Here is a 57,293-nt window from a genome sequence, read left to right as displayed (position 1 = left end):
TGGACGTCCAAACCGACTACTGTGGTAGAATGACTCATAGAGCCGTACACCTCCGTGTTGTATGCGGATAGGCTTCTTCCGAAGCAACCCGCGCATTCTACAACGACGGGATCAGGTGTACGGCTCGTCCATCTTATCTAGCCGCTGACGGACTTCCGCTGAGGCGGCTGTGTCCGGCCGCTCGCGGCCGGACCTAGAAGCCGGCGAAGACGGCGGCCGCGCTCGGCGTAGTCGGCGCCGGCGCCCGGCTCGGGTCGCGGTTCAGGTCGGGGAACGGATAGCGGAACGGGTACGGATGCGGGAAGCGCATCGGGTACGGAAGGTCCCAGGAGGAGTGGATGTCTTCCCGCGTGACCGCCTTGAAGGCGCCGTTCGCCGAGCAGAGGACGGCCGGGTTGTCGGTCACCCCGTTCGAGGCCTTCAGGCAGTCGATCGGCGAGGCGTCCGTCGCGCCCGAGCACAGCAGCGCGGGGTACTGCGTCAGGCCCTTCGCCGCCTTGAAGCAGTCGACGGGGGCGTTCGAGTTCGCGCCGGCGCACAGCAGCGCCGGATAATCCGTCAGGCCCTTGGCCGCGGCGAAGCAGGCGACCGGCGCGTCGGACTCCGCGCCCGCGCACAGCATCGCCGGGAAGTTCGTCACCGCTTTGGCGGCGGCGAAGCAGGCGAGCGGCGCGTTCGACCGCGCCCCCGAGCAGAGCAAGGCGGGATAGCCGGTGACGTTCTTCGCCGAGGCGAAGCAGATCGCCGGAGCGTGGGACTCCGCCCGCGCGCACAGCAGCGCGGGGAAGTTCGTGATCCGGCTCGCGGCCTTCCAGCAGTCCACGGGCGCGTTCGACGCGGCGCCCGAGCACAGCAAGGCGGGGTAGTCGGTGACCTTCTTGGCCTCGGGGAAGCAGGCGGCCGGAGCGTCCGTCGCCGCGCCGGCGCAGAGCAGCGGCGGATAGCTCGTCAGCGGCTTGGCCGCCGCGTAGCAGTCGATCGGGCCGGGGGCGGCTTGCGCGGCCGGCGACAGCAAGGCAAGGACGACGAGAACCGTTTTCATCTCTCCTCCGAGCGTCTGCACGAGCTGAGCCGAGTATACCGATTTCGGCGCGGAACGCACGTCCGGATAATGCCGTTTTATGAGACTATTTTTTGACGCGAATGATAGAATCCCGCATGCGCGTGTTTCTGGCCGTTTTGTTTCTCGCGTCCACGGCGTCCGCGGCGAACCCCGCCGCGTTGTTCGACGCGCACGGCTGCCGCGCCTGCCACAAGATCGGCCCTCGCGGGGGGAACTCCGGCCCGGACCTGACTCTCGTCGGGCACCGCCGGCCGAGAGTCTGGCTCGAGAAATGGCTCGCGAGCCCGCGCGCGTACAAGCACGACACAGAGATGCCGGAGCAGGGCCTGAGCGCCTCCGGCCGCGCCGCTTTGGCCGATTTCCTCTCCGCGCAGAAGGGCCAGGCTTGGGGGGATTCCCGCCCGTGGGCGTCCGGCGGCGACGGCCGCGGGATCTACGTGCGCGCCGGCTGCGTCGCCTGCCACGGGACCGCGGGCCGCGGCGGGCACCCGAACCCGGGCGCGCACGGGGGCGTCATCCCGGCGCTGGCTCCGCTGATGGGCACTTATAAGAAGGACGAGCTCATCGTGAAGATCAAGCGCGGCGTGGTGCCCGAGATCCACGGCGGGCCTCCCGCGGAAGTGAACATGCCGGGCTGGGACGGCGTCCTCGACGCGGCCGAGCTGAGCGCCCTGGCGGACTACCTCTTGTCGTTGGCGAAGACCGATCCCAAGGACGAATTCTAGACCATGAGCGACCTCCAAGAGTGGCTGAGCCTGATCCTGCGCTGGACCCACGCGATCACCGGGATCATGTGGATCGGCCAGACCTACCTGTTCAACTGGATGGAGAAGGCCTTCGATCCGCCGCCCAAGGCCGCCGACAAGCCGAACATCTCCGGCGAGCTGTGGATGGTGCACGGCGGCGGCTTCTATCTCGTCGAGAAGCAGAAGTGGCCCGAGGACATGCCGCGCGTCCTGCACTGGTTCAAGTGGGAGGCGATGCTGACCTGGCTGTCCGGGTTCCTCCTGCTGTCCTTGACCTACTGGGCGGGAGCGTCATTGCTCGATTACGGCTCCGAGCTGCCCCGCTGGCAGGGCATACTCGTCTCGGCCGGGGCGTTGACGGGCGCCGTCGGGGCCTATCGGTTGATCTGGAAGACGCCGTTCGGCCGCACCGAGATCGGCGGGGGGCTCGTCTGGTACCTGTTCCTCGCGGCCTCGGGTTGGGCGCTGCTGAACGTCCTCAGCGACCGCGCCGCCTACCTCCATGTGGGCGCGATGATGGGCACGGTCATGATGACGAACGTCTGGATGACCATCATCCCGAACCAGAAGAAGATCATGGCGATCTCCGAGGCGAACGGCGAGCCCCGCCCGGAGCTCTCGCTCGAGGCCAAGCGCTGCTCGAAGCACAACACCTTGATGTCGATGCCGCTGCTCTTCCTCATGCTGAGCAACCACTATCCGTCGATCACCTTCGGGGGCGCGCATCCCCTGCTCCTGCTCGCCGTCCTGCTCCCGCTGGGCGCCTGGGTCGCCCATCTGATCCGCGAGCACGCATGACCGAGGCCGCCTCCCTCAGGTGTCCCTCGTGCGGCGCCCCGGTCGCCCCGGAGGCGCCGATGTGCGGGCATTGCCGCGCCGCCCTGCATCCCATCCGATGCCCGTGGTGCTTCGATTGGACTTTCAAGGAGGCTCGCGACTGCGCGCGCTGCGGCTCCCGCGCCGAGGCGCCGGACCTCGAGGCGGCCTGCCCGTCCTGCCGCGAGCCGCTGTCCTCCCGTTCGCTGGGGAACGCGAGGCTGTCCGGTTGCGCGCGGTGCGGAGGCGTGTGGACCGATCCCGCATCGTTCCGCGCGATCTGCGAGGAACGCGAGGTCCAAGCGGCGTATCTCGGCGAGGGCTCGGTCCTGAGGGCTCCGACGGCGTCCGACCCCCTGTCGTCGCCCATCGTCTATCGACCTTGTCCGGTCTGCGCCGAGCTCATGAACCGCTTCAACTTCGCCGGCTGCTCGGGCGTGATCCTCGACGCCTGCAAGCCCCATGGGGTCTGGTTCGATCTCGACGAGATTCGCCGCATCGCGGCGTTCATCCGAGGCGGCGGCCTGGACGTGGCGCGCGGCAAGGAGAAGCGCAGGCTCGAGCTCGAGCGCCGGCGGCTCGAACAGGCGGAGACCGGCCCTGAAAGCTGGCGGGGCGGCCTCGCGCAGCCGCTGCCGGATTCCATCGTCGCCTCGCGCGGCCTCCTGCGCTTCCTTCTCGGCCGATGAGGCCGTCGAAACCGGGCCTTGCGCAACGGCGGCGCACCCTCTATCCTTAGCGGGTACCAGGAGAATCCCGCCCATGAATTCCGTCCGACTCGCTCTCGCCGCGCTGATGCTTTTCTCGTCCGCTCCGCTGCCCGCCCAGGTGCTCGCCTCCCCGGAAACGGCCAAGGCGGCGAAAGCGGCCAAGGCTCCGCGCCGGTCCGAGCCCGTCGCGCCGGCCGGCGCGGGAGCCTCCTCCGCCGATCCGCTGATCGCCGCGGCCGCGGCCCCCTCGAGCCCGTCCGGCGGCGCGGGGACGCTGGTGACGGTGTCCAACGGCGGAGGCTCGAGCTCGATCCTGCCGGCGATCCCGGGCGCGCCGACCGAGGAGCGCATCCAGCTCGATAAGATCACGACCGTCAACACGATCAGGCAGCAGGAGTTCCTGCAGCGGATGCGCGCGCTGACCGAGGAGCGGGACGAGGCCGTCCTTCGCAACACCCTCCTGGCGGAGAAGCTCCGCGCCGAGTTCGCCCCGGTCGAGCACGAGCAGAAGACGCTCCAGCTCAAGGGCCAGATCGAGGAGGAGAAGTTCATCCGGAGCGCGGCCGAGCTGCGCCACCAGCGCGACAAGGCGCGCCTCGAGAACGAGCTCGCGCGCGAGAAGCTCAACGCCGAGCTGATCAAGGCGGACGCGGAGAAGCTTCGTCGCGATCTCATCGTGCAGGACCTCGACTTCCAGGCGCGCAAGCTCCGCCAGGAGGCGGACCTCGCCGACAACAAGACCGTGTCGATCAAGGCGGACCTGGAGCTGCGCGAGAAGAAGGAGGTCTGGCGGAAGCAGGCCAACCGGGAGCCCGATTACGTGAAGGAGCCGTTCAAGAACGGCGTCCTGACGATCAGCGACCGCCGCATCTCCATCGAGGGACCGATCGTCTACGGCACGGCGGACTTCGTGACGGAGCGCATCCACTACTTCAACAACAAGTCCGAGGAGTTCCCGATCTTCCTCGTCATCGACCGCAGCCCCGGCGGCTCGGTGATGGAGGGCTACCGCATCCTCAAGGCGATGCAGGCGAGCAAGGCGCCCGTCCACGTCGTCGTGAAGTCCTACGCGGCCAGCATGGCGGCGACGATCGCGACGCTCGCCCCGCACTCGTACGCCTACCCGAACGCCGTCATCCTGCATCATCAGGCGTGGGGCGTCTCGTTCGGCAACCCCACCCAGCAGAAGCAGCAGCTCGACATCATGAAGGAATGGGACCGCCGGCTTCGCGAGCCGATCGCGCGGAAGATGGGCACGGGCCTCGACAAGTTCACGGCCGAGATGTACAAGCGGAACGTGGACGGCGACTGGGAGGAGTTCGCGGACGCCGCGGTCAAGCTCAAGTGGATCGACCACGTCGTGCACGAGATCCGCGAGACCGGCATCGTCAAGGAGCCCGAGACCAAGCGCGACGAGAAGCCCAAGCTCCCCTTCGGCCTGGCCGAGGAGTCGGACCCGAAAGGCGACCGCTTCGTGCGCCTGCCGCGCCTGCAGCACTCGGACGCCTACTTCCTGTACAACCGCGACGGCTACTACCGCTGATGGACCTCAAGTCCGTCCTCATGCCGGGCGAGGGTTCCCTGCCGACGCTCGAGCAGGGCCTCTCGACGGGGACGGTCGCCGGTCCCGCTCTGCCGACGATCGCCGCCGACCCGATGACCTACGCCAAGCTCGGCGGGAGCACGGTCATGGGCCTGGCCGGGATGTTCTACCTCGGCTACGGCCGCAGGCACAACGACGCCCGCAAGATGATCATCGGCGCGGCGCTCACCTTCGGCAGCATCCTTTTCTTCTAACGGCCCCCGGCCGCCGCGGCCGGCAGGGCGACGCTGAAGGCCGACCCGCGCGCGAGGCGGCTGCGCGCCGACACGCGTCCCCCGTAGGCCCCGACGAGCTTCTTGACCAGGTGCAGTCCGAGGCCGGGGCTGCCCGACTGCGCGCCCTTCGCGACGCGGAAGAAGCGGTCGAAGACGCGCGGCAGCTCGGCGCGCGGGATGCCGATGCCGCTGTCCTCGACGACGATGACCGCCCCGCCCTTCGAGCCCCGCGCCTTGACCTTCACCCAGCCGCCGGGCGGGGTGAACTTGACCGCGTTGTCGATCAGATGTCCCAGCGCCTGGCCCAGGTGCGCCTGGTTCATCTTCACGCGCAGCCCGCGCGGGACCGACACGGCGATGGCGAGGCCTTTGCGCGCGGCCCGCGGCAGGATCTTCCTCACCCGGTCGCGCGCGACGGCGTTGAGGTCGACCGTGCCGGGCCGGAGCGGGGCGGAACCCTCCAAAGCCGACAAAGTGAGGAGGTCCCCGAGCATCGCGTCGAGGCGGTCGGCGTTGGACTCGATGATGTCCAGGAACGCGGCGCGGTCCTCGGGGTTCCTCCAGGCGCCCTCCCGGAGCGTCTGCGTGAAGCCCTTGATCGCGGCGACGGGCGTGCGGAACTCGTGCGAGACGTTGGCGACGAACTCGCGCTCCGCCCGCTCCTTGGCGACCGCGAGGTCCTCGGCGCGCTTGCGCTTGGTCACGTCCACGGCGATGATGACGACGCCGATGATCGCTCCCTTCTCGTTGCGGTACGGCAAGGTGTCGCGCTGGACCCAGCGCTTCGCGCCGCCGCGAAGCCGGAGTTCCTCGAGCTCGCCGATGCGGGCCTTGCCCGAGGCGATGACGGCGAGGTCGTTCGCGTGGTACTCTCGGGCCCGGGCCAGGGGGAAGAGCTCCTCGCCCCTGCGCCCCTGGACCTGCTCGACGGTCTTCCCGAGCCAGCGCGCGGCCGCGCGGTTGCAGCGCAGGATCCGGTTGTCGGCGTCCTTGTACCAGATCATGGCGCGCACCGTGTCGAGGATCACCGCCTGCTCGGCCTCCTGGCGGCGCAGGGCGGACTCGGCCCGGCGGCGCTCGGCGAGCTCGTTCTCCACGGCCTGGTGGAGCTGGGCCTTCTCGATCGCGGCGCCGGCGCGGGCGGCGAGCTGCTCGGCGATCACGAGGTCGGTCCGGGACAGCGGCCGCCAGCCCGAGTCGGCGCCGAGCGTCATCACGCCGAGCGTCTTCCCGTGGGACCGGAGCGGGACGCACATGTACGAGGCGACGCCCAGCTCCTGCAGGAAGGTCAGGTGCTCCGGAGAGACGGCGAGGCGCTCGTTGAAGTCGGGCGGCGTCCGGGCGACGAACTCGGACCTGCCGGAGTCCAGCACGCGGCGCACCGGGTCGCGCCGGTCGCCGGAGGGCGTGCGGATGTCCGCGAGCGACTGGAGGAGGCGGACGCGGTCCGGATCGTCGTGCCAGACCTGGGGCGCCGCGAGGTCCTCGCCGGAGCGCAGGGTGATCGAGCACCACTGCCCCAGGCGAGGGACGGCCGCGGCGCACAGGCTGTGGAGGGCCCCGCCGAGGTCGACCGAGTCCGAGATCGACTGCACCGCGCTGACCAGGAACTCCAGGCGCTCGCGGGATTCGCCGGCCTCGCGGGCGAGGATGCGGTCGTGGTTGGCCGTGTACGCGCAGCCGCGCGCTTCATCGGAGGAGAAGGGAAAGCAAGGGGGGATCGAGGGAGGGGTCATCGCGGCCGTTTCGTCACCCATATGGTATCAGCGCCGGCGTACTCTGCCAGGTCACATTATTTTGACGGCCTTGTGACGGCCTCAGAGGTCGAGGTAGGTGAGCAGGCGCTTGCGCCAGCCGGGGAGCCAGCGCGCCTCGTCGCGGGCCGGCGGGCTGTTGGCCACGCGGCGGGTCAGCGCGGCGTCGGCGGATTCGGCGAAGGCTTTCACGGAAGGCTGGCCGGGGGCCGAATCCGCCATCCCCTCGAGGACCTGGAGCAGGCCCCAGCCCTCGCCGTCGTAGCGCTCGGCCGGGTTGACGCCCTCGCCCTTGAAGTTCACGTAGTCCATCAGCGCGTACACGCCGTTGGGCGCGGAGGCGACGCGGTCGAACCGGGTCTGCAGCGCCGGCCGCTCGGAAGCCGGCGCCGCGGCGAGTATCTTGGGCAAAGCGGCCTCGAGGCGGTCGGCGGCGTAGCGGGCCTGGAGGCCGACGGAGGAGGCCAGCAGGTCGCGGAGCTCGTTCATGCGCGGGCCGCGGAAGTCGGCGAAGAAGGCGTCGCGGTCGGGCCAGGGGCACGGCGGCCGGCCCTGCAGCCAGGCGGGCAGGGTCTTCCCGCCGGCGGCCAGGGCGTCGAGGAGGCCGGGGAAGCTCTCGGTGAACGGGCCGCGCGCGCCGGCCTTGTACCAGATGAAGTGGCCGATGCCCAGCGAGGCGAAATCCTCGCCCTTGTTCCAGTGCGTGAGGCCGTCGATCGAGCCGCGGCTCTCGTTGTGCCAGATCTTCCGGCCGACGGCCTCGGCCTCGGCGTCGCTGAGCCGGATGCCGGCGTGCACGCACGACGAGGAGGCGAGGAGGGCGGCGCAGAGGAAGGCTCTCTTCATGAGCCCCATTCTAGCACGGCCGGCGGCGTCAGGGCCGTGTTTTTCCGTGGCGCAGCGAGCGATGCCGGAGCCGGTTGACCTTGCGGGCGAAGAAGACCGGCTCGTGCATCGGAGCGCCCCGGCCCTTGGGCGACGCGTTGACCGCGGCGCCGGAGCGGCCGAGCTTCGGCGGCTCGGTCCAGTGCAGCTCGGGCGTGCCGAGGACGGCGTCGGGGCGCATCCCGGTGCGCCGCTTGTGCGGGCGGCGGTTCTCCCAGGTCTGCCGCCTCCGGCTCTTCACGTCGGAGCTGAACGGCAGGCGCCACGTCTTCAGGTTCGCGAGTCCCTGCGGCCCGGGTTTTTCCTTTTTCATGCGCTCATTCTAGCGCGCGGCGGGTGACGCCGGTTCGACGGGGAGGTAACGTTATCGCGCGGCGCGGGCGTCGATGCCCTCGTGGAAGCGCCAGGCGGCGACGAAGGCGCCGGCCGTGACGACGTGCCAGACCGCGTGGAGCTGGAGCAGGTGGTCGTCGGGGCGGCAGGCGAAGTCGGTATGGTCGAGGTGCCAGCAGGCGTAAGCGGCCGCGAGCAGGAACTGCATCAGCCAGAACGGGGCGTAGGAGGGGGCGTCGCGCTTGACGAGCATGAGCCGGATCTCCAGGGCGGCGAGGGCCAGGGCCTGGACGAGGACGAGGGTCTGGATGCCCCAGCCCAGGGCCCGGAAGGCGAACAAGGCGGCCATGCTCGCCGCGAACAGGCCGCCCCAGAACCGGAGCGCGCCCGCCTCGCCGAGCAGGCCGGCGCGCATCAGTCCCCGCGCCAACGCCCAGCCGAGGAGCAGGAACATCCCGGCGTAATCGAACACCTGGCCGGCGAAGGTGTACGAGGCGTGGAAGACGAAAGACGTGACCCCGACCGCGATGGACACCGGGCCGAGGCCCCCGGCCGTCAGGACGCCGCGCCGGGAGGCGCGCCGCATGATCCAGACCCCGACCGCGACGTACGCCAGGTTCGACCAGGCGTTGGCGGGGGCCGCGATCCAGCCGGCGAGGTTGGCCTCGCAGTGCTTGATGTCGGGCAAGGCCCACCCGCTCCAGGGAGAGCCGGCGGGCGGAGACGGCACGACGCGGGGATCCACGCCGACACTCTAGCGAAATGGCCCCCGAAGGGGCTAGGCCCGGGGGCCCGGTTCGGAGTAGGCCGCTTGGCGGGCCGTTTGGGGCCTCCTCGGCCCACAGGGAAAAGGGGGGCGATTGGTAGGATAGGGTCATGAAGAAAACCACTTTCGCCGCGATCGCCGCGATCGCCGCTCTCCTCCTCTCCGTCGCCGCTTCCGCCCAGGTCGTCGGGGCGTGGGACAAGCTCGAGGGGCAGCACAGCCGCATCGCGGAGCCCCGCACCGTCGCCGTGAGCGATAAGGCGGCGTGGGAGCAGGTCTGGAAGGAGCACTCGGCCGAGGCTCCGGTCCCGTCCGTGGACTTCTCGAAGGAGAGCGTCGTCGCGGTTTTCCTCGGCGAGACGAAGGCCGCCGGGGTGAAGATCGAGATCGTCGTCCAGAACGACATGATCGACGCCGGCCGCCTCAACGTGTTCTATAAGGAGGTCCGTTCCGCCGCGAAGCCCTTCGCGGCCCAGATGGTCTGCCGCCCCTTCGCGATGGTCAAGGTGCGCAAGGCCGCGACCGTCGCCTTCGAAATCAACGGCCGCGTGTCCATCCCCGAGAGGGCGAAGGCGCCGAAGAACCCGCGCGACGACTCCAAGGTCCGCGCGCTGCTCGAAGCCCTTCCTTCCTTCGACGGCCGCTAGGCCTTCGGTCCTGGGCGGCCGTAGGCCGCCCTACCCCTCGACAATTCAGGGTTCCGGCCCTATACTCCCACTGTGAAGCGACCCCTCGCCTCCGCCCTCGCCTTCCTTATCATCGCCCTGTCCCCGGGCGCGCCCGCTTATCAGGCGTTCGCCCAGACCGTGGGCAAGACCGGCGGGACGGCGGGCGCCGCGGGCGACGCGGCCACCTCGGTCAACTCCGGCGTCAACGGCGGCGGCCTCGCCGCCCCGCTCGCGCTCCCGGTCCAGACCCTCGGCCTCAACTCCGCTTTGGCGCCGGCCGCCGCTCCGGCGCTCAACGCCGCCGCCGTCCCGGCCCTCGCGCCCGCGATGGCCGCCGTGACGCCCGCCGCCTCCCTCCTTCAGCCCTCGGCTCCGCGCGCGGCCCGGCCCGCGGCCTCGATCCCGGCCGCCAAACCCCTCGTCCCCGGCGCACTTCAGCCCGCGACCAAGAAGGCCGACGCGCCCGGCGGCCTGTCCGCGGCGTCCAAGCAGGTCGAATCCCTGTCCCAGACGGCCAAGCCGGTGCTGGATGGCGTCAAGAGCGGCGACGCGACCGGGGCCCTCAACACCGTCTTCGAGAACTCGTCGCAGCGCGGCCAACTCGGCGCGGTCGCGGCCCCGTCGGGGCCCGCGGCGCTGCGCTCCGGCCTCAAGCGGTCCGCGCCCTCGGCCGCTCCCCAGGGCCCCGCGGAGGTGCCGTCCGCCCAGGCTCCCGCCGCCAAGCCTTCCGTCTGGCAGCGCATCCGCTCCACCTTCGACCTCTCCGAGTTCAACAAGAGCGAGAAGTCCTACATCGCCGGCCAGGCCGTCTTCCTGCTCGCCATCTCGGTGTACCTCGCGTCCTTGCCGCTCCTCGTCAGCGCGCTGACCGGCGACGCGGCGATGACCGGCGTGGCGCGCATGGTCCATTACTGGGTGTTCGGCGGCGCGTCGTTGTTCGCGGGCGCGGTCGTCGGCAAGACGTCGATGAAGCGCATCCTCGTCGGCGCGGCCGGCGGGCGGGCCCTGCTGTTCGGCTCGATCGGCGCTTTGGCCCTGTTCGGCGGCCTGCCCTGGGCCGCGTTCCTCGTCCTCGTCGGCGTGAACTCCCTCATCGTCGCGCACAACCACCTCGTCGACATCGACACCGGCGGCGCGGCCAAGATCTTCAAGGGAGCCGACCAGAAGTCCACCGACCACAAGATCGAGAAGGCCGGCTACGTCTACGACTTCATCTACTACGGCATGATGCTCGTCGTCCCCGCGCTCATCGGCCTGCCGATGGACTGGATCGACGCGCGCTACGGCGCCGGCATCGGCGCGGGCGCGGGCTTCGCGGTGTTCGCGGCCCTGATGGGCGTCGTCTCCTACATCTACGCGACCAAGGTGGTCACGGTCGGGGACATGGCCTCGGTCCCGTGGAACGGGCTCAAGAACTACGTCGGCCGCCTGTTCGGCGCGCTGAAGACCTTCGGCCGCATCCTGCTCGACATCCCGCGCCGCAACTGGGCCACGGCCAAGATCATCATGGGCAACAAGGCCATCCTCGCGCGCTCGACGATGGCGACGATGGAGAACTTCGTCGAGGACGCCCTGTTCGCCGTCGTCCTGCCCACCTTCGCCATCGACATCCTCAGGGTCGGCGCGTTCGGCAACGGCCTCCTGCTCTCCGCGATCACCGCAGGCGGCCTCGTCGCCTCGATGTTCCTGATGAAGCGCGTCCAGGCCCTGCAGAAGAAGCACGGCACCTACAAGGTCCTGGCCGGCTTGACCGCCATCGCCGCGCTCGCCTTCGTGCCCTCGATCGGCCTGTGGCTGGTGCCCTCGCTGGCACTCGCCGTCCCCGCCGTGTTCATGATGAAGCTGATGCTGCAGCCTCTGCGCTCGCGCATGCGCGCCCTGCTGCAGACCGAGATCAAGAACGATCCCAAGGCCGCGCCCCACGCCGACGACATCTACAGCCTGATGACCTTCGTCGAGGTGATCGCGGCCGGCGCGGGCGGCCTCGCCTTCGCCTGGCTGTTCCACCACTCGATGCCCGGCTCCGCGCTCGCCCTGGCCCTCGGCGCGCTGGCGCCGATGAAGATCATCACGGTCACCTTGTTCGCGATGGGCTTCGTCTATCTCGGCGGCCTGCGCTGGGTCAAGGCTCAGCTCAGCAAGCCGACGCTCTCCGTCCACAAGTCTCCCGAGGGCAACGAAGCCAAGATGCTCGCCCAGCTCGCGGTCAGTCTGACGGAGAACGGCCTTCCCGCCCATAAGACGGCGAAGATCTCGGGCCCCGCCGACGACGACCGGCCCACGGTCGCCATCCTGACCCCGGCCTCCCGGCACAAGGTCGCCATCGCCCGCGAGGGAGGGCGCCAGGCCCCCGGCGACGTGAACCTCGTCCTCGACGCCTCCTGGCTGATCCAGGAGCGCTACCCCGACGGCCGGACCAAGATCCTCGTCACGAAGGGCGTCGTCTTCGACGAGAAGGGACAGGCGACCGTCGTCGAGTACGAGACGCCGCGGCGCGTCCATTACTTCGCCAACTTCATGACCCTCGGCGCCAACGACCGCGACGACGGGGTGATCTACGAGGAGAACCTCGACGTCCCGCAGTCGAACTCGCTCCAGCGCGAGGACGTCATCAACGACAAGCTCGGCACGCGGATCGTGATGGCGGCCAAGGGCGTCTCCGTGCCGGCGACCTTGGCCTTCCTCCTCTCGGCCCATCCGCTGGCCGCCGCCGCCTTGAACGGGAGCTTCAGCGCTCCCAGCGTCTCCGTCCAGGCGCTCCCCGAGGGCGACGACGCCGACGCCCGCGTCGCCGCGTCCGTCGACGCATACCTGGCCCGCCTCGAGGGCGACGAGATCGTCGTCAAGCCGTCCGGCACCCAGTTCCACTCCGGCATCGGGGTCAAGTTCTTCAGGAAGACGGAGCGCGACGCGATCCTCGAGCACGTGCGGGCCCTCCGCTCGATCGGCGGCATGACCGCCGAAGGGGCGATCCTCCTCGACAGCCGCGTGAACTCCGCCCCGCTCGAGCGCGGCGGCCGCAAGATGGAGACTACGCTTCGCGTCCTCGTCTCGCGCGCGCCGTGGGACGGCGGCGTGGCGGCGGCGGTCTACGCCCGCGTCGGGCCGTGGGGCAAGCCCACGACCGCGGAGGCGGCCGATCCCCGCGACAACGCCACCGTCGAGCCTTGGGAGGTCCTGCTCAAGGAGTGGCGCGCCGCCGGCTATCTGAACGAGGCGTCCTCGCGCGAGCTCGACGAGGAGGTCAAGGCCATGGGGCCGGCCATCCTCGCCGCCCTGACCGAATACGAGAGGACTCTGCCCCGGGCGACGGGCGAGGGTTATCAGGTCCAGACCGACATGATCGGCCTCGACGTCATGATCGAGCGCCGCGGGAACAAGCTGGTGCCGGTCGTCATCGAGATCAACGACCACAACTCCGGCGGCCAGTTCAATCTCGACAAGATGTATCCGGACGACATCGGGGCGCATTCCCGGCCTTACGTCGCCACGATGCTCCAGCGTGCCCGCCGCGACGCGCTCAAGGGCAAGCGCATCGTGATCGTCGGCGCGGGCTACGAGGGCAAGCGCCCGATCTTCGAGCGCGCCCGCGAGCTCGGCGTCGACATCATCCTCGTCGACAGCGCGAAGAGCTGGGCCAACGACCCGCGCTACATCTCCGAGCTGATCCCGACCGACAACACCAAGCCGGCCGAGGCCCTGACCATCGCCCGCAAGAAGCTGCAGCGCTCCATCCGCAAGAACGGCAAGCTCGACGGCATCACCACCTTCTGGGAGGACGACGTCGTCCTCACGGCGGACATGGCCAAGGCGCTGGGACTGCCGTACCACTCTCCGGACGCCGCCCGCACCGCCCGCAGCAAGTTCGAGACCCAGGCCGTCCTCGCCCTGAAAGGCGTGCCCGCCGCCCGGCAGGAGACGATCGAGAACCTCTCCACCGCGAAAGACGACGGCGAGCGCAAGGCCATGCTCGCGGCCTTCCGCAAGTCCGCCGCCCAGGTCGGCTTCCCCGCGGTGATCAAGCCCGTGTCCGGCGCCGCCGCCATGGGGACGGAGAAGGTCTCCTCGCTCGAGGAGGCCGTCGCCGCCTACAAGCGCATCAGCGCCATCATCAACCCCAAGACCGACCCGATCTTCGCCAACAACTCCGATCTCCTGCTGATGCAGTACCTCAACGGGGACGAGTACGACGTGGACCTCGTGATGGTCGCCGGCAAGCCGGTGTTCGCGTCGGTCACCGACAACAAGCCCACGCGGGAGCCGTCCTTCCTGGCCACCGGCTCGCGCCTGCCCAGCACCTTGACCCTCAAGCAGCAGAAGGAGTCGGCCGAGCAGGCCATCGCCTCCGCCCAGGCCCTGGGCCTGACCGACGGGGTCATCCACATGGAGGGCAAGTACACCACCGAGGGCGCCCGCCTCATCGAGGCCAACGCGCGCATGGGCGGCACCTACGTCCACGACTGGATCAAGAACGTCTGGGGCGTGGACCTCGCCGAGGAAGGCCTGATGGCCGCGGCCCGCATCCCCGGCAGACCGTATATGCCCTCCCAGCCTCTCGTCCACCTCGACGGGGACTTCGTCAACTCCGACAAGGCGGGCGTGATCAAGGTCCTCGAGCTGCCCGAGGAAGCCCGCAAGATGCCCGGTTTCGTCCGCTTCCGCGCGGTCAAGAAGGCCGGCGACCGCATCACGACGGACGAGGGCGGCGGCTACGCGCGCGTGGCCATGCTCGAGGTCGGCGGCAAGGACGCCGCCGAGGCCCGCCGCAACCTCGAGGCGATCAAGGCCAAGATCCGTTTCGTCCTCGAATAGGCCCCGCGGCGCGGGCGATTTTTTCTCCTTTCGTGAGCCCCATCCGCCGTCGTTTCCCCTCGGGGAATCACGAGTCGTGAGCCGTCGTGAGCGCCCGCGGATTCCCCGGATCTCCTGGACAGCCTCCCCCGGTATGATGAATGTGTCGGGCACGCCCGGCGCAGTCGTTAAAACTCGGAGGTGGATGAACATGCAGCACATAAAGGGTATTCTGGCGCAGATCATGATCGCGCTCAGCGTCGTTCCCGCGCAGGCGCTTTCGGTTCCGGCCGTGTGCGATGACCGTGGGATGGAATGCGGGGCTCGCGAGCGCTTCGACCGTCGGTCGTGCAGCTGCGTTCGCGATGAATGGACGAGCACGGCCTGCCCTGCGGTCATCGTCGATTGCAGGGACGGCTACCGGTTCGACGGGCGATCGTGCCGCTGCCTGCCGGACGATGCTCGCGGCTACGGGCCTTTCAGGGATGAAGCTTCGCCGATAAGCGGGCTTTCCGACGGATCGTCCGCGGTTCAGGAGTCCCTCGGAAAGGGCGATGCCGCGGCCGCGCTCTCGCGACTCGGCTCGCTCTTCGACGGAGAGCTCGTTCAAACAGCCTCGGCGGCCGTGCCCGTTCAGGCCGGCGCGGGGCCGCGATCCCGCCCCAATCCCGTCGCGCTGGGGCATTCGTTCGGCTCTCGGCCTGAAAAGCGGGACTTCGCCGTTCCGGCGATGGAGAGGTCCGCCGGTTCCGCCCGCCTCATCAAAGTCGGCAATGATACGGATGCCAATCCGCTGCGTCACGACAACGCGCAGCGGGAAGCCGGGACTTGGGGAGCCGGGGGCGCCATCGGCGGCTCCATCGGCGGCGCTCCGGGCGCGGCCTTGGGCGGGGCCGGCGGCGCCATCGCGGGCGGCTTGAGCGGGCACGCCAGCGACATCAAGGAGAAGATGGAGAAGGACGAGAAGAGCTATCAGAACGGCAAGGACGCGACGGAGCGCGACCGCCGCAGCCGCGAGGCCAAGAAGTGAACGGCATGGAGAACGCTATGAAAAAAGACACGTCGTGGGTCGTGGCGGGCGCGGTGATCGGCGCCGTCGCGGCGTTGGTCGTCAAGTTGTACCTGCCGGTGTCCGCCGGAGTCAGCCTGGCGCTGGGACCGGCGATGATCGTGGCGGGCGCGCTTGTCGGTAAGGCCGTCGCGCGCGCGCGCGCGTGAGGCGGGCAGGGAACCTGCAAGGCCGGGGCCCGCGTATCGCGGGCCCCGGCCGAGTTCGGGCAGCCCTGATGGGCAGATTACGATTATCCGCGGGCCTCGAATCGGCTAGAATCATGGCATGTCCGAATCTCCGCGGGTCGAGCTGCGCTGGACCAGAGAGGAGCTCGAGCCTCATTTCGGCCCCTTGGGCGGCCGCAAGGCCTGGCACCGCCTCGAGGAGCGCGTCTCCAAGCTCAACCTGGACGGGCGCCGCTACGGCGTGCGCCTCGTCGCCTCCTACGACGAGGGGACGCTCACGGTGAGCGCCAAGCAGGCCCAGACCCTCGAGGCGTTCCGGGAGAAGCTCGACGCGGCCCCCGGGCGCGTCCAGCGCTCCTTCGGCAAGCTGATCGGCGCCGGCACCGGCGGCGGCGGGCCTCAGGCGATGGGGCAATGCGTGGAGCGCCAGCGCGAGGCGGTCGCGCGCCGCGCCAACGAGCCGCTCAAGCTCTTCTCCGACCTGGCGCCGCTTCCGGGCAGCGTCTTCATCGATCCGCCGTTCCGCTGGGGCGACGCGCCGGGCAAGGGCGGCGCCCTTCAGGCCGTTCTCGCGGAAGCCGCGTCGCCCTCGGGCGGCTCCATGATCATCGTCGGCCCGTCGGGCATCGGCAAGAGCACCTTGGCCGGCGAGGCGTTCCGCCGGCTCAAATCCGCGCCCGGCGCGGGCTGGTCCCACCCGCTGTTCGTGCCCGCCGCCGACGTCCAGTTCGGCCCCGCGGGCGAAGTGGAGTGGGAGAAGCTTCCCGGCGTGCCGGCGGGGCTGGGCGCGCGTCTCGAGATCCTGTTCAAAGAGGGCCGGCTGCTGATGATCTTGGACGGGCTCGACGAGAACCTGAAGCTTCAGGACCTGTCGAACCCGGCGGCGTGGTCGTTCTGGGGGATGGCGTCGCGCAACCGCTGCATCCTCACCTGCCGCGACCGCTTCTATAACTACCGTTTCTCCTTCTCGCCGGTCGAGCGCATCTTCGGCGGCGGGCTCAAGATCATGAACCTCCCGCCGTGGGGGACCTCCGAGGCCAAGGCCCTGTTCGGCGGCATCGCCGAGCGCGGCCAGGGCGCGCCGAGGGCGCGCGCGCTCGTCGAGGGGCTCAGCCACCTGAGCCGCCTGTCTCCCGATTTCCTGCGCGAGAAGATGGCTTCGTTCCAGATCACGGGGCTGACCGCCTGGAATTTCGCCGTCTACTTCACCCTGCACAACAAGGGCAAGTTCCCGCGCAACGAGTACGAGATCCTGGAGTATTTCGTCGAGCAGACCTTGCGCTGGGAGAAGGGCAAGACGCGCGAGGGGGAGCCGCTGCCGGTCGAGATCCTACGCGGCCTGCTCGTGCGCCTGGGACGAAGCGCCGACGGAGAGCGCAACGGCCGCAAGAGCTGGCGCGTCACGCCCGACGCGATCCTGGAGGTCGTCGGGCGCCACTATCCCTTCCTGCTCGAGCGCAAGGTCCAGCTGTTCGCGGCCCTGCGCGAGATCCCGTTCCTCGAATACGAGGCCGAGACGGGGGCCTTCCATCTCGACTACCGCCTGGGCTGCTACTTCGCGGCCAAGAACATGGTCGTCCTCGCGCTGCAGGGCGACGCCGCCGGCCTGCGCGAGGAATGCCAGTCGCCCATGAGCTTCCAGTCGTTCAACTTCCTGATCCAGGCGTTCGCGGGCTTCGACGACGAGTCCCGGCGGAAGTTCTTCGAGTCCGCCAAGCGGGTGTTCGCGGACGTCCGGCGCGACTACGAGCGCGATAAGAGCGCGAGCCATGCGCGCGTCATGTGCGAGCTGTTCGAGCCGCTGGGCTGCCTGGGGTCGCCGGAGGCGAGCGAGTTCCTGCGGGGGATCGCCGCGCGGCCCCGGGATTTCCCGGAGCTCGTCAATTTCACCTGCGCCCGCGGCGTCGCCTACGCCGGCGACAGCGCCGCCGTCGACGCCTACATCCGCCGCCTCAAGAAGGACCGCGACGCGCGCCGCTTCAACAGCGAGTATTATCTCCATTCGTTGTGGCTGAGCGCCGAGTACACGCTCCAGTCGGGGCGCGGGGACCAGCGGCGCGTGAACCTGGAGAAGTGGGAGCGCCAGTCGCGCTGGTTCGTCCAGAAATTGACGACGAGCGACTACAAGGACCTGCGCCACATCCAGCTGTACTCGTTCGCCGATCTTCTGCGCGAGCTCGGCTCGGGCAGCCTCGAGCACGGGGTGCTGCGCGGCGTGGCGGACAGCCTGCGCAAGGAGTCGCCGGAGTGGAGCGCGGACGCGCGCGCGGACCTGGCGGACTTCGCGAAGCTGGCCGCCCGTCTCGATCCGGCCTAGCGCTCGGACGGGGGGGCCATCTTCCGGCGGTTGAAGGCGATGCCGGACGGCACCCGCGGAGGGTTGGGGTCGTCGTTCTCGAAGTGCCACGCCGTCGTGGCGTCCGCCGCCGGGAGCGCCTCGGGGGTGAAGTACCGCCCGCCGACCAGATCCTCGGCGTCCGGATCCGCTCCGTTCTCGCGCGCCGCGAGATAGCGCTCCACCAAGGGGCCGTCCCGCTTTATGCCGAAGAAGAAATAACCGGCGTTCTTTCCCTGCTTGTTCTTGTTCTCGGCGATCTTCGTCGTGTCGAGCACCTTCATCAGGATGACCCCTTCGGAGGGGTAGGGCGTCATGAGCAAGGTCGCCTTGTTGGCCATCAGGCCGATGTTGTAGTCGAAGCCGTAGAAATCGGTGTCCTGGCCGAGGCTGAAGACGGGGAGGTTCAGCGTCTTGGCCAGCTTCAGGCCCTCGGAGAAGGTCCGGACCGACGGGCTCGCGTCCTTGAGGGCCGGCCGGTACGCCGCGAAGTTGCCCACGAGCATCCCCTTCTCGGGCCACGCGCGCATGAGGACCCCGCCCAGCATGCGCTCCGGCTCCTTCGGGTCGTAATAGAAGACCGCCCAGCGCTCGCCCAGCAGGCCGTCGGCCTGCAGCTTGCGCGCCCAGTCGCGCGCCACGTTGCGCTTGCCGCCCGGCTTGTTGACGACCTCGTCCTCGTAGATCGGGTACCACTCGTCGAACTTCTCGAGCGTGAGCGGCTCGACCTTCACCGCGAGCCCGGCGCTGGCCTTGAGCATGTCGTGGAAGCTCTTGCGGTTGCGCTGGTGCGGCTGCATCGCGTCGTGCTCCTCGAGCGTGTGGGTCGGCGTCACCCAGCGCACGTACTCGGACTTGAGGTGATAGCCGTCCTCCTCGGAGAACCGGCCGACCTCGGCGCGCGAGGGGGCCTTGATGACGACCATCTCGACGCCCAGCTTGCGCAGGGCCGCGTCGTAGGAGGGGCGGTAGTCGCCGGAGGCGAAGTTGACGCGCTTGAGGCCGCGGGGGCTCGTCACCGCGTTCTTCATCACGTACGCTTCGAGCTCGTCGTCGCTCATCCCGGACCGCCCGAGGCCCACGAGCGGCTTCTTGGCCGCGCCGCCGGGATCGGAGACGGGCGACGCGTCCGCGGACGCGTGGAGGGAGGAGTTCTCGAAGATCGCGTTGAGGCGCAGGGAGATGTCCTGGCCCGAGGCCGGGTCGGTCAGGTCCACCGTGCGGCGCAAGGACTCCAGCTGCGTGCGCAGCTCGGGATGGGCCTCCGCGTGCGACTGGAACCGGGCCGACGCCTTGAGCAGGAGGTCCACGCCGTGGTCCCCGATCGCCGCCCGCAGAGACTCCTGGTTGGCGGCCAGCGCCTGGGGCTGGGCGGCCAAGGCCGCGACCAGGCGTCCCGACTCGGCGCGGTAAGGATCGACGCGCGACGGCGCCGCCGTCAGGAGCGGCGCCAAGGTCGGCGCCGACTGGGCGCTCAGCGAGGTCGCGAACTGGATCTGCGACATCATGGACTCGCGGAAAGCCGGAACGGTCCGCGCGAGGCCGAGCGCGGGGGTGAGGGGAGCGGAGACGACGCCGGCCGCCGCGGGCGCGGCGAGCAGGACGGCGAACGCGAGGAGCCTGATGAGGGAGGGGAGCCTCATGCCAGCAGTGTAGACCCTATTAGGCCGTATTTCAAGGTTTAAAATCGGGCGTTCGTGAGCCCCGGATCGGGGCCTTTCCCCTCGTGAAATCACGACTCGTGAGCGGTCGTGAGCCGGAAGAAAATCCGGCGAGCGGGCTCGTCGCCTCCGCGCCTATCATGTCTCTGCCGGGCATGTCCCGGCGCAGACGTTGAAACCGGAGGTGTAAGCCGATGAAATCCCTGATGTCGTTCGTCTTCCTGATGCCGATGATCCTCGCCGCCGCGCCGTCGCGCGCGTTGTCCGTGCCCGCCGTCGTCGACGACCGCTGCCGCGAAGAATACTGCCCGCAGCCCTATCCTCGTCCCGGTTCCTGCCCCAAGGGCACGCACCGGGTCTTCGACGAGTACAAGGGACGCTACATCTGCGTCGAGGACGACGCCCGCGAACCGCGGCCGCTGCCTTGGCGCACCGATCGTATGAAGGAACTGAGCGGCGTTCTCGGCGGCGACGACATGTCCGCCAAGGGCGCGGCCTTGAACGGCCTCTTCGACGCCGTTCAGTCCCGCGAGTCCGACGCCGGCGCGGTCACGGCCGGCGCCTGGGGCGCGGCCCCGTCGGGTGTCGCCGCCCTGAAGCCGTACGACCCCAAGAAGGGAGCCCGCCTGATCCTCGTCGGCGAGAAGGGCGCGGCGGCCGGCGCGATCGCCGGCGGCGCGGCGGGCGAGATGACGGGAGTCCCGGGCGCCGGTTCCGTGGGCGCGGGTCTCGGCGGCCTCGCCGGCAGCAAGGCCGAGGATAAGTTCAACTCGGGGATGGACAAGCTCGGCGACAGGCTCCGCGATCGCAACGACGAGAAGCTGCGTCAGGGAACCCAGGCTCAGAAAGACGCCGAAGCCCGGTATCCAAAGAAATAAGATATAGGCGATGCGCCGCCGGGAGGCTCGTCCTCCCGGCGGCCGTCCCGGGATGAACCATGGATATCGATAAAAGATCGTTGCGGATCCTCGCCGCCGGCGCGAGCGCCGGCGTCGGCGCGTTCTTCGGTCACCGCGCGGCCGGAGCGGCGGGCGCCGCCGCGGGCGCGTTCCTCCTCGTCTTCGCGGCGGGCTTTCTCCTTCGCTTCCGGGCTTAGCCGATGAGAAGATCCGCGGCCGTCATCCTGGGGATAGCGGGCGTGATCGCGGTGCGCGTCCCGTGCATGCTCTTCCTCACGCGCGGGGTGCTCGCCGTCGCCGGGGCCGGGCCGTCGGAGCAGTCCCGGGCCTTGGTCGCGATGGCCTGCGACGGGGGGATGATGGTCGTCCTGGCCTGGCTGGCGGCGGGCCTCCTGAGGCTCGACCGGAGCCGGGCTTTCCCTCTCGCGTGGCCGCGCGGCGCGGTCTTGGCCGGCGCCGGGATCGGCGTCTTGGTCGCGGGCGTCAACGCCCTGATCGTCCACCGCTTCTTTCCCCAGGCGGCCGCGTCGAGCACGACGGTCGCGACCTACCTCCAGGGCGCGCCGGGCCCGGGGGCGCACCTGGCCCTGGGCTTCGGCCTCGCCGTGTTCTCGCCGGTCGTCGAGGAGATCTATTTCCGGGGCCTCCTTCAGCAGGGCCTCGACGAGGCCGTGCCCTACGCGGGCATGCTCGCGGCCACTTTGCTCTTCGTCACCGAGCATCCCGGCTCGTTGAGCTCGCCCGCCATCTGGATCCTCGGCCTGGCGCTCGCCCTGATCTATCGCCGGACGCGGTCCGTCTCGGCGACGATCGCCTGCCACGTCGTCAACAACTGCCTCATCCTGTACGTCCTGCCCCTGCTGACGCGCTGAACGCGCGCCGTTCTGGGCCTTCTCGCCCGCAAACCCTAGGCCTTTTCCCGTCGTGAAAACGGGCCCTTAGGACCTCGGGGGGGTTCCCGGGGGGTGGTAGACTCGGGTCATGAAACGCCGAGATGCCTCTATCGCCGCACTCCTCTCCCTGATCCTGGCCGGGTCCGCGTCCGCGCAGACCGTCGGCACCGTCGTCGCGCCGCGTATGCCCGTCGGCGCCCCGACCTTGATCGTTCCCGGGGCTCCCGCGCTCGGCGGCAATCTGTCGATCCCGACTTTGTCGCCGTTGTCGTTGACCCCGCTTCTGGCCGCCCCCGCGATCGCCCCGACTCCTATTAATGCGCTCGTCCCCGCCGCGCTCCATCCGTTGCCGGTCGCGGCCGCGGCCCCCGCCGCGCTCCGCGCGGCAAAAACGTTGTCCGGCACTCTCTCCGCGGCTGCGTCCGAAGGACGCAGCCAAGCTCCGGCTCTCGGCGCCGCGTTCGACGGGCTCAAGGCGGCTTCGACTCCCGACGCCGTCTCCGTTCCCAGCGCTCCATCCTCCGATTCTTTCGTCCAAGAGGCCCGCCGCCGCTTCACGGCCCTGCGCCGTTCCGAGTCCGAGCGCGGGACGCGCCCCGAGGGCGCGATCCCGAGCGACGAGGACATGCACGGACGCATGGACCGCCTGCCCTCGACCAACCCCGAGCGCGCGAAGTTCATGATCGACCTGTTCAAGCTCGGCGGCGCCGCCGGCGCCGACATCGTCCTGCAGGACGCCGGCCGCGGCCGCAACAACATCATCGTGACCAAGAAGGGCAAGACCGACCGCGTGATCGTCATCGGCGGCCACTACGACAAGGTCAGCGAGGGCCTGGGCAAGATCGACAACGGCACGGGGGCCACGATGGTCGCCAACCTCTACCAGGCGATGAACGGCGTCGAGACCGACGCCACGCTCGTCTTCGTCGCCTTCGCCCGCGAGGAAGAGGGCCTGTACGGCTCTCAGGCGTACGTGAAGTCCCTCGACAAGTCCAAGCGCGCGAAGATCGACGCGATGATCAACCTCGACACGCTCGCGGTGGACGGCACCTTCACCTGGAAGAACAACTCCACCCGCGCGCTGCTCGACCGCTTCGCGCAGGTCTCGCGCGACAGCGGGCACGCGAGCAAGGAGGACTACCTCAACGGCGGCGACGCCGACTCCTCCACCTTCCGCGACGCGGGCATCCCCGCAATCACCCTCTACGGCGCGTCGCAGGACGTGATCTTCGACATCATCCATTCCGAGCGCGACACGATGGCCGCGTTCAGCCTGAAGCACTACAAGAACGCGTACATGCTGGTGCTCGAGGCGATCAAGTCGCTGGACCGGACCCCTCTTGGCCCCGTCGGGCGGAGAGACATTTGATGAGCCGCGCGGGATCCTGGGCCCAGGAAATTTTGGGACCATTGCCCTCGCGTTTTCGGGACCTTCGACCCGCGGGGTCGTTCAGGGGCCTGTGATACTATGGCGGCCAGGACGCAAGAGACTCGAACGATGCACGGGGATATCGTGAAGAGAAAAATGACGAAGAAAGTTCTGTCCATCTTTTGTTGTTCTGTGATCTTGAGCGGCTCTTCCGCGCCGGCTTTCGCGCAAGTCGTGCGCGGCGGCATCGGCGGAGCGGGCGTCCATGCGCCCGCGGGCGGAGCCCTTACCGGCTCGCCTTCCGCGATCAACCCCGCCCTCACCGGCGGGGTTTCCTCTATACAGGGAAGCCTGACGCCGTCCCTGGCCCCCGCCCTGGCCGCCCCGAGCGCCCTGACGCCGGCCCTGAGCGCCCCGATCGCCCTCGCCCCCGCGAAGGCCGTCGCCTCTCCCGCCGCCGCGCCCGTCAAGGCCGAGCCGGTCAACGCCCTCGCCTCGGCCCGCAGCCTCGCCGCCGCGATCGGCGACGAGAACCTGCCCAAGAACCAGGACCAGGCCAAGGAAGCCGCCGATAAGGCCTTCGATGGCGGCGCCGGCAGCGGCGCGGTCGAGGGAGAGGACGCCTCGGTCCCCTTTGCCCATAACGGCGCCCCGCTCGCGCAGCTCTACCCGCGCGTCGTCTTCATCCAGGACGTGTTCTCCGGCCCGGTGTCCGAGAAGACCGTCGAGTACGTCAACAAGCTCGTGGACGCCGGCGTGCACGTGGTGTTCCTGACCTGGCGCCCGCACCGCGGCGCGGACTCGGCCGACTCCATCCTGATGGAGCGCGTCAAGCAGTCGCGCAACAACCCCGTCATCGTCGTCTCCTACAACGGCGGCAAGGTGTCCCTGCACGGCCGCGCCGCGAACCCGAAGCCGCTCATCGAGAGCGTCGGAGCCTTCCCCGTCGAGGCCCTGGCCAAGATCAAGAAGATCGCCAGCGTCGTCGAGGCGGTCCCGACCGAGGCGGAGGCCTTCTCCGTCACCGTCAAGCTCGACGAGAAGTCCGTGTCGCCTTCTCCCAACGCCCAGATCAACGCCCTGAACCGCAGGTTCAAGGCCGCGGGCCTCGACTACAAGGCGGAGGCGCACCCGAACGTCCCGGGTGCCGCGATCATCCACTCGATGCCGCTGCGCTTCTCGCTCGCCCGCGTGATGCAGGCCCTCGAGACGCAGTTCGCCGGAGAGAACCTGTCGCAGTCTCCCGAGAAGTTCCTGATCCTGTCCGACTCGGTCAAGTCGCCGCGCTTCTCCACCTCCTTCCCTAAGAACTCCGAGATCCAGGTGGTCCGCGGCGGCGCGGCGATGGAGAACGTGCTCGGCGCCGTCCTCGGCGACCGCGCGCTCGGCAGCGTCTCGCTCAAGCTCGGCAAGCTCCGCCAGTACGTCGAGTACTGGGAGCCGTCGCATCAGCGCTCCCGCTCCTACGAGCCCGACGCGGTGGGCGGCAGCGGCGGGGGCGGCTCGGTGCGCCGCGCCGGCGGCGACCGCGAGACGAACAAGATGTTCGCCATGTATGTCGGCACCATCATGTTCCGCCTGATGGCCCAGCTCTACGACGACATCTTCCGCGGCCAGCACCAGCTCGCCAAGCTGACCGTCCTGCAGGCGCAGCTGCGCGCGATGTGGTATCAGCCGCTCAAGCACGGCGTCTACGTCAACAAGGGGCTCGCCAAGATCATGAGCACCCCGGCCTGGAAGGCGCAGAGCAAGGGCTACCTCGAGTACGCGAACTCGTATCTGACGAACTTCTACTTCCGAGAGTTCGGCGACTACACCCGGGCGGCCCGCAACGTCCAGGAGAACTACGTCGGCCTCTCGACGGACCGCAAGAGCCTGATCACGCTCGAGTTCGTGTCGGCGGCGACGGGCAAGCTGTACAAGATCCACACCCGCATCCCGCGCGTCATGCGCCTCGAGATGGCGCAGGGCCTGACGCTCACCGCCTACGCCTACCGCACCGGCAAGGAGACGCCGGACGACGGCGAGGAGTTCCTGGCCCGCGTGCTCGCCATGGCGATGCTCAAGGGCCACGCCCGCAAGGGCCCCGACGGCAAATGGCACCACGGCTCGCCCGAGGGCAAGGTCATCGAGAGCCTCAACGTCCAGCTCGAGTACCGCACCAGCGCGCGCCTGCACATCTTCAAGGCCGAGGACTTCCTCCGCCTCGAGGAGAACCAGACCGTCAACGGCCCGATCGTCCAGGAGATCATCTCCGCCATCGAGCGCGAGGAGGCCGACGCCGAGTACCAGGCCTACTACGCCGAGCAGGAGCAGGAGGCCACGAAGGACGACCTCAAGAAGAAGAAGGCCCCCGCGAAGAAGGCTCCGGCGAAGAAGCCCGTCGCGAAGAAGCCGGTCGCCAAGAAGCCGGCGGCGAAGCCCGCCGCGAAGGGGAAATAACATGAAGCTCGCGGCCCGTTTGCTCCGGGTCGTCCTGGCGGCGGCCCTGCTGGCCCCGTCGTCGGCGTTCGCTCAGATGCGCGTCTCCGTCCCGGGCGCCTCGGCGGGCGCTCCGACCGTAGTCCCTTCGCTCGGCGCGGGGCTCTCCGCCCCGTCCGTGACCGCTCCATCCTTGAGCGCGCCGTCCCTGTCGCTGACGCCCGTCCTGTCGGCTCCGGCGCTCGCGCCGTCCGCCGTGTCGCCCGTTCCGTTGGCGCTCAGGCCCGTCGCGGCCGCCGCGGCGAAGGCCGCCGTCCCCGCCGGCGTCGTGCCCGCGGCGCAGAAGCCCGTCGATCCCGAGGCCCCCGCTAAGCTGAGCGCCCTGAACGCCTTGCGCGACATGCCCGCGACCCTCGAGTCCGCGCCCGCCGCCGCCGGCCGCTTCGACGGCGCGAAGGTCCGCCCCGCGCTCGAGGAGCCGGTCGAGCCGGAGACCGTCACGAGCGAGATCTCCGACAGGAACGTTCAGGAAGACCTCGCCCTGTGGTTCACGCGCAAGCAGAAGGTCGACATCAAGAAGGACCAGGTCTACGCGCTCGTCCGCCCCGTCCTCGGCAACGGCTCGCGCCGCTACTGGGAGAAGTTCGAGGAGAAGAAGAGCATCGTCATCAAGGTCGCCGGCCAGGGCATGTTCGTCTCCAAGGTCACCTACGCCCGGACCGTGCCGATCAACCGCATGACGCTCAAGGACTTTCAAGGCGTGTACTCTCGATCCATGATGCGCGGCAAGTCCATCTACAAGCTGCGCGCCAAGCTCATCGCCGAGCTCAACGAGCGCAACGACCGCACGACCCGCGGCCAGTCCGGCGTCGTGACCCAGCTCTCCGAGGTCCGCGTCGTGCGCGTGATGCCGTTCAACCAGGCGCGTCTGCTGCCCGAGAACAAGGACGAGGAGACCTATACGCCGGTCGCGCGCACGCCGTACGAGCTGCCGGCCAAGCTCCAGGGCCTCTACCACATGACGCCCAAGGTCGTCCTCCTCGACATGCGCCTCTTCAAGGACGGCGTGCCGTATCCCCTGATCGAGGACATGACCAAGCTGATGAAGTCCGGCGTGTACTTCGTCCTCCTGTCCGACAAGCCCAACGACGCCCCGGGCTCGGTCGAGGACCAGCTCACGCGCGGCCTCAGCATGAAGCAGAAGGAGAACATCTCCCGCTACAAGATGGTCGTCCTGGCCGACGACGGCAACGCGCTGCAGTCCTACGACGGCGCGTTCGCGCGCTATCTGCCCTCGCGCCGCTTCTCCAACCAGGAGCAGGAGCTGATGCGCTTCGCCGCGAGCCTGTCCGGGATGCAGGGCGAGACGCTCTCCCACGGCACCGAGTTCGTCGCTTACCTTAAGAAGGGCGAAAGCGCCGAGGGCGCGATGGCCGCGCTGAAGAGCGCGCTGGCGCGCAACGGGCTTCCCGTGGAGTCCTGGCAGTTCTCCGTCGGGACCAAGAACGGCCGGTCGGCCCTGATCGTGCGCCCGCAGAACCTGGCGAGCGCCGTGCCTTACCTGCTCGAGTCCCTGCGCGACCAGGAAGGCCTGTACGTCAACCCGGGCGACATGATGACGATCTCCCGCGATGAGGCGCTGCTCGCCGCGACGAAGGGCTCGGTCCAGCCCTCTGCGCTGCTCGAGCAGCAGGGCGCGGAGCTGGCCGACGCGTCCTTGGCCGCGATCCTCGGGCCGTACCGCGAGAACCGCCCCGGCGACCTCGCGGCCTCGGCGTCCAAGATCACGAGCTTCATCTACAACCCCGACCGCGTCGGCGGCGGTTTCAACGGCGGCAGCATCTACATGATGATGGGCCACGTGATGCACTCCGCGTTCAACTGGGCGGTGTGGAAGTACCGCAACTCGGGCGTGTTCCCGTCGGCCGACGAGACCGTCGCCGCCGCCGAGAAGATCTGGCTCCACGAGGAGTCCCAGCGCGAGGGGCGGAACATCGACCGCCCCGGCGAGAACCTGGCCGGCTTCCACGAGGTCATGGTGGGCCGCATGCGCACGATGCACGCGGTGACCGCCGACATCCTCAAGGTCTACCCGATCGCCGTCGGCACCGAGCTGTCCAACATGCTCGTGTTCGACAACTACAAGAAGGGCGTCCCCGACAACCGGGACATCCTGCGCCTGATCTTCGACTTCGTCGTGGCCCGCGAGATGCCGGACGGCACGCTCGAGGTCGCGGTCGTCGACTTCAAGACCGGCCAGACGCCGACCTTGCAGAACCTCGAGAAGGACACCCAGGTCCAGCTCTACGACCTGGCCGTGCGCAAGATGTGGCCGACGCTCTCCGTCCCTTACGGCGCCAACGGCGAGCGCCGCAAGGTGTCCGACTACAAGATCCGCTTCATCTACCCGTCGGCGGGCTACCAGCCCATCCTCAACGAGTGGACGCGGATCAAGTTCGAGCGCTTCCTGCGCAACGTGATGAACCGCATCCGCCGGCACAACGCCCCGCCGGCCCCGAAGCCCGAGGCGAAGGTCAAGCGCAAGCCCAAGGCGAAAGTCGCGGCCAAGAAGTAGGCGCGGTCCGGAGCGAGCCGCCCCGGCGGGGAACCCCCGCCGGGGCGCTTTATTGAGACGCCCCGCCATTGACAAATCCTGCCGCATGTCTTATACTACACCCAATGGTTAACTATCAGGAGCGCCGGCTCGACCTCGCCTTCGGGGCGCTGTCCCACCCGATCCGCCGCGGCATCCTCGCCCGGCTGTCGACGGGGGAGGCGACGATCGCCGAGCTCGCCAGGCCGTTCAAGGTCTCCGCGCCCGCGATCACCAAGCACATGCGCGTGCTCGAGGACGCCGGCCTCCTCTCGCGCGTCAAGAAGGGCCGCGAGCATCACTGCCGCCTCGAGCGCGAGCGCATGAAGGAAGCCGAGGCCTGGATCGAGGCCCATAGCAAGTTCTGGAACGCGAAGCTCGACGCGCTCGAACTCTATCTCAAGGAGAACCCATGACGACCCCCAAGGGAGCCAAGCTGCCGGCGGTCCGGTTGAGGCGCACCATTCCTGCGCCGCCGAGTCGGGTCTATCGCGCGTGGCTGGACCCGCGGATGGTGCGGCGCTGGATGGCTCCCGGCTTCACCGCGAAAAAGGTGGAGGTGGACGAAAGGGTCGAGGGCCGCTTCAGCGTCTGGCATGCGGGCCCGGAGGGCGATGTCGGAGGCTTCGAGGCCGAGATACTCGAGCTGATCCCGGACCGGCGCATCGTCTTCCGGTGGGCCTTCGTCGGCCCGCAGCGGCTGGCGGGTCCCGTCTACGACACGAGGCTCACCGTCACGCTCGAGGAGGCGCCGGGAGGCGCCACGACGCTCACCCTCCTGAACGAGCGATTGGACGGGGTCGCGGCGGATCCGCTCCTGGCGGAGAAGGTGGAGGCTGGGTGGGAGGCCGGGTGGGCGTTCGTGCTCGACAAGCTCGCCTCCGTCGTGCGGAGGACGCGGTGAGGAAGCTGATCGCGACGGAGTGGATGAGCCTCGACGGCGTCGTGCAGGCGCCCGCCTATGCGGACGAGGACACGAGCGGCGGCTTCCAGCACGGCGGCTGGAACGTGCGCTACCTCGACGAGACAGCCATGAACTGGGTGACTGCGAACGTGAGGGAGGCGGGAGGCTACGTGCTCGGGCGGCGCACCTACGAGACCTTCGCGGCCTACTGGCCCAAGGCTCCCGACGCGCCGCGGACGCTCTCCGAGCCCATGAACTCCCTTCCGAAGCACGTCGCGTCGCGGACGCTGCGGGAGCCGCTGCCGTGGGCCAACTCGCGACTCCTGGGCGCTCCGCTCGCGGAGGCGGTCGCGGCGCTCAAGCGCGAGAACGGCAAGAGCCTCCTCGCGATCGGGAGTCCGGAGCTGGTCCGGAATCTCCTCGAGCTGGACCTCATCGATGAGCTCCGGCTCATGGTCGCACCGGTCATACTGGGCGGCGGCAAGCGGCCCTTCCATGCCGACGGGTCTTTGAGGAGCTTCCGCCTGTCCTCAAGCCGGGTGACGGGCACGGGCGCCGTCTTGGTGACCTATGAGAGACGGGACTATGAGTCGAGCCAGAAACCGCGCACATTAAGGAGAGCAGAATGAGCGTCACGAAGAAGGCGGAGAGCACGGCGGACCGCGAGATCGTGATCACCCGCCTCATCGACGCGCCCGTGCCGCGCGTATGGCGAGCCTGGGCGGACAACGATGAGATCGTGAAGTGGTGGGGGCCGCACGGCTTCTCCGACGAGACCCGCTCGCGCGAGTTCAAGGAGGGGGGAATCTGGAAGCACGTGATGATCGGTCCCGACGGCGTGAAGTACCTCAACACGGCGAAGTACGTCGAGATCGTCCCCGAGAAGAAGATCGTCGTCAAGAACGGCGGCGGCAAGGAGTTCGACGAGAAGGGAGTGGGCTTCGTCTCGACGATCACCTTCAAGGCGGTCGGCGATAAGACCGAACTCACGATGCGCTTGGAGTGCATGACGGCGGCCATGAAGAAGCGGGCCGTCGAGGAGTTCCGCGCGATCGAAGGCGGCCAGCAGACGCTCTCCCGCCTCGACGCGCACGTCGCCGGGCAGTTCGTCATCTTCCGGCTCGTCGACGCGCCGCGCGAGCGCGTCTGGCGGGCGTGGACCGACGCGAAGGAGATGGGCGCCTGGTTCGGGCCGAAGGGCGCCGAGACCACGCATTCCGACCTCGACCTCCGCGTCGGCGGGAGCTACCACTACGCGATGAGGAGCGGCGGCGTCGAGATGTGGGGCCTGGCGACGTACCAGGAGATCGAGAAGCCCGCGAAGCTCGTCTACCTCCAGCGGTTCTCCGACAAGGACCGCGGCCTCGGCGTCCATCCGCTGGCGCCGACCTGGCCGAAGAAGCTGCTGACGACCGTCCTGTTCCAGGACTTCGGCCCGAAGACCTTGATCTCCCTGTATTGGGCGCCGATCGAGGCGTCCGCGGTCGAGCTCAAGACCTTCTCCGACGGCATGTCCGGCATGAACCAGGGCTGGGGCGGCTCGTTCGACCGGCTCGACGCCTTTCTCAAGGAGGGAAAATGACCCCCGCGAAAGCCGAGCCGCGCCTCGTCCTCAAGCGCCTGATCGACGCTCCGCGCGAGCGCGTGTTCAAGGCCTGGATCGACCCCGTCGAGTTCGCGAAGTGGTGGGGTCCTCACGGCTTCACCGCGCCGGTCGTCGAGCTCGATGCCCGGCCGGGGGGGAAGATCGTCGTGTACATGCAGGGCCCCAAGGGCTCTCCTTGGGAGAAGCCGTATCCGATGGGCGGGGAGTTCCGCGAGGTCTCCCCGTTCGACCGGATCGTCTTCACCGCGTCGATCACGGGCGCGGACGGAGTCCTGGTTCACGAGAATCTCAACGAGGTGACCTTCGCCGACAAGGGCGGCAAGACCGAGCTCGTCCTCAAGGTCACCGTCCTCAAGACCACTCCCGGGTTCGCGAAATCGCTCGCGGGCATGGAGCAGGGCTGGACCCAGAGCCTCGAGAAGCTCGACGCTCTTTTCGCCTGAGACCGGAGGAGACACGGACATGATCAATATCCTGAAGATCGCCGGCGCCGCCGTCGCGCTCGCCGTCGTCGTCGTGCTCGCGCTGGCCGCGGGCAAGCCGGACGAGTTCCGCGTCGAGCGCAAGGTGACGATCGGCGCCGCCCCGGCGAAGATCTTCCCGTGGCTCGAGGACCCGCGCAGGACGGTCGAGTGGTCGCCGTGGGAGAAGAAGGACCCGAAGCTGAAGAAGACTTTCAGCGGAGCGGCGAAGGGCGTCGGGGCCGTCTACGAGTGGGACGGCAACAAGGACATCGGCGCGGGGCGTCTCGAGATCGTCGAGGCGGAGGCCCCGAAGAAGGTCGTCATGGACCTTCATTTCCTGCGCCCCATGGAAGGCCGCAACGTCGCCAGATACGAGGTGACCCCAGTCGCGGGCGGCAGCGAGGTGGCCTGGTCCATCGAGGGCCCGATGCCGTTCGTCTCCAAGGTCATGTACGTTTTCTTCGATATGGACAAGATGATCGGGGCCGAGTTCGAGAAGGGCCTGGGCGACCTGAAGGTCCTGGCCGAGAAGCCCTGAGAGGCGTCCCAGTCCGTCAACATCGAATTTACGCCCCGGCCATCGCCAGGACTTGGCCGCGCATGGCAGACTTCATGGGAACCACGGAGGTCATCATGAAGATCCGAGCCTCGCTCCTCATCTTGTCGGCCGTTCCGCTCGCGGCGCCGGCGCAAGTCCTGAGCTCCGCTCCGCGAGTGTCTTCCGGCCCGGTCACGACGACGTCGACCTCGCCGGCGCCCGGCTTGCAGCCGCCGGCCGCCCCGACCCGGCCCCCGAGTCTCGGCGAGTCTAATCCCGCCCTGCCGCTGCCCGGCACGGCCAATCCGGGCGTCCTCGGCGCTCCGATGGTCCCGAACCCGATGCCGGCGCCGGGCGCGGCCGGCGCCCCGAGCGCGGGCAGCGTTTCCCAGGCCCCGCTGATGCGGACGGAGCGTCAGGAGGAGTCTCAGGAGCGGCGCAGGGAGAGGCAGGACCTGCGCGCCATCCGGGACGCGGTCATGCGTCGTCCGACGGCGGGGCCGACCGGGATGAACCTCGGGCCGGCCGTGCGCGACCTGGACGTGGTCCGTAAGAACGGCAAAGTAGTCCTGACCGGCGTCGTCGCCACGCAGGCCGAGAAGGACGCGGCCGGGGCGAGGGCGTCGCAGGCGGCGGGGGGCAAGGAGATCGTCAATCAGATCACGGTGGGGGCGGCTAAGCCGTGAGGAGCAGCGGGCGGGCGCCGGCCTGATCCCGATCCGTTTTCCCGGGTCCCAGGGGGCCTAGGCCTCTTGTTGCCGTAGGGGGGACCCGAGGGCCCACGCGCCGCGGCCCGGGTCCGGTTATCATCTCTATAGATGAAGAACACGCGCCGCGTCCTCGCCGGCTTCCTCTCTTTCCTGACCCTCGCGTTCGCCCCGGGTCTCGTCTCCTATCAGGCGGCCGCCCAGGTCGTCAACGGCGCCGCCGCCGGCCGCTCCGGCGGGATCCCGGTGGTCCCGACGTACGGCGCGAACGGCGTCGGCATCGCGCCTCTCTCGCCCGCGACGTTCCTCGCGCCCGGCCTCAACGGCGGCCTCTCCGCTCCCGCGTTCAGCGCCCCGGTCCCGACGCTTTCTCCCGCGTTCGCTCCGGCGGCCCTGACGCCGTCGGCCGTCGGCGCCGCCGCCGCGATCCCGTCCCTGCCCGTGTCCGCCGTGGCCGCCCAGGCCCTCGCGGCCCGCGCGCTCGGTACGCCCACGGAATCCGCTCCCGCGATCGTTCCCGCCGGCGCGGCGACGACCCGGGACGACGCAGCCCCGGCCGATAACGCCAAGGCTCATCTCGCGCTCGCCGGCGAACAGCTCTCCGCCGCCGCCGACACCGAGAAGACCGGCATCCTCGACGCCTTCTTCACCGGCGCGCGCACGATCTACGGCCGCCTGACCGGCGACAACGCGGCGTCCGGCTCGATGGTGGCTGCGCCCGCCGGGACGGCGGTCGCCAACGAAGTCCCCGCCGCGAAGGCCTCCGCTCAGACCGCGACGGCCCCGACGCCCGTCGCGCTGATCGGCACGGGCCTGCAGCCCGGCGACAAGTTCCTGACCGCCGCCGCGGCCGACGAGAAGCCGCAGGTCCCCGCGCCCGCTCCCTCCGCGCCCGACGCCGCGACCGGCGCGCGCGCGCTGAAGTGGATGTACATCCAGGACGCGATCAGCATGTCGGTGTTCATCATGACCTCGATCGCCTACCCGATGGTCGTGATCCCCGCCGTCGGCGCCGTGACCTACGGCGTGCTGATGGCCCTCGGGCCGCTGGCCGCCATCGCCCTCGGGCCGCTGTCCGGCATGATCGCCAACCGCTTCGCCCCGCGCGAGGGCCTGGCGATCCTCTCCGCCCTGCGCGCCGTCCTCACCGTGGCGCTCCCCGTGATGGCCCTGACCGGCATGATCAGCTTCTGGCCGCTGCTGATCGCCTCGATCGCCAACGGCTGGCAGTTCTCGCTGCTGATGACGAGCCGCACCGCCTACACGCGCCGCTTCGCGATCACCGACCCCAAGCAGAGCCGCAGCTGGCTGCACATCGGCAACCTGACCACGATCGGCTTCTCCATCTACTTCGTGCTCCAGGTGCTGATGGGCTCGATCGGCCAGATCGGCGGCGTCGTCGACGCGATGAGCCCGATGATGCCCTTCTGGATCTCGGCCGCGGTCAACGTGGCCCTCATCGGCCTGAACATGTGGAAGATCCCCAAGATCGCCAACATCGTCGCCAACGCGGCCGGCGCGGCGAAGGCGGCGGCGGAGCCTTTCGCGAAGAAGGCGGCCGCCTTCGTCAAGAAGTTCTGGAAGGAGATCGCCCTGTTCGCCGGCACGATGGGCGTGTACGCGTGGGGACTGCCCATCGCGCTCCCGCTGATCGGCACGGGCATCGGCTCGCCGCTGTGGATGGCGGCCGCGCTGGTGTACTGGATCTCCCGCACCGCCACCTTCAAGACGGTGATGTCGACGCCCAAGATCCGCAACGCCCTGCTGCTGTCGGCGCTGGCCGCCGGCCTCATCTATCCTTTCCAGAACCTGGCGATGCCGCTGATCGCCGCCTCGCTCGGCGCCAAGGCGCTGATCTACGGCCAGCTGCTCGGCGCGTTCTTCTTCGGCCAGCTGCTCTCCAACGCGAGCATGGCGCGCCTGCCCGAGGTGCGCATCCCCCTGATCGGCAAGACGGTCGCGGCCGAGCGGCTGCTGCAGGCCGGCGTGCTGACCTTGGCCGCGATCTGGGCCGGCGTGCGCCTGTTCCCCGGCAATCTCCTCGCCGTCGCCGGGGCCGTCGCGGTCGGCATGGCCCTCATCGCCATCACCTCGCGCCTGACCAACCGCGGCTGGATCAAGTTCTTCGGCGTCGGCCTGCTGGCCGCGGTCGGCGTGGCCCTGTCGTGGGGCTTCTACCCCGGCATCTTCGCGTCCGTCATGCTGCTCGGCCTGTTCGTCGGCCCGTTCGTCTCGGCGATCAACACCTACATCAGCGGCAACTCCGACCCCAAGATGGTCTCGCAGACCTTCGGCGTGAGCAGCTCGCTGTTCAACGCGATGACCTCGTTCGGCTACGGCCTGCTGTCGGCGACGACGAAGGCCTACGGCGACCCGGCCTTCCCGAGCGCGCTGACGCCGATCATCGCGGTCTACGTCGCCGCCGCGGTCCTGTTCTTCCTCGCGCCGCGCTGGCTTCCGGGCCTGCCCGAGAAGAGCCTGCGCTCTCCCGAGCCCAAGAAGCCCGCCGCGTAATCCGGTATAATCCGCGGCATGCCCGGCCCCAAGATCGCGTCCATCGATTTCGCGCCGCCCGCGGACTGCTCCTCGGGCGATTGCGACCTGACGGTCGCCTTCGAGGGGGGCGGCGGCTCCACCTTCAAGGTCGCGACCTTCGATCGCGCGGAGTCGTGGATGGCCGGCTCCAAGTCGAAGGCCTGGTGGTCCGAGCCCGTCCTGTTCGTCTCGAGCCTCGACCCCGCGACCGTGCGCGCCGCCGTCGAGGCGATGGCCGCGGAGATGGGCGGCTACTGGCTGCGCTACTACCACCGGAGAAGGAAGTGAGCCCGGTCTCCAGCCCCGTCGGCCACATCGAGCTCACGCACCTGACCGATCCCGCGCGCCCCGAGCACGGGAGCGGGGTCATCGAGGTCTACCTCAAGGACGGCCGCCAGTTCACCTTGCTGGCCGCCACGCCGTCCTGGTTCAAGGAGGAGCTGACGCGGCTCGGGCTCAAGTTCTACTACGGTCCCGCCGTGCTGTTCCTCAAGAAGCTGGACCTCGCCGCCGCGCGCAAGGCCGCCAAGGACATGCTGACCGAGAACGAGCAGCTGCTCGTCCGCTACGACACCCCGCGCCGCACCTTGCCCGACGTCCTCGCCGCCTTCCGCGCGGCGCATCCGTGACCTAAGGCCCAACGATTCACGGGCCGCTTGCCGTCGAGGAACTGGGTCGTTGGGCCCCTCCCCGTTCCCGGCCCAGTTGATAGTATCCGGCCATGAAACGATTCCTCGCGGCGTGCGTCTCGCTTTCGCTCATCCTCGTCTCGGCGCCGCTGCCCGCGTGGTCCCAGGTCTCCTCCGCGATCTCGGGCGCGGTCACGGGCGTCTCCGGCGCCTCGGCCGGGGCCGCCGCGGCCTCCGCCATCCCCCAGCTCTCGATGCCCGCGATGAGCCTGACCGCCCCGGCCCTCAGCGGCGCGCTGTCCGCGCCGATGGCGAACAGCCCCGTTCCCTCCGCCAATCAGCGCGCGCCGATCTCCGCCTCCTCGCCCGTCGAGCAGCGCCAGGCGCTCGCGATCGCCGCGCCGCTCGCCGCCGAGACGCTCCCGCCCGCCGCGGCCAAGCCCGAGTCCCGCGGACCGGTCACGGCCGACGCGAAGAGCCTCGCCGCGGCCCGCGTCGACGTCGCCGAGGCCGCCGGCTCGATCGAGAAGGGCACCGCGTCGAGCAGCCGCTGGGCCGCCGCGCGCATGATGGACCGCCTCCTCGGCCTCGAGGAGTCCGGCGAGCGCGAGCCGATCGTCGAAGGGCTGCCGCCGGCCGGGATCCTCTCCGCGGGGCTCGAGCCCGCCTCCGTGTCGGACCGCTCCTCCCGCGCCTCGGTCCCCTCTCCGAAGGCGCCCGATAACGGCCCGCGCCGCACGCCGCTCGTCGGCGCGCTCAAGATGGCCGCCACTGTCGCCGCCGGCGCCGTCCTGACCGTCGGCCTGCAGATGGCCGCCGTGGCGCTGCTGCCCGCGATCTTCGGCGTCGTGCCCGTCGCCGCGGTCTGGGCCGTCAGCTCCGGCGTCCTGCTCTTCCCGCTCGCGCTGTATGCCCGCTATCGCCTCGCCAGGCGCGACTCCCCGCGCCTGAACAAGGTCAAGACCATCCTCGACCTCTCGCTCGGCGCCTTCGCCGGCGCGGTCTTCATCGCCGTGCCCAGCGCCGCGGTCGTCCTCACGGGCGCGGGCCTGCTGACCGCGGCCCTGCCGCTGGCCGCCCTCTCCGCCGGCCGCTGGTTCGGGGGCTCCTCGCTCGCCGACGCCGTGCTGACCTGGGCGGTGCTCGGCATCACTCCCGCCGTGGTCGGCGCCGCCTCCGTGGCCGGTCTCATCGGCCTGGCGCCCATCGTCGGCCTGATGGTCCTGCCCGTGATGACGACGATCGCCTTCTTCCTCGGACGCCTGATCCACTCGGCCGAGACGGGAGCGCCCTTCTCAGTGCCCGGCTCGATGCAGAAGATCCGCTTCCCGTCCTTCCAGTGGGTGATGATCGGCGTGGTCTTCGCGCTGCTGACGGGCTACTCCGCCGTCTACACGAACGTCGCGTTCGGCGTGTGGACCTTGCTCGGCGGCCGCTCCGGCAACGCCGCGACGACGATCGAGGTGAACTCGGTCTGGAGCTTCGTCAAGAAGATCCTGAGCTACGTCACCTTCAACCGGCTCTACTTCGGCCTGCTCGCCTACACGGCCTTCACCGGCTTCGCCAGCCCGCTCACCTTCCTCGTCATCGCCTTCTCGGGCGAGCGCATGTCGGTCTGGACGGAGAAGCTCCTGGGCCGGATCCTTCCCAAGTCGGCGCCCGCCCCGTCCACGGCGGCGGCTCCCGTCGAGGACCCCAACAAGCTGAACGACGCCCCGCCGAAGTGGCCCGCGTTCCATTACTGGGCGAAGTCGTTCCTCATGATCGGCACGATGGCCGGCGCGGGCGTCCTGCTCGCCGTCACCGTGTTCGGCGTCACGAGCCTCCTGACCAACCTCGGCATCGCCTCGGTGCTCGCCTTCGTCCCCTTCTTCTTCGCCAAGAAGATCATCAAGCTCGTCATGAAGGCCCAGCCCACGACGAAGGAGCAGGACCCCGAGTTCTTCGAGATCATGGAGGGTCTCCGGGACAAGATCAACGCCGGCCGCCGCGCGAGGGGTAAAAAAGAGATCCCGATGCCGGAGATGGTCATCGACCCGATGGACGCCCCCAACGCCTACGCGACGGGCCGCAGCCCGTTCGCGGCGATGGTCGGCGTGACCAAGGGCATCAAGGCGATGACCCTCGACCCCGAGATCGTCCGCGACGGCGTGGTGCGCCTCATCGCCTCCTCGGACGCGGGCACCAAGGAGTTCAAGGTGTTCCGCAAGGCGATCGCCGGCTCGGTCACCGGCGTCCCCGCCGACGCGACCCCGTCGCAGGTCGCGGCCGCCGTGCTCAAGGCCGACCGTTCCGAGCTCAAGGCGCTGGGCGTGCGCATGCTGCGCGGCGTCCTGAGCCACGAGTTCTCGCACGTGATGGACCGGCACATGCTGTCCGGCTCCATCGGCGGCGCCATCGCCTCCGGCGTGGCGTTCGCGTCCTACGGCGTGATGTGGGCCGTCGGCCACGCGCAGATCCTCGTGCAGAAGGCGCTCGGCATGCGGCCGAAGCAGGCTCAGGAGGACGCGGCCAAGGCGAGGACCGAGGGCCCGGGCGCCAAGGTCGAGTCTCTCGACCCGATCTCGACCGGCGTCATCATCAAGTCGCTGCCGGCCCTGCTCCGCCTGTTCGCGGCGCTGTGGGCCCCGGTCGTGCTCCAGGTCCTGCAGATGGCGTCCTCGCGCAACAACGAGGGCATGGCCGACGAGGACGGCGCGCTGCTGAGCGAGGACCCGGAATCCCTCGCGCTGGCGCTCGGCCTTCTCACGACCTGGCGGCCGCCGTCGGGCTTCCGCCTGCCGGGCGTCGCGATCCCGCGCGCGGCGTCCCTGCAGCACATCATGATCGTCAACCCGCTCGAGCAGCTCGAGACCGCGGGCGCGCTCCCGAAGAAGTCCGCCGCCGGCGGGCCGACCCGGGCCGACGACCTGATCTTCGAGCTCTTCATCACGCATCCGAACACCGGCGTGCGCATCCGCAAGCTGTGGGACATGTCCGAGGCGATGCGGGGGATCAAGCCCAAGCCCCGGCCGCCCGAGGACGGCGGAGGCGGGGGACCACGGGTCTCCTTCGCTCCGCACGCCGGACCCGCCTCCGAGAGAATCGGGGGCGGTCTTCTTCGGGGCGCATGGGCCAAGCTGAAGGCTTCCCTGCGCGTGCTCCCCGATGAGGACCGCAACCGCCAGTTCTGGATCTACACCGCGGGCCAGGCGCTCCAGCTGCTCGGCGGCAACTTCCATTACACGGCGCTGCCGGGACTCGTGGCGCCGTCGAAGGAAGACGCAGCCAAGCTTGGCTACAACCGCGCGATCAACTGGGGCGCGCAGGCCGCCGCCTCGCTGTCCACCGGCCCGCTGGTCGACCGCACCTCGACGCAGAAGGTCATCATCTGGACCCACCTCGGGCGCTCGGTGCTCATGCTGCTCGTCCCGGTCCTGTTCTTCTCCGGCTACTTCGGCTTCGCGCTCTTCACGGGCCTGGTCGCGGCGGCGGGCTTCCTCCAGATGGCGGGCATGACGGCGGGCTCGGTGGCCTTCAACCGCATCCTGGCGGGCGACGTCGCGCACTACAACCGCGCCAACGCGGTCTCGACGATCGTGATGAACGTCGTCGGCGTGGTCGGCCCCCTGCTCGCGGGCGCGTTCATCGCGGCGGTCGGCGCCCGCTTCGGGCTCCTGTCGGGCAACGCCATGTCCTACGCCGTCTACGGCGTCCTGCTGCTCGCCGCCGCGGTCGGCTACGGCCTCTTCCTCAAGCTTCCTCGCGACGAGATGATGTCCGCGCGCCGGGAGCTGTCCGAGCGCCTGAAGGAGGACGGCGTCGCCGGCGCGGAGTTCCGCGGCGTCACGGCCGGGCAGATCGAGGGGCGCCCGGCCATCTTCGTCGAGGTGGACGGCGATCCGTCCCGGGCCGTCGTGCCCGCTTCGTTCGGCGGCTTCGCGGTCAAGGCCGTCGCGCGGCGGCGCGTCTTCAACGAGGTCATCCAGGGCTTCAAGACGATCTGGGCGGACCGTTTCCTGCGCCTCTATCTGCTCACGACGACGGTCGCGGTCATGTCGGGCGACGCGCTGCTCTTCGCGGCCCTGCCCCGCTTCATCGCCGACGTGCTTCACGCCGGTCCGGGCTCCTTCGGGCTCTTCCTCGCGGCGGCGGCGCTGGGCTCCGGCGTCGGCTCCGGCCTGATGGCCTTCCTCCGCGACCCCGAGCAGATGGCGCTGGCGCCGGCCGCGCGCGTGTTCCGCTCGGAGCTGTCCGCGCGGGAGGCCGCTCTGGACGGCGGCGCGCTCGACGCGGCGTCCGCCGCCTTGCGCGGCGCCGCGCCCGCGGTGCTCGCCCGCTATAAGGCGGACTGGGCCCAAGGCGGAGCGGCCGTCTCGACCGAACGCTTCGGGTCCGACCTCGTCGCCGAGGCCGCGCGCGCCGTCGGCGCGGCGCTGGGCCGCGCCGAGGCGGAGGCGCTCGCGCTCCTGGAGTCTTCGAGCGCGGCGAGCGACCTGCGCGCCTGGGCCTCCTTGCGGGGCGCGAAGCTCCTGGCCGGGGCCTACAAGGACGCGACGATCGGGATGAACCATCTCGAGCGCCAGGGCAAGTGGACCTCCTGGCTGCACGGCCTGTCGTGGCTCGCCTACGGCGCGCTTTTCTTCACGGGCCACCTGCAGCTGGCCGCGGCCCTGATGCTCCTGTCCGCGCTCCTCGGCGCGCCCGGGGTCGTGGTCTGGACGAGCCTCACGACCAAGGTGGTCTCCGGGTCCTATAATCAAAGCCAGGGGAAGATCTACTCGGCGATGTACTTCTACCAGCTGGTCTTCGCGATCATCGGCGTCCTGCTCGTCGGCCTGATGATGGCCTCCCTGCCGACGATGACCGTGCTGTGGATCACGGGCGGCGTCATGGTCCTGTGCGCCCTGTGCGACTTCCTCGCTCCCGCTTTGATCTTCCCGATCAAGCGCAAGACGCGATAACCGAGATATGGCTCGCGTCGCTCCGAGTTCCGTCGATTGCGTATTCATTCATTTCACTTGCAGCGCCGAAGGTGAAATCCACGGATACGCAATCGAATATTCCGCTCTCCGACGGGAAAGCCCCTGTCGCCATCCTTGGAAACGCGCGTAATTATCGTCGCAATTCGGGGTCGCACTAAAGGACTGATCCGGCGGTAGGCCCTCCGGACGGCCTCAGACCCACCTTTGGAGTCCTATGGCCTCTCGCCCGTTGGGACCAATGCCTGAGCCCCGTTGGGACCTATGACCCGCCTAAGAACGCGGATCGGGCGTTATAATCGAATCAGCAGATACAGGAGACTTCCGATGAAGCGCTTTCGCTCCGTGATCGCCCTCGCACTCTCGCTCGCCCTCGTCGTGGTCTCCCCGGGCTCGAGCGCCTACCACGCCGCCGCGCAGACCATCGGCGCCGCCGCGAACGGCTCCGCCTCCGCCGGCGTGTCCGGCGTCTCCGGCGCGAGCCTCGGCCGCGCGAACGGCGTCTCCGCGATCCCCGCTCTCGCTGCGACCAGCCTGAACCTGTCCTCGGCCCTCTCCGCGCCCTCGATCGTCCCGTCCGCGCTGCCGAACGCCGCCGTTCCCGCCGCGCCGGCCGCCGCGAGGACGCCCGTCGCGCCGAAGGCCGCCTCTCCCGTCGCCGCGGCGAAGGCGGTTCAGGGCGCGATCGCCGCGCCCGCGAAGTCCGTGATCGCCGCGGCCGTCTCCTCCCTCCACACCGTCGTGTCCGGCCCCGCCGCCGATTCCAAGTCCGCGGAGACGCAGGCCGCCGAGGCCGCGCTCCAGTTCGACGGCGCCTTCGCGAAGAAGAAGGACTCGAGCAAGGGCATGCCCGACCAGGACGTCGACGAGAACGGCAAACCCTCGCGCGACGGCGGCGTCGACGAGCTCGGCAACCCGCGCCGCACCGGCGGCGAGGGCGGGCCCGACGACCGCTCCGACCCCGACCAGGACGGGCGCGGCGGCGGCGACGGCCTCTTCGGCGCGCTGCGCTCGGGCCGCCTGAACGCCTTCGCGATCGGCGACCGGGCGACGGTCTCCCTGCGGTCCGCGAAGAAGGAAAGCGGCAAGGGGATGCCCGACCAGGGCCTCGACGAGAACGGCAGACCCTCGCGCGACGGCGGCGTCGACGAGCTCGGCAACCCGCGCCGCACCGGCGGCGAGGGCGGGCCCGACGACCGCTCCGACCCCGACCAGAGCGACCGCGGCGGCAACAGCGGCCTGTTCGGCCTGTTCGGCGTGGGCCTGCTCGGCGGCGCCGCGGCGGCCGTCGCGGGGCTGTCCTTCGGCTCGATCGCGATGTTCCCGATGATCATCGCTTCGCTCATTCTTCATGAGATCGGCCACGCGCGCATGGCCGACAAGCTCGGCGACCCGACGGCCCGCCTGCAGAACCGCGCTTCCTTCAATCCCCGTCATTGGATGACGCACATCGATCCCGTCTGGACTTTGCTGATCCCGGCCGCCACCTTCCTGTTCGCCGGCATGATCTTCGGCGGCGCCCGCCCCGTGCCGGTCGAGCCCCGCTACTTCAAGAACCCGGTCAAGGACATGGCGCTCGTGGCCCTCGCGGGCCCCGCGGTCAACATGGGCCTGGCCGCCGCCGGCGCCCTCGCCGTCACCGGCGCCGTGGCCGCGGGCCTCGGCACGGCGGTCATCGCGACGCTCGGCATGTTCGTGTTCCTGAACGTCCTCCTCGCGATCTTCAACCTGATCCCGATGCCGCCCCTGGACGGCAGCCACATGCTCAAGGCCGTCCTCCCTTATAAGGCCCGCGCGGCGATGGACAACGTGATGGACCGCCTCGGGCCGATGGGCATGCTCCTGCCGATGCTGGTGATCTTCATGGTCGCCGGCGGCGCGATCGCCGGCGCGGCGATGCTGGTCGCCAAGCTCATGATCGGCGGCGTGATGGCCGTGACCGGCGTGCAGATGGCGAGCGCGTTCCTGCCCGCCGTGGCGGCCCTCGGCCTCGCGGTCGGCCAGATCGGCGCCGGACAGAAGGCGGGTCGGGCCGCGGCTCAGGAAGCCGCGGCGCCCGGACCCTCCGGTCCGTCGAAGACCGGCGCCGCGTCCAACGGCGGCAACGCCCCCGTCGACCTGATCGTGATGTTCGGCGACAAGAAGACCAAGCTCCACGACTCCCACATCTCCAACGTGGACGTGAACCTGCCCTCCGGCGTCGAGCAGTACACGCGCCTGCAGCAGGCGATGCTGGCCCAGCTCGAGACCGCCGGCCTCGACGCGTTCGTCCTCGAGCCCTACAAGGCGACCCCGCTCGCCACCTACGCGCGCATCAACGCCGCCACGATCCGCGTGGACGGCGCCTCCGCCGCCGAGTTCATGAAGTCGATGGCGGCGCGCGGCTTCGCCGTGTACCCGAACGCCGAGCGCAAGATCATCCGCCCCGTGCCCGTCTCCCCCGAGGACATGGACCCGGGCGCGCGCAACGCGGTCACGATGGACGAGAACCTCAGGATCGTGAAGGCCGACCTCGGCCAGGCCGAAGCGGAGAAGATGTGGGGCAAGCCGGTCCTCGGCTTCTGGTCCGGCCTGTGGGCCAAGGTCTTCAAGACCGAGGCGCCCCAGCCCAAGTTCGGCGTCATCGACTCCGGCGCGGACACGTCGCATCCGCTGCTCAAGCGCGTCAAGGAGGTCAAGAACATGACCTCCGGCGAGAACGTGGACGACATCGGCCACGGCTCGTGGGTACACTCGACCGTCCTGCACATGGCCCCGTGGTCGCGCAACACGACGCACTACAAGACCTTCCTCAACGGCGGCGCGACCCTCGACGACATCCTCAAGGCGCTGACCCAGGCCGGCAACGACGGCAACCTCGTCATCTCCAACTCGTGGGGCGACGACGAGGGCGACCCGAACGGCCCCGACGCCCAGCTCGTCAAGAAGCTGGCCCAGGAAGGGCACATCATGGTCTTCGCCGCCGGCAACGCCGGCTCGGGGAAGAACACGATCGGCGCGCCCGCCATCGTGACCTACAAGGACCCGACGACCGGCGCGATCCGCGTCGTTTCTGTCGCGGCCGCAGGCCGCGACAAAAAGATCGCTTATTTCTCGTCCCGCGGGCCGGGCTCGCCGAAGACCTCCAAAGATCCGTCCTATAAAGACCATCGACCCGACCTGACGGCCGTCGGCTACAACATCGAGGGCGCGTGGCCCTCGGCGCTCGGCGACGCCGACCGCGTGGACGGCGAGAAGGGGCCCGTGAAGGCCATCTCCGGGACCTCGATGTCCACCCCGGGCGTGGCCGGCGCGATCGCGCTGCTGGCGATGATGTTCGGCGCGACCGAGATCGGGCCCAAGCTCGACGCCGTCGTCAACGCGGTCATGTCCACCCTCGAGAAGACCGGCCAGAGCCCCGACGCCGAGGGCGAGGGCTTCATGAACGTGGACGCCGCGTACAAAAAGCTGAAGTCTGTCTTTTCAACGCCCGCGCGGGACGTCTCTTCCTACCGGGCGATGAAGTCGCGGCTGAGCGAGCTCGACGGCTTCATCGCGATGTCGGGGTCCTGGAAGTACGGCGTCATGATCGACTCCGGCGAGTTCTCGCGCGCCCTGCAGGAGCGCAAGTCCGTCGCCGCCGCCCTCGCGGCCATGGAGGCCGATCATCCCGGCATCGCCTACCGGTCCAAGGGCGCTTTCGGCCGCTGGTGGGAGCGCGTCAACGGCCGGGCGCCGAAGCGATAAGAGGACATGGAGACATCATTTCGTTTGAAGGCGATGGAGTCCGCCGTCGAGACTCCGGCTCGCCGTGCCGCCGGCACGGCCGAGCGCTCGATTCTAAATGCGACCGGCGCCGCGCCCAAACCTTAACGGAGATCGTGCCATGACTTCCTCAGCGATGTTCATAGTCGAAGACGATGATCATTTTCGCGAGACCTTCATCGACGTCATGTCGTTGAAGGGCATCGAAGTGACCGGCGCCCGCACCGGCGACGAGGCCATCAAGGCCCTGCGCCAGAGCCAGCCCTCGGTCATCATCATGGACGTCCAGCTGCCCGACGTGCACGGCTTCGACCTGTGCCGCAAGGTCAAGCGCCTCGACAACCAGAAGGACACTCCGGTCATCTTCGTCTCGGCCTCCACGCAGTACGCCGATCCGCGCGACCGCGTCGAGGGCCTGATGGCGGGCGCCGAGCAGTTCCTGCCCAAGCCGATCACCGTCGAGAAGCTCTGGGGCGAGATCGAGCTGGTGCTCAACGGACACGGCAAGCACCACTAGCCCGGTGTTCGAATGAGAAGGCCCGGGCGGGGTTCCCCGCCCGGGCCTCTTCTATTTTGGACTCGCACCGGTGCGAGTCGCGGCGACTGTTTCCGGAAACAGTCGGTTCGGTATTAAGCGATCGTGACCTTCTTGTCGAGGTACACGTCCTGGATCGCGTTGAGGATGCCGATCCCGTCCTTCATCGGGCGCTGGAACGCCTTGCGGCCGGAGATGAGGCCCATGCCGCCGGCGCGCTTGTTGATGACGGCGGTCTTCACGGCCTCGGCGAGGTCGCTGGCGCCCGAGGAGGCGCCGCCCGAGTTGATCAGGCCCGCCCGGCCCATGTAGCAGTTGGCCACCTGCCAGCGGGTCAGGTCGATGGGGTTGTCGGTCGTCAGCTTCTCGTAGACCAGCTTGCTCGTCTTGCCGAAGCCCTTGATCGCGTTGTAGCCGCCGTTGTTCTCGGGCAGCTTCTGCTTGATGATGTCCGCCTGGATGGTGACGCCGAGGTGGTTGGCCTGGCCCGTGAGGTCGGCCGACACGTGGTAGTCCTTCTCGGCGGTCTTGAACGCGTTGTTGCGCACGTAGCACCACAGGATGGTGGCCATGCCGAGCGAATGCGCGGCCTCGAACGCCTGGGAGACCTCCCAGATCTGGCGGCGGGACTCCGCCGAGCCGAAGTACACCGTAGCGCCGACGGCCACGCAGCCCATGTCGTAGGCCTGCTTCATGCTGCCGTACATGGTCTGGTCGAAGGTGTTCGGGTAGCTCAGCAGCTCGCTGTGGTTGAACTTCAGGATGTACGGGATCTTGTGGGCGTACTTGCGGGCCGTCATCCCCAAGACGCCGAGCGTGGAGGCCACGCCGTTGGCGCCGCCTTCGATCGCGAGCTTGACGATGTTCTCCGGGTCGAAGTAGATCGGGTTCGGCGCGAACGAGGCCGCGGCCGAGTGCTCGATGCCCTGGTCGACGGGGAGGATGGAGACGTAGCCGGTCCCCGAGAGGCGGCCGTGGTCGTACAGGGACTGCAGGCTCTTGAGCACCGGGGTGGGACGGTCGGAGAGGGCGAAGAGACGGTCGACGGAGTCCGGGCCCGGGAGGTGGATCGTCTCCTTGGGGATGGCGGTGCACTTGTGCTCGAGGAGCTTGGCGTCGGCTCCGAGCAGGGCTTCGATGTTGGTGGTCATGGTTGGCGAGTCTCCTTTGGTCCGGAAAGCGGTCACTATTATACGAAATGGCCCCGAGCGGGGGACAATCCCGGTCATATGCAACGAATGAGCCTGAGGGGGAGCGGGCGCGGCGTCCGGTGTGGCTCCTCCGACCCGGGTTTGCTAATGTTGGGCGTGTTCGCACACCTCTGCCGGACCAGGAGAAGCCAACCGTGAGGAACAACCATTTCGCCGTCGCCGCCGTCGTTCTCGCCTCCTTGCTCGCCGCCCGCGCGTCGTCCGCGGCGGAGGACGGCCATCTGTGGGAGGTGACCTCCCGGATGGAGATGCCCGACATGCCCGCGGGGATGATGGGCGCGCGGACCGCCACGGTGTGCCGCGGTGAGGACGAGCGCGAGAACGTCTCCAAGGACAAGGAGATGAAGGACTGCGAGATCTCGGACCTCAAGCAGACGCCCGCGAGCGTGTCGATGACCGTGAAGTGCAAGGAGGGGCGCTCCGGCAAGATGGAGTTCGCCTACAACAAGGCGCGCACCGAGTATAAGGGAACGATGCGCATGAAGGACCCCGAGCACGGCGAGATGACGATGAGGCTCGCCGGCAAGCGGCTCGGGCCATGCGACGCCAAGAAGGCGCGCGCGGAGCAGACCGCGAAGGTCGAGAAGATCAAGGCCCAGGCCGAGGGCGCGCAGGCCGAGTACCAGGAGATGAGCCGCAGGTCCGAGCGCGACCAGCTCAAGGGCTGCGCCAAGGCCGTCGAGAAGATGGATCCCGACAGCCTCGGCATGTGGGGACACTGCTATAAGAAGAAGGACGCGAGCTGCAAGTCGATGCTGGAGACCTACACCAAGCAGCAGCCCAAGGTCGCCGAGGAGTGCACGGCCAAGGCCGAGGAGCTCTGCAAGCGCTACCAGACGGAGGAAGGCTTCCTCAAGGCCGGCCGCTCCCATGGCGAGGCCGCGGCGCGCATGTGCGGCGTGAGCCACGACGACCTGCGCAAGAAGTTGTGCAAGGGCGCCAGCAAGGACGAGTCCTACGAGTTCGTCGGCGCGCACTGCCCCGCGGAGGCGAAGCCCCTGGCCAAGAAGCATTGCGTGGGCCGCAGCTACACGGTCAAGGAAGGCGATCCGCGGCGCGTCGAGAAGAAGTGGTTCAAGTTCTGCAAGGCCGTCGCCGGCGCCGGTCTCGAGGGAGACGAGGCGGCTGAGAAGGCGGACGAGCCGGCCCCGACGCCCAAGGAAGCCAAGCAGCAGGCCAAGGACGAGGCGAAGAAGGCCGCCAAGGGCGCCGCCGTCGACGCGCTCAAGGGCCTGTTCGGCCGCTAGACGGGACGGGCCGCGGCATGGTCACGCTGACGCTGGCGCTCGGCCTCGCCGCGGCCGCCCCCGCGTCCGCGGCCCGGAACGCCTTCCCGAAGGCCGCGGCCGCCTACGTCGTCGAGCGCGACGGGAAGGTCCTGTGGAGCGGCAACGCCGGCAAGCGCGTCCAGCCCGCGAGCCTGGCCAAGATGATGACGGCTTTGCTCGTGATCGAAGAGGGGCGGCTCGACGAGACGGTGACGGTGAGCCGGGCGGCGGCTCGGGAGACGGGCACGCGACTGGGCCTGCGCGAAGGCGACCGCGTGAAAGCCCGCGACCTGCTGACCGCGGCCATCGTGCGCTCGGCCAACGACGCCTGCCGGGCGCTCGCGGACGTCCGCCGCGGAACGGAGGCGAAGTTCGTCGCGGCGATGAACGCGCGCGCCGAAGCGCTCGGCCTGAAGGACACGCGCTTCGCCAACGCCTGCGGCCACGACGCCGACGGGCAGTACTCGACGGCCGCCGACATCGCGGCGCTGGCCGGCCAGGTCGCGAAGAAGCCGGAGTACCTGGCCGCCGCGAGGCTAGAGCGCGCGACGGTCCGCACGGAGGGGGGGAGGGAGTTCACCTTCGACAACACCAACGCCCTGATCGGCCGCTACCCCGGCGCGGTCGGCCTGAAGACCGGGACCACGCCGGGCGCGGGCACCTGCCTGGCGGCGCTGGCGGAGAGGGACGGCGTCCGAGTCCTGATGGTGCTGCTGCGCGCGCGGGACCGCTGGTGGGGCGGCGACGCCCTGCTCGACCGCGCCTTCGCCGCGGACGCGCCGTGACCGGCGCGGCGGACGAGCGCCGCCGCACGGCGGCCGCCGCGCTGGCCGCCGCCGCCGTCCATCTCCCGTCTTTGGGCGGGGCGTTCCAGTTCGACGACTACAACGTCATCGTCCACGAGCCGGCGGTCCATTCCGCCTCGGCGCTGCTCGCGGCCCTGGCCGGCGGCGTGCGTCCCCTGCTCAAGGCGAGCTACGCGCTGAACTGGGCGCTCGGCCCCGGGCCGGCCGGCTTCCACGCGTTCAACATCGCGGTCCACGCGCTCAACGCCGCGCTGGTCTACGCGATCGGCCGCAGACTGTGCGCGCGCTGGCTCGGCGAGGAGAAGGCGGCGGGGCCGGCCCTGGCCGCGGCGCTGCTGTTCGCGCTGCACCCGGCCCAGACCGAGGCGGTGACCTACATCTGCGGGCGTTCGTCGTCGCTCATGGCGAGCTTCTATCTCGGCGCGGCGCTGCTGTATCTGCGGGGCGCCACCGGCGCGGCGGCGGCGCTGTTCGTCCTCGCGCTCTCGGTGAAGGAGACCGCGCTCACCTTGCCCGCCGCCTTGCTCCTGTTCGACGGGAAGCTCTCGCGCTGCCAGTCGCCGGCGTGGCTGGCCGCGGCGGCCGGGCTGGCCGCGATGCTCCTGAGCGCGCGCTATCGCGACCTGCTCGGCTACGGCTTCACTCAGCGGGGGCTGACGGAAAACCTCCTCACCCAGCTCAACGGCGTGTGGTACCTAATCGAACGGCTGATCACCCTGCGTGGCTTCAACATCGATCCCGGCCTCCCCGAGCTGCGCGCCTGGACCCCGGCGCTCGCTGCCCAGGCGGCGGGCCTCGCCGCGCTCGCCGGGCTCGGGCTGGCGAGCCTGCGCCGCCGGCCGGAGCTCGGCTTCGGGATCCTGTGGTTCTTCCTCCAGCTCGCCCCGACGAACTCGCTCGTCCCGCGCCTCGACCCGGCCAACGACCGCCAGCTCTATCTCGCGTGCTGGGGCCCGTTCCTGGCCCTGGCCGCCGCCGCGTCCCGCGCGATGACGCCGCTTCGCGCCCGCGCCGCCGCCGGGCTGCTCCTGGCGGCCTTCGCCGCCGCGAGCGTCGCGCGTCAGCTCGACTACCGCAGCGAGATCCGCCTGTGGGAGGCGAGCGTGCGCGAGGCGCCGGACAACGCCCGCGCGCGCAACAACCTCGGTCTCGCCTATCAGGAAGCCGGGCGCCGCGAGGAGGCCCTGGAGCAGTACCGGGCCGCGCTGCGGCTCCGCCCCGATTACACCAGGGCCGGCGTCAACAAGCGCCTCCTCGAGTGGGAGTCGGGCGGGGACTAGACTCGGGAAAGGAATTTTCGAACGTCGTCGTGGGTCCCCGCGAGAATGAATCGCAGTTCATCCCCGGAAAGCGAGTACAGAATCCGAATCTTCAGGCCCGCGCGCGCTTCCCATATGTCCCCGCGCAAGCGCTTGACGCCGAGGCCCGGCGGCTTGTTCCCGAATTCATAGAAGTCCATGACCTTCCCGGTCGCCTCCTTTGCGTCTTCCTTCACCTGGGGGTCGAGTTTCTTCAACTGCTTCAAGTACGCCGGGGCGAAGGAGACGCGCATGGTTCTACAACGTTTTCAGGTGGGCGGCGGCGGAGCGGGCGCTCTTGAATCTTTTGCCCCCGCGCGCGCGGCCGAGCTTTTCGACCTTATCCAGCTCGGCTTCCGTGTATTCGCTTGTTTCGCGGAGCACGGATATGGGAGCCAGCTCGATGTGCCCGGCGTTGAGGTAGAAGCCGACCATGCCCTTGCCGGGCTCAAGCTTGAAGAGACGCCGGATCTTCGCGGGAACCACCGTCTGCCCGTTCTTCCCGATGGGGGACACTGCGACAAGTTTGCTCATATTATCTCCTATATTCATATATTAGTATAATATGAGAAATAGACGCCGTCAAGGCCTAATGTCTCCATACTATCTTACGATCGAGAGGCGGGAAAAGTTCCCTACTTGAAGCGTTGGACGAGGTGCATCGTGAGGTTCCCGGACGCGGCGGCGGGCTCGAGGCCGTAGCGCTCGAGCTTGGCGCGCAGGCCTTCCTCCTCGAGCGTGCGGCCGCTGACGTAGACGACCTGCCCCGCCTTCGCCAGCTCGTCGAGCTTCGCGTGCAGGGCCTTCTCGTCGGTGAAGTAGCGCAGGTTCACCGGGCGGCGGCCGGCGAAATAAGGGATGTACACGGCGCCGCGGCCGTTCGCCAGGACCCAAGCCTCGGGCGGCGCGCTCGTCCTCGTCCACTCGGCCTCGACGAGGTCGGGGTTGTTCGCGGGGTCCGCGGCGGGGCGCACGACGTAGGCGAGGTTGAAGGCGAAGGCGGCGGCCGTCCAGGCGGCCAGCGCGCCGAGGCGCGCCCGCGCGGGAAGCGCCTTCAGGCCGAGGGTCGCCAGGGCCCAGAGCGCGATCAGGTCGCTGACGCGATAGACGATGGTGTACGGCTCCCAAGCGATGAACAGAACGGCGTAGCCCGCCAGCCACAGAAGCCAGAACAGCGCCTCGCGGGACCGGTCGACGGCGCCGCGCGCGGCGGCGAGGACGGGAAGGACGGCGAGGACGACGCCGGCGGACCAAGCGAAGACCTGGAGGCCGACGAACTCGGTGAAGATGCGCAGGGACATCCCGAGCCAGGAAGGGATCGCGGCGGACAAAGGTATGGAATGCCACAGGAACGAGCGGTCCGTCGTGAGGGCGGCGCTTCCCAGGAGCCAGAGCCTCAATTCGTTCATGTTCTGCGGCTTTACGGCAAAGAGGCCGGCGCAGATATAGGGAACGGCTACGGCAACGAAGAGAGAACTCAAATAAGGGAACGCCTCGCGCGGGCCCTTTTTTCGCGCGAGGACGAACAACAACGCGGGCAGCGCCATCACATGCCCGACATGGCCCAGGATCGCGCCCGCGTGCCAAACGCCGACCAGGCCCGGCCGTGGATGATCGGACAGCGCTTCTCGGGCCGCCAAGACGGCGAACAGCGAACCCAGCATGTAGACCTGGGCTTCGAGGCTCCAGAACCACCAGGCGTGGCAGACGGCGAGCGCGGCGGCGGCGAGGACGGATTCACGTTCGCCGCGCCCCATGCGGCGGAGAAGAGACGAGAAGACGGCGGCGCCTGCGGCGCCGAGAACGGAGTCGAGGACCTGGAGAACGAGCACCGATTGGCCTTGATACCCGAGAAAACGCCAGAGGCGATCGAAGCACCAGCCCACGACGCCGTACGCCAAGTGGTTGCCATGGACGAGATGCTTGAAGTCCGACAATTCCACGGCGATGGCGCAGGCGACGCCGTCGAAGTTGTAGAACAGCGACCGGATCGACAGGTTCAGGAAGAGGACGGCGAAGAACACCGCCGCCGTCGCCTGACCGTCGGTCCACGACATCTTCTTCATGCGGGGGCTATGGTATCAGAAATCTATTATAATGCCGCCATGAACGGACGCCTCCGCGAGAGGACGGTTCTCATCACCGGCGGCGGCCAGGGCATCGGCAAGGCCGCCGCGATCGCCTTCGCCAAGGAAGGCGCCCAGGTCGCGATCTGCGGCCGGAACGCCGCGAACCTGGGGGCCGTCGCGGCCGAATTGCGGGCGCTCGGGGCCAAGGTCGTCGCGGAGAGCTGCGACGTGACGGACGAGGGGCAGGTCGCGGAGTTCATCGCGGCCGTGGTCAAGGAGTTCGGGCGGATCGACGTCCTGGTCAACAACGCCGGCCTCCTGGGCCCGCGGGGGGCGCTCGAGAAGGTCTCCGCCGGCGACTGGCGGGCGACGATCGCGGCGAACCTGACCGGCCCGTTCCTCATGACGCGCGAGGTCCTGCGCGCCTCGATGCTCAAGCGGGAGCGCGGCGTGGTGATCAACGTGTCGTCGGGCCAGGGACGCAAGGGGACGGCCGGCTGGGGTCCGTACGCCGCGAGCAAGTTCGGGCTCGAGGGGCTGACCCAGGTGTGGGCCGACGAGACGCGCGCGCTCGGGCTGCGGTTCTACACGCTGAGCCCGGGGCCGACGGCGACGGCGATGCGGGCCGCGGCGGCGCCGGACGAGGACCCGAGGACGATCAAGAGCCCGGCCGTCGCGGCGCAGGCGTTCGTGACGCTCGCGCTCGACGACTGCGCGCTGCCGACCGGCGCGGTCCTGCGGCTGGATCCCGCGGGGAAGATGCTGTGCTAGAGAAGGCGGAGTACAAGGGCACCAGCCACTTGATCGCGACCCGGTCGTTGGTCAAGTACAACAACTATGTTTTCAACCTGATCTGCCGGGGGCTGAAGATGGACGGGGAGCTGCTCGAGTTCGGGCCCGGGCTCGGGGACTTCCTGGAGAGGTTCAAACAGAAGGGGAAATTGATCGATTGCGTCGAGAACGAGCCGCAGTTTTATGACGCCTTGAAGCCTCTGGCCCGGACGGTGGCCGGGAAACTGGAAGATCTCCCGGGCCAGTACGACGGGATCGTGAGCGTGAACGTCCTTGAACATATAGAGAACGACAGGGGAACCTTGCGGGACCTGTACGCGAAATTGAAACCCGGCGGCATACTCAACCTTTACCTTCCTGCGGCGCAGATTTTATACGGACACCTGGATGCGCTGGTGCATCACTTTCGGCGATATGACCGCGCGGACCTCTTAGAAAAGGTCAGAACGGCGGGATTCGAAGTGGAGGAAGTGTTTAACGTCGACGCAGTCGGTTTTATCGCCTTCGGCATCTACAAGCTGCTCAAGTGGGGCGACGGGAACATCACGCCCGGATCGATGACTTTTTACGACAACGTGATATTCCCGTTCACCTACGTTGTGGACCCTATGGTTGGTCGGAGCTTCGGCCGAAGTATTTACCTTAGAGCGCGAAAAGCCGCGAAACCCCACGTCGTGGTGAGCCCGTCCAGCCCATGAAGGTGAGGCCCACCGGTCACTTGACCGATTCGGGGTTAGGGGCTACCCTTCGGCGATGAGGTATTCCCTCGCATTGGCGCTCGTTTGCGTACTTGCGAGCGATGTTTCGGCCGCCAATCCGGTCGGATTGGTCCTGGCGAACGCGGAATCCGCTCCGGAGGTCACCGACCCGGCCGCCTCGAATTCCCATGAGGCCGCGGGCGAACCCGCTCCCGAGGGGGAACTTGACGCGGCCGACCTATCCAAGTTGGGCGCCCGGCTTGCGGCGATCGCCCTTGCCTACGAGTCATTCCGGGACGCGGCGAATCACGACGGCGACTCCAAGCTGCTCGTCGATTACACCTCGCCCCAGGGACTGATTCCCAATCCGGGCGACCGCGCTCAAACCCTCAATCGCGTCTATCGCGCGCTCGCCCTTCTCGACGACACGCAAGCGCTGCGCTATCCCGAGGGTGAAGCCTGCGCCCGAGCGCATCGTCTCGGTTTGCTGCGTGCATCCGACGGCCTCTTCGCCGACCCGCAAACCGGGGAATTGGCCCTGTGGCTGAAGGCCGAGCTCAAGCGCGCGAAGGCCAATGAGGCCCCGGGGGGACTTATTGCCGCTTCCGTCCGAGAATGGACGGCCCTAGGCTACCTCAAAACATTGGCCGAGGCCCGGGCCTTGTCGCTTCGGCTGGGCGACCGAACCTTTTTAGGAGCTCCGCGCGCCGAAGCGTTTTGCCGCCGCGCCAAGATCTATGACGAGCTGGCCGGGGCGCAAGCGGCGCTCAAGTGGAATGGTCCGGACCTGTCCGAGCAGACGCAAGCGGTCGTCGAGGTCGTCTCGGGCAATGAGAAAGGCGCCGGCACGGTCCTGCTCGTGGAAGGCCGGACCGGCGTGCTCGTCTCCGGCCGGTTCACGGAGAATCCCTACGAAGCTCCCGACCTGATCACGAAATCCGGCAAGCATCTATCCGCCGGCTACCTCCGGCGCGGCCCCGTTCTCTCGCTGCTGTCCATTCAGTCTTCGCCGGACGTGACACCTCTGGTTCTTCCGGAGGTCTTCGAACAGGGGGAGCGCGTCACTTATGCCGTCGGTCATCCGATCCAGGGCGGTCCTTGGTCGGTGACGCGCGGCTTGGCCCGGCCGGACGGCGCGCTGATCATCACCGACGCCGTGGTCGATGGCTCGCAGGCGGGCGGCCCTCTTTTCGATGGACTTGGGCGATTGACAGGGATCATCGGCGGCCAAGGTTCGGCCTACGGGCTCGCGTCGATCAAAGACTGGATCAAAAACGAGACTGTGGAATTGCCCGAGGCTCCCGTCGCTCCGGAGTCAGGCACCGGTTCCCTGCTGACCGCCTCCGCCGCCTTCATCCCCAGGGAAAACGATGGTCCGATTGAAGCTAGCTTTAGCTCCATGTACGTTCGAATTCCGAAGGGCGTCTGCGCCGATCCGCGCGGATGCGAGTTGCCCAGGGCGGCGCCGAGTTACAGCAGTCCCTCCAGCAATGCTCCCTATGACGGTCCCAATCTTTGGTCGATGCTTGGGAAGCTAGGAAAGCTTCTCCAGTCCGCTCCGAAGAAAGAGCATAAGCTAATCGACGATCGCCCCTCAACCGGGCGCAAAGCGCACCCTGCTCCCGTTCCAGCGGCGCCGAAGCCCCCGCCGGACCCGTTGAAGCCGAGTTCAATAAAGCTAAGCCTTTTGAAATCGACCTTGGCCCAAGGCGAAGAATTCCAAGCTGTCGCGACGATCACGTTCAAAGGAAAGGAGGGCAGTATCGCGGGGCGCGGCGTGTCGTTTACCGGCGCTCCCGGCGGAAAGATCAGATGCTCCGGCGCAAAGACGGACGGCTCTGGCGTCGCGAGCGCCACCTGCATGGCGCTCGAGGACGCGCGCGTAACGACTTTCGATTCTCTTGAGGATGAGATTCGGCGCCGTCGCGGACTGAAGACGGCCGGGCGCGTGCGGCGCAAAGTGGCCAAGGGCGATAAGATCGGGATGTTGAAAGAGAGGCAGGCGGATCAAATGTCCGCGCTCGACGGCGAGGAGGAAAAGCATCCCGAACTCGGGAGCGCGGGCAGCGACACACCCGGCATCGACAGGACTCTCCCAGAAGCGGACACAACCGAACTTGAGATCAAGGGAGATCGGGTGACTCTCGGGGCTTCGATTGAGGGCCTCAAAGATAGCACCCCAATAGTTGTACTTGAGCGGCCTTGTCCCGAGGGTGGGATTCCTACGGCGCTATCGTCTGGCAATCGCTATCGATGCGATAGCAAATCCGGCGGGAAACCCGATCTTAAGAATTTCTCCAACAAGGACGAAGTGCCGGCACCCGAATCTGAGGACAATTCTCCTGATGAGGATCGCGGCAAACCGGCGGTTGAGTCTCGGCCGGATGACGCCCCTACGGGCACCAAGCCGATCGACCGGGCCGGCTTAACGCGCCCGCAAGTTCACGGAATCAAAAAACGAATCGAAGCAGGACCCAAGGATTGGGTTGGTATTTTACCGGAGGGCGAAGTAATAAGCACCGATGGTGATGGGCAGGCGGTCAACCATGGGCCCTGGGAAAACCTCACGCATCATCGTAAATGACCATGGACATAATCGAATGAATAGAGTTGTTATCTCCGTTCGCATAAAACACCCGAAATGGGATCATGCGGCTATCACAAAACTTTTAAATTGCGAGCCTGACATTAGCCGCACGGTCGGCGAGGAGCGCAAAACCCCCACAGGACAAAAACTCAAAGGTACAAACCCTAATACATATTGGTGTAAGGATTTGGACTACGAGGGCGATTCTCTGAGCGGCGCCATCGAAGTGGGCCTTCGATTGTTCGATCCGATCGCCGGTGCCGTCGCCAAGATCCGTCAGGATGGAGGTAACGTCGAATTCTTCATCGGCTGGTTCTTTGATGCCAATGGCGGAGACGTCTTGCCATCGCTGATTATGCGTCGCCTTGCGGATCATGGGATCGACTTGAGTTTTGATGTCTACGGTCCTGAAGTGCGGATGGTCACTGGAAAACCATGACGTCGCTGTCGGGAGCGTTCCGTTAACGTAAGTGCGGGGCGCTAAAAGCTTCGCTAAAAAAGGTATTTTTAATCCACCATGATTTGCCGCATGTGCCGCAGCGAGAACCTGTACCAGTTCCTCGATCTGGGCTTCATGCCCCCGGCCGACGAATTCCTGCGCAAGGAGCAGCTGCGCTACCCGCGGGCGTATTACCCGCTCGACGTCTGGATGTGCCGGGCCTGCGGGCTGAGCCAGCTCGGCTACGTCGTCTCCCCCGAGATCCTGTACCGCCACGATTATCCCTATGAGGCGTCCACGACGCGCACCGGGCGGGAGCATTTCGCCCGGTTCGCGGAGCAGACCGTCCGGCGCTTCGGCCTGGGCGGCAAGGACCTCGTCATCGACGTGGGCAGCAACGTCGGCGTGCTCCTCGGCAACTTCAAGGCCAACGGGACGCGCATCCTCGGCATCGACCCGGCGGCGAACATCGTCCGCATCGCCGAGAAGAACGGCATCCCGACCCTCAACGAGCTGTTCAGCGCCGACCTCGCGGCCAAGATCCGCGGCGAGCACGGCAAGGCGTCGGTGGTCACCGCGTCGAACTGCTTCGCGCACGTCAACGACCTCGTCGATTTCGTCAAGGCGCTCGACGTCCTCCTGACGCCTGAGGGCGTCTTCATCATGGAGGCGCCGCACTTCCAGACCTTGGTCGAGAACCTCGAGTACGACACGATCTACCACGAGCACCTCTCGTACCTGTCGCTGAAGCCGATGATCCCGTTCTTCAAGAAGCACGGCCTCGAGGTCTTCGACGTCGAGAAGCAGAACATCCACGGCGGCTCCTTCCGGGTGTTCGTCGGGCGCCCCGGCAAACACCGCGTCGAGGCCCGCGTCGGGCAGACCCTGAAGGGCGAGGCCAAGGCCGGGCTGCACTCCGAGAAGGTCCTGCGCAAATTCGCCGCCGACGTGGAGAAGAACCGGGCGGACCTGCTCTGGCTGCTGCGCGACCTCAAGCACAAGGGGAAGAGCATCGTCGCCGTGTCGGCGCCCGCGAAGGGCATGACCCTCCTCAATTATTCCAAGATCGGCTCCGAGACCCTCGACTTCGTCACCGAGAAGTCGACGCTCAAGATCGGCCGGTTCACGCCGGGCTCCCACATCCCGATCCTGCCCGACTCCGAGCTGCTCCGGCGCAAGCCAGACTACGCTTTGCTGCTCGCCTGGAACTTCGCGCCCGAGATCATGGCCAACCTGAAGGAGTACGTGAAGAAAGGCGGCCGCTTCATCATCCCCATCCCGCGCCCGAGGATCACCAAGCCATGAAGCTCTTCCGCCGCAAGCCGGCCTTCGTCGATGCGCGCGGGGCGATCACCGACATCCTGGACGGGGTCCCGCTGAACGCCGTCACGATCATCACCAACAAGAAAGGCGCGGTCCGGGCGAACCACTTCCACAAGAAGACGATCCAGTACACCTACGTGCTGTCCGGCCGCGTGAAGTACGTCTCGCGCGGGAAGAAGGGCGGCACGACGACGGTGATCCTGAAGCCCGGCGACCTGGCCGTCAGCCCGCCCGACGAGGCGCACGCGACCGAGGCGCTGACCGACGCGACCTTCCTCGCGCTGGCGCACGGCCTGCGCCACGGCCGCGACTACGAGAAGGACACCTTCCGTCTCGCCGAGCCGCTGATCGAGCCCAAGAAAGCCTCCCGGAAATGACTCCGGAGCTGACGATCCTGACGTTGACGCTCAACGAGTCGGGCG

The 57,293-nt window shown here is 68.6% G+C and carries 49 protein-coding genes (1 of these 49 running past the window's edge); 39 read left to right on the top strand and 10 right to left on the bottom strand.

Going from position 1 to position 57,293, the window contains the following annotated elements; translation table 11 throughout:
* Nucleotides 1–193 precede the first annotated feature (193 nt).
* Entirely contained in the window at nt 194–1,042 is an 849-nt protein-coding gene (locus HYV14_07820) for a hypothetical protein (protein ID MBI2385906.1), read from the bottom strand.
* A gap of 116 nt (nt 1,043–1,158) precedes the next feature.
* Here HYV14_07820 and HYV14_07815 point away from each other — a divergent pair, with 116 nt between their 5' ends.
* The 5 genes from HYV14_07815 (at nt 1,159) to HYV14_07795 (ending at nt 5,132) form a co-directional block, all read left to right on the top strand.
* Nucleotides 1,159–1,788, top strand: a complete 630-nt coding sequence (locus HYV14_07815; GenBank protein MBI2385905.1) for a cytochrome c — start codon at nt 1,159–1,161, stop codon at nt 1,786–1,788.
* 3 nt (nt 1,789–1,791) lie between these two features.
* Nucleotides 1,792–2,607: a urate hydroxylase PuuD gene (locus HYV14_07810; GenBank protein ID MBI2385904.1), complete on the top strand. Its 816-nt coding sequence runs from the start codon at nt 1,792–1,794 to the stop codon at nt 2,605–2,607.
* Nucleotides 2,604–3,314: a zf-TFIIB domain-containing protein gene (locus HYV14_07805; GenBank protein MBI2385903.1), complete on the top strand. Its 711-nt coding sequence runs from the start codon at nt 2,604–2,606 to the stop codon at nt 3,312–3,314. The genes HYV14_07810 and HYV14_07805 overlap by 4 nt, the downstream gene beginning before the upstream one ends.
* 73 nt (nt 3,315–3,387) lie before the next feature.
* Nucleotides 3,388–4,878 (top strand): ATP-dependent Clp protease proteolytic subunit, encoded by a 1,491-nt coding sequence (locus HYV14_07800; GenBank protein MBI2385902.1) that lies wholly within the window; start codon nt 3,388–3,390, stop codon nt 4,876–4,878.
* Nucleotides 4,878–5,132: a hypothetical protein gene (locus HYV14_07795; protein ID MBI2385901.1), complete on the top strand. Its 255-nt coding sequence runs from the start codon at nt 4,878–4,880 to the stop codon at nt 5,130–5,132. Before HYV14_07800 ends, HYV14_07795 begins: the two co-directional genes overlap by 1 nt.
* Here the strand turns inward: HYV14_07795 and HYV14_07790 are convergent.
* The 4 genes from HYV14_07790 to HYV14_07775 are packed head-to-tail and all read right to left on the bottom strand — an operon-like array spanning nt 5,129 to nt 8,870.
* Nucleotides 5,129–6,910, bottom strand: coding sequence for a PAS domain-containing protein (locus tag HYV14_07790; protein ID MBI2385900.1), 1,782 nt, complete (start codon nt 6,908–6,910; stop codon nt 5,129–5,131). The genes HYV14_07795 and HYV14_07790 overlap by 4 nt on opposite strands.
* A gap of 60 nt (nt 6,911–6,970) precedes the next feature.
* Entirely contained in the window at nt 6,971–7,753 is a 783-nt protein-coding gene (locus tag HYV14_07785) for a hypothetical protein (GenBank protein ID MBI2385899.1), read from the bottom strand.
* A 28-nt stretch (nt 7,754–7,781) separates the two neighbouring features.
* Entirely contained in the window at nt 7,782–8,105 is a 324-nt protein-coding gene (locus HYV14_07780) for a hypothetical protein (GenBank protein MBI2385898.1), read from the bottom strand.
* Nucleotides 8,106–8,156: 51 nt separating this feature from the next.
* Nucleotides 8,157–8,870 carry a ceramidase domain-containing protein gene (locus tag HYV14_07775; GenBank protein ID MBI2385897.1) on the bottom strand — a complete coding sequence of 238 codons (714 nt, stop codon included), beginning with the start codon at nt 8,868–8,870 and terminating at the stop codon, nt 8,157–8,159.
* 131 nt (nt 8,871–9,001) lie between these two features.
* Here HYV14_07775 and HYV14_07770 point away from each other — a divergent pair, with 131 nt between their 5' ends.
* The 5 genes from HYV14_07770 to HYV14_07750 all read left to right on the top strand — a co-directional run bounded on the left by HYV14_07770 (nt 9,002) and on the right by HYV14_07750 (nt 17,903).
* The gene (locus tag HYV14_07770) at nt 9,002–9,538 is read left to right on the top strand and encodes a hypothetical protein (GenBank protein ID MBI2385896.1); all 537 of its coding nucleotides are present in this window, start codon (nt 9,002–9,004) and stop codon (nt 9,536–9,538) included.
* Between the two features lie 72 nt (nt 9,539–9,610).
* Nucleotides 9,611–14,371 (top strand): ATP-grasp domain-containing protein, encoded by a 4,761-nt coding sequence (locus HYV14_07765; GenBank protein MBI2385895.1) that lies wholly within the window; start codon nt 9,611–9,613, stop codon nt 14,369–14,371.
* Nucleotides 14,372–14,555: 184 nt separating this feature from the next.
* Nucleotides 14,556–15,380, top strand: coding sequence for a hypothetical protein (locus HYV14_07760; GenBank protein MBI2385894.1), 825 nt, complete (start codon nt 14,556–14,558; stop codon nt 15,378–15,380).
* Nucleotides 15,381–15,397: 17 nt separating this feature from the next.
* Nucleotides 15,398–15,568, top strand: a complete 171-nt coding sequence (locus tag HYV14_07755; GenBank protein ID MBI2385893.1) for a hypothetical protein — start codon at nt 15,398–15,400, stop codon at nt 15,566–15,568.
* Nucleotides 15,569–15,686: 118 nt separating this feature from the next.
* Nucleotides 15,687–17,903, top strand: a complete 2,217-nt coding sequence (locus HYV14_07750; protein ID MBI2385892.1) for a hypothetical protein — start codon at nt 15,687–15,689, stop codon at nt 17,901–17,903.
* Here the strand turns inward: HYV14_07750 and HYV14_07745 are convergent.
* A complete protein-coding gene (locus HYV14_07745) occupies nt 17,900–19,564 on the bottom strand; it encodes a hypothetical protein (protein MBI2385891.1) in 1,665 nt (554 codons plus the stop codon). The genes HYV14_07750 and HYV14_07745 overlap by 4 nt on opposite strands.
* Nucleotides 19,565–19,776: 212 nt before the next feature.
* Here HYV14_07745 and HYV14_07740 point away from each other — a divergent pair, with 212 nt between their 5' ends.
* The 19 genes from HYV14_07740 (at nt 19,777) to HYV14_07650 (ending at nt 44,362) form a co-directional block, all read left to right on the top strand.
* Nucleotides 19,777–20,460, top strand: a complete 684-nt coding sequence (locus HYV14_07740) for a hypothetical protein (GenBank protein ID MBI2385890.1) — start codon at nt 19,777–19,779, stop codon at nt 20,458–20,460.
* A 59-nt stretch (nt 20,461–20,519) separates the two neighbouring features.
* Nucleotides 20,520–20,678, top strand: a complete 159-nt coding sequence (locus HYV14_07735) for a hypothetical protein (protein MBI2385889.1) — start codon at nt 20,520–20,522, stop codon at nt 20,676–20,678.
* 3 nt (nt 20,679–20,681) lie between these two features.
* Nucleotides 20,682–21,353 carry a CPBP family intramembrane metalloprotease gene (locus HYV14_07730; protein MBI2385888.1) on the top strand — a complete coding sequence of 224 codons (672 nt, stop codon included), beginning with the start codon at nt 20,682–20,684 and terminating at the stop codon, nt 21,351–21,353.
* A gap of 109 nt (nt 21,354–21,462) precedes the next feature.
* Complete coding sequence (locus tag HYV14_07725) at nt 21,463–22,743, top strand: M28 family peptidase (protein MBI2385887.1); 1,281 nt, start codon at nt 21,463–21,465, stop codon at nt 22,741–22,743.
* A gap of 156 nt (nt 22,744–22,899) precedes the next feature.
* Complete coding sequence (locus tag HYV14_07720; protein MBI2385886.1) at nt 22,900–25,185, top strand: hypothetical protein; 2,286 nt, start codon at nt 22,900–22,902, stop codon at nt 25,183–25,185.
* 1 nt (nt 25,186) lies between these two features.
* Nucleotides 25,187–27,739 (top strand): PD-(D/E)XK nuclease family protein, encoded by a 2,553-nt coding sequence (locus HYV14_07715; GenBank protein MBI2385885.1) that lies wholly within the window; start codon nt 25,187–25,189, stop codon nt 27,737–27,739.
* Between the two features lie 104 nt (nt 27,740–27,843).
* Nucleotides 27,844–28,173 carry a helix-turn-helix transcriptional regulator gene (locus HYV14_07710; protein ID MBI2385884.1) on the top strand — a complete coding sequence of 110 codons (330 nt, stop codon included), beginning with the start codon at nt 27,844–27,846 and terminating at the stop codon, nt 28,171–28,173.
* On the top strand, nt 28,170–28,661 hold the full coding sequence (locus tag HYV14_07705) for an SRPBCC domain-containing protein (GenBank protein MBI2385883.1): 492 nt from the start codon (nt 28,170–28,172) through the stop codon (nt 28,659–28,661). The genes HYV14_07710 and HYV14_07705 overlap by 4 nt, the downstream gene beginning before the upstream one ends.
* A complete protein-coding gene (locus HYV14_07700; GenBank protein ID MBI2385882.1) occupies nt 28,658–29,290 on the top strand; it encodes a dihydrofolate reductase family protein in 633 nt (210 codons plus the stop codon). The genes HYV14_07705 and HYV14_07700 overlap by 4 nt, the downstream gene beginning before the upstream one ends.
* On the top strand, nt 29,287–30,243 hold the full coding sequence (locus tag HYV14_07695; GenBank protein ID MBI2385881.1) for an SRPBCC domain-containing protein: 957 nt from the start codon (nt 29,287–29,289) through the stop codon (nt 30,241–30,243). The genes HYV14_07700 and HYV14_07695 overlap by 4 nt, the downstream gene beginning before the upstream one ends.
* Nucleotides 30,240–30,710, top strand: coding sequence for an SRPBCC domain-containing protein (locus HYV14_07690; protein ID MBI2385880.1), 471 nt, complete (start codon nt 30,240–30,242; stop codon nt 30,708–30,710). The genes HYV14_07695 and HYV14_07690 overlap by 4 nt, the downstream gene beginning before the upstream one ends.
* A gap of 19 nt (nt 30,711–30,729) precedes the next feature.
* Nucleotides 30,730–31,269 (top strand): SRPBCC family protein, encoded by a 540-nt coding sequence (locus tag HYV14_07685; GenBank protein ID MBI2385879.1) that lies wholly within the window; start codon nt 30,730–30,732, stop codon nt 31,267–31,269.
* A gap of 95 nt (nt 31,270–31,364) precedes the next feature.
* Nucleotides 31,365–31,955 (top strand): BON domain-containing protein, encoded by a 591-nt coding sequence (locus HYV14_07680; GenBank protein MBI2385878.1) that lies wholly within the window; start codon nt 31,365–31,367, stop codon nt 31,953–31,955.
* 132 nt (nt 31,956–32,087) lie between these two features.
* Nucleotides 32,088–34,490: a hypothetical protein gene (locus HYV14_07675; GenBank protein MBI2385877.1), complete on the top strand. Its 2,403-nt coding sequence runs from the start codon at nt 32,088–32,090 to the stop codon at nt 34,488–34,490.
* A gap of 18 nt (nt 34,491–34,508) precedes the next feature.
* Nucleotides 34,509–34,799 (top strand): hypothetical protein, encoded by a 291-nt coding sequence (locus HYV14_07670; protein ID MBI2385876.1) that lies wholly within the window; start codon nt 34,509–34,511, stop codon nt 34,797–34,799.
* Nucleotides 34,796–35,140: a hypothetical protein gene (locus HYV14_07665; protein MBI2385875.1), complete on the top strand. Its 345-nt coding sequence runs from the start codon at nt 34,796–34,798 to the stop codon at nt 35,138–35,140. Before HYV14_07670 ends, HYV14_07665 begins: the two co-directional genes overlap by 4 nt.
* A gap of 92 nt (nt 35,141–35,232) precedes the next feature.
* On the top strand, nt 35,233–40,083 hold the full coding sequence (locus tag HYV14_07660) for an MFS transporter (protein ID MBI2385874.1): 4,851 nt from the start codon (nt 35,233–35,235) through the stop codon (nt 40,081–40,083).
* Between the two features lie 345 nt (nt 40,084–40,428).
* Nucleotides 40,429–43,827: a S8 family serine peptidase gene (locus tag HYV14_07655; GenBank protein ID MBI2385873.1), complete on the top strand. Its 3,399-nt coding sequence runs from the start codon at nt 40,429–40,431 to the stop codon at nt 43,825–43,827.
* 139 nt (nt 43,828–43,966) lie between these two features.
* Nucleotides 43,967–44,362 carry a response regulator gene (locus HYV14_07650; protein ID MBI2385872.1) on the top strand — a complete coding sequence of 132 codons (396 nt, stop codon included), beginning with the start codon at nt 43,967–43,969 and terminating at the stop codon, nt 44,360–44,362.
* Nucleotides 44,363–44,475: 113 nt separating this feature from the next.
* Here the strand turns inward: HYV14_07650 and HYV14_07645 are convergent, their stop codons facing one another.
* Nucleotides 44,476–45,531 carry a class I fructose-bisphosphate aldolase gene (locus tag HYV14_07645; protein MBI2385871.1) on the bottom strand — a complete coding sequence of 352 codons (1,056 nt, stop codon included), beginning with the start codon at nt 45,529–45,531 and terminating at the stop codon, nt 44,476–44,478.
* 194 nt (nt 45,532–45,725) lie between these two features.
* Here HYV14_07645 and HYV14_07640 point away from each other — a divergent pair, with 194 nt between their 5' ends.
* The 3 genes from HYV14_07640 to HYV14_07630 are packed head-to-tail and all read left to right on the top strand — an operon-like array spanning nt 45,726 to nt 48,945.
* Complete coding sequence (locus HYV14_07640; protein MBI2385870.1) at nt 45,726–46,838, top strand: hypothetical protein; 1,113 nt, start codon at nt 45,726–45,728, stop codon at nt 46,836–46,838.
* A gap of 17 nt (nt 46,839–46,855) precedes the next feature.
* A complete protein-coding gene (locus HYV14_07635; protein MBI2385869.1) occupies nt 46,856–47,644 on the top strand; it encodes a D-alanyl-D-alanine carboxypeptidase in 789 nt (262 codons plus the stop codon).
* Entirely contained in the window at nt 47,641–48,945 is a 1,305-nt protein-coding gene (locus HYV14_07630; protein MBI2385868.1) for a tetratricopeptide repeat protein, read from the top strand. Before HYV14_07635 ends, HYV14_07630 begins: the two co-directional genes overlap by 4 nt.
* On the opposite strand, the gene HYV14_07625 is transcribed toward HYV14_07630, so the two are convergent.
* From HYV14_07625 to HYV14_07615, 3 genes are all read right to left on the bottom strand, one after another.
* Entirely contained in the window at nt 48,942–49,217 is a 276-nt protein-coding gene (locus HYV14_07625; protein MBI2385867.1) for a hypothetical protein, read from the bottom strand. The two genes, HYV14_07630 and HYV14_07625, sit on opposite strands and share 4 nt — an antisense overlap.
* Before the next feature lie 4 nt (nt 49,218–49,221).
* Entirely contained in the window at nt 49,222–49,497 is a 276-nt protein-coding gene (locus tag HYV14_07620) for an AbrB/MazE/SpoVT family DNA-binding domain-containing protein (protein MBI2385866.1), read from the bottom strand.
* Nucleotides 49,498–49,598: 101 nt separating this feature from the next.
* Complete coding sequence (locus HYV14_07615; GenBank protein MBI2385865.1) at nt 49,599–51,029, bottom strand: hypothetical protein; 1,431 nt, start codon at nt 51,027–51,029, stop codon at nt 49,599–49,601.
* Between the two features lie 39 nt (nt 51,030–51,068).
* Here HYV14_07615 and HYV14_07610 point away from each other — a divergent pair, with 39 nt between their 5' ends.
* From HYV14_07610 to HYV14_07580, 7 genes are all read left to right on the top strand, one after another.
* Nucleotides 51,069–51,803, top strand: a complete 735-nt coding sequence (locus tag HYV14_07610; GenBank protein MBI2385864.1) for an SDR family oxidoreductase — start codon at nt 51,069–51,071, stop codon at nt 51,801–51,803.
* Nucleotides 51,797–52,522: a class I SAM-dependent methyltransferase gene (locus tag HYV14_07605; GenBank protein MBI2385863.1), complete on the top strand. Its 726-nt coding sequence runs from the start codon at nt 51,797–51,799 to the stop codon at nt 52,520–52,522. The genes HYV14_07610 and HYV14_07605 overlap by 7 nt, the downstream gene beginning before the upstream one ends.
* Before the next feature lie 55 nt (nt 52,523–52,577).
* Nucleotides 52,578–55,106, top strand: a complete 2,529-nt coding sequence (locus tag HYV14_07600; GenBank protein MBI2385862.1) for a trypsin-like peptidase domain-containing protein — start codon at nt 52,578–52,580, stop codon at nt 55,104–55,106.
* Nucleotides 55,069–55,548, top strand: a complete 480-nt coding sequence (locus tag HYV14_07595; GenBank protein ID MBI2385861.1) for a DUF4279 domain-containing protein — start codon at nt 55,069–55,071, stop codon at nt 55,546–55,548. The genes HYV14_07600 and HYV14_07595 overlap by 38 nt, the downstream gene beginning before the upstream one ends.
* A gap of 78 nt (nt 55,549–55,626) precedes the next feature.
* On the top strand, nt 55,627–56,853 hold the full coding sequence (locus tag HYV14_07590) for a class I SAM-dependent methyltransferase (GenBank protein ID MBI2385860.1): 1,227 nt from the start codon (nt 55,627–55,629) through the stop codon (nt 56,851–56,853).
* Nucleotides 56,850–57,248 (top strand): cupin domain-containing protein, encoded by a 399-nt coding sequence (locus HYV14_07585; protein MBI2385859.1) that lies wholly within the window; start codon nt 56,850–56,852, stop codon nt 57,246–57,248. Before HYV14_07590 ends, HYV14_07585 begins: the two co-directional genes overlap by 4 nt.
* Nucleotides 57,245–57,293: the beginning of a glycosyltransferase family 2 protein gene (locus HYV14_07580; protein ID MBI2385858.1), read on the top strand. 635 nt of this gene lie beyond the right edge of the window; 49 of the gene's 684 nt are visible here — the first part of the coding sequence; the start codon lies at nt 57,245–57,247; the stop codon falls past the right edge of the window. Before HYV14_07585 ends, HYV14_07580 begins: the two co-directional genes overlap by 4 nt.

The sequence above is a fragment of the Elusimicrobiota bacterium genome, assembly GCA_016182905.1.
Taxonomy (GTDB): Bacteria; Elusimicrobiota; Elusimicrobia; order UBA1565; family UBA9628; genus GWA2-66-18.
The sequence above is the reverse complement of the archived record's forward strand: the minus strand, read 5'-3'. Positions and strand labels throughout refer to the sequence as shown.

Bases quoted from the DNA above. Each gene is read 5' to 3' on its own strand.
- HYV14_07800 (MBI2385902.1), top strand. From the start codon at position 3,388: ATGAATTCCGTCCGACTCGCTCTCGCCGCGCTGATGCTTTTCTCGTCC.
- HYV14_07625 (MBI2385867.1), bottom strand. From the start codon at position 49,217: ATGCGCGTCTCCTTCGCCCCGGCGTACTTGAAGCAGTTGAAGAAACTC.
- HYV14_07780 (MBI2385898.1), bottom strand. From the start codon at position 8,105: ATGAAAAAGGAAAAACCCGGGCCGCAGGGACTCGCGAACCTGAAGACG.
- HYV14_07820 (MBI2385906.1), bottom strand. From the start codon at position 1,042: ATGAAAACGGTTCTCGTCGTCCTTGCCTTGCTGTCGCCGGCCGCGCAA.
- HYV14_07795 (MBI2385901.1), top strand. From the start codon at position 4,878: ATGGACCTCAAGTCCGTCCTCATGCCGGGCGAGGGTTCCCTGCCGACG.
- HYV14_07670 (MBI2385876.1), top strand. From the start codon at position 34,509: ATGCCCGGCCCCAAGATCGCGTCCATCGATTTCGCGCCGCCCGCGGAC.
- HYV14_07675 (MBI2385877.1), top strand. From the start codon at position 32,088: ATGAAGAACACGCGCCGCGTCCTCGCCGGCTTCCTCTCTTTCCTGACC.
- HYV14_07695 (MBI2385881.1), top strand. From the start codon at position 29,287: ATGAGCGTCACGAAGAAGGCGGAGAGCACGGCGGACCGCGAGATCGTG.
- HYV14_07790 (MBI2385900.1), bottom strand. From the start codon at position 6,910: ATGGGTGACGAAACGGCCGCGATGACCCCTCCCTCGATCCCCCCTTGC.
- HYV14_07805 (MBI2385903.1), top strand. From the start codon at position 2,604: ATGACCGAGGCCGCCTCCCTCAGGTGTCCCTCGTGCGGCGCCCCGGTC.
- HYV14_07680 (MBI2385878.1), top strand. From the start codon at position 31,365: ATGAAGATCCGAGCCTCGCTCCTCATCTTGTCGGCCGTTCCGCTCGCG.
- HYV14_07655 (MBI2385873.1), top strand. From the start codon at position 40,429: ATGAAGCGCTTTCGCTCCGTGATCGCCCTCGCACTCTCGCTCGCCCTC.
- HYV14_07690 (MBI2385880.1), top strand. From the start codon at position 30,240: ATGACCCCCGCGAAAGCCGAGCCGCGCCTCGTCCTCAAGCGCCTGATC.
- HYV14_07715 (MBI2385885.1), top strand. From the start codon at position 25,187: ATGAAGCTCGCGGCCCGTTTGCTCCGGGTCGTCCTGGCGGCGGCCCTG.
- HYV14_07760 (MBI2385894.1), top strand. From the start codon at position 14,556: ATGAACATGCAGCACATAAAGGGTATTCTGGCGCAGATCATGATCGCG.
- HYV14_07595 (MBI2385861.1), top strand. From the start codon at position 55,069: ATGGGCCCTGGGAAAACCTCACGCATCATCGTAAATGACCATGGACAT.
- HYV14_07615 (MBI2385865.1), bottom strand. From the start codon at position 51,029: ATGAAGAAGATGTCGTGGACCGACGGTCAGGCGACGGCGGCGGTGTTC.
- HYV14_07815 (MBI2385905.1), top strand. From the start codon at position 1,159: ATGCGCGTGTTTCTGGCCGTTTTGTTTCTCGCGTCCACGGCGTCCGCG.
- HYV14_07720 (MBI2385886.1), top strand. From the start codon at position 22,900: ATGACGAAGAAAGTTCTGTCCATCTTTTGTTGTTCTGTGATCTTGAGC.
- HYV14_07710 (MBI2385884.1), top strand. From the start codon at position 27,844: ATGGTTAACTATCAGGAGCGCCGGCTCGACCTCGCCTTCGGGGCGCTG.
- HYV14_07585 (MBI2385859.1), top strand. From the start codon at position 56,850: ATGAAGCTCTTCCGCCGCAAGCCGGCCTTCGTCGATGCGCGCGGGGCG.
- HYV14_07705 (MBI2385883.1), top strand. From the start codon at position 28,170: ATGACGACCCCCAAGGGAGCCAAGCTGCCGGCGGTCCGGTTGAGGCGC.
- HYV14_07755 (MBI2385893.1), top strand. From the start codon at position 15,398: ATGAAAAAAGACACGTCGTGGGTCGTGGCGGGCGCGGTGATCGGCGCC.
- HYV14_07745 (MBI2385891.1), bottom strand. From the start codon at position 19,564: ATGAGGCTCCCCTCCCTCATCAGGCTCCTCGCGTTCGCCGTCCTGCTC.
- HYV14_07740 (MBI2385890.1), top strand. From the start codon at position 19,777: ATGAAATCCCTGATGTCGTTCGTCTTCCTGATGCCGATGATCCTCGCC.
- HYV14_07620 (MBI2385866.1), bottom strand. From the start codon at position 49,497: ATGAGCAAACTTGTCGCAGTGTCCCCCATCGGGAAGAACGGGCAGACG.
- HYV14_07685 (MBI2385879.1), top strand. From the start codon at position 30,730: ATGATCAATATCCTGAAGATCGCCGGCGCCGCCGTCGCGCTCGCCGTC.
- HYV14_07785 (MBI2385899.1), bottom strand. From the start codon at position 7,753: ATGAAGAGAGCCTTCCTCTGCGCCGCCCTCCTCGCCTCCTCGTCGTGC.
- HYV14_07590 (MBI2385860.1), top strand. From the start codon at position 55,627: ATGATTTGCCGCATGTGCCGCAGCGAGAACCTGTACCAGTTCCTCGAT.
- HYV14_07650 (MBI2385872.1), top strand. From the start codon at position 43,967: ATGACTTCCTCAGCGATGTTCATAGTCGAAGACGATGATCATTTTCGC.
- HYV14_07810 (MBI2385904.1), top strand. From the start codon at position 1,792: ATGAGCGACCTCCAAGAGTGGCTGAGCCTGATCCTGCGCTGGACCCAC.
- HYV14_07645 (MBI2385871.1), bottom strand. From the start codon at position 45,531: ATGACCACCAACATCGAAGCCCTGCTCGGAGCCGACGCCAAGCTCCTC.
- HYV14_07770 (MBI2385896.1), top strand. From the start codon at position 9,002: ATGAAGAAAACCACTTTCGCCGCGATCGCCGCGATCGCCGCTCTCCTC.
- HYV14_07750 (MBI2385892.1), top strand. From the start codon at position 15,687: ATGTCCGAATCTCCGCGGGTCGAGCTGCGCTGGACCAGAGAGGAGCTC.
- HYV14_07635 (MBI2385869.1), top strand. From the start codon at position 46,856: ATGGTCACGCTGACGCTGGCGCTCGGCCTCGCCGCGGCCGCCCCCGCG.
- HYV14_07600 (MBI2385862.1), top strand. From the start codon at position 52,578: ATGAGGTATTCCCTCGCATTGGCGCTCGTTTGCGTACTTGCGAGCGAT.
- HYV14_07730 (MBI2385888.1), top strand. From the start codon at position 20,682: ATGAGAAGATCCGCGGCCGTCATCCTGGGGATAGCGGGCGTGATCGCG.
- HYV14_07725 (MBI2385887.1), top strand. From the start codon at position 21,463: ATGAAACGCCGAGATGCCTCTATCGCCGCACTCCTCTCCCTGATCCTG.
- HYV14_07660 (MBI2385874.1), top strand. From the start codon at position 35,233: ATGAAACGATTCCTCGCGGCGTGCGTCTCGCTTTCGCTCATCCTCGTC.
- HYV14_07735 (MBI2385889.1), top strand. From the start codon at position 20,520: ATGGATATCGATAAAAGATCGTTGCGGATCCTCGCCGCCGGCGCGAGC.
- HYV14_07610 (MBI2385864.1), top strand. From the start codon at position 51,069: ATGAACGGACGCCTCCGCGAGAGGACGGTTCTCATCACCGGCGGCGGC.